Annotated in this window: 39 protein-coding genes, 1 tRNA gene and 1 pseudogene (1 of these 41 running past the window's edge); 19 read left to right on the top strand and 22 right to left on the bottom strand. The window is 33.7% G+C overall.

The genetic code is table 11. From position 1 onward, the window contains the following. Positions 1-334 precede the first annotated feature (334 nt). From JC605_RS03740 to JC605_RS03725, 4 genes and pseudogenes are all read left to right on the top strand, one after another. Positions 335-541: a hypothetical protein gene (locus JC605_RS03740; protein WP_198854931.1), complete on the top strand. Its 207-nt coding sequence runs from the start codon at positions 335-337 to the stop codon at positions 539-541. Between the two features lie 94 nt (positions 542-635). Further along, a complete protein-coding gene (locus tag JC605_RS03735; protein ID WP_198854930.1) occupies positions 636-1,931 on the top strand; it encodes a radical SAM/SPASM domain-containing protein in 1,296 nt (431 codons plus the stop codon). Positions 1,932-1,945: 14 nt separating this feature from the next. After that, positions 1,946-4,141 (top strand): peptidase domain-containing ABC transporter, encoded by a 2,196-nt coding sequence (locus JC605_RS03730; protein ID WP_198854929.1) that lies wholly within the window; start codon positions 1,946-1,948, stop codon positions 4,139-4,141. Between the two features lie 947 nt (positions 4,142-5,088). Beyond that, positions 5,089-5,406, top strand: a pseudogene (locus JC605_RS03725) (recombinase family protein); the annotation flags it as partial. 555 nt (positions 5,407-5,961) lie between these two features. On the opposite strand, the gene JC605_RS03720 reads toward JC605_RS03725, so the two are convergent. Both JC605_RS03720 and rseP read right to left on the bottom strand, forming a co-directional pair. Further along, a tRNA-Asn gene (locus JC605_RS03720) sits at positions 5,962-6,035 on the bottom strand. Positions 6,036-6,118: 83 nt separating this feature from the next. Next, positions 6,119-7,462 carry an RIP metalloprotease RseP gene (rseP, locus tag JC605_RS03715; protein WP_198854927.1) on the bottom strand — a complete coding sequence of 448 codons (1,344 nt, stop codon included), beginning with the start codon at positions 7,460-7,462 and terminating at the stop codon, positions 6,119-6,121. Between the two features lie 200 nt (positions 7,463-7,662). Here rseP and JC605_RS03710 point away from each other — a divergent pair, with 200 nt between their 5' ends. The 7 genes from JC605_RS03710 (at position 7,663) to hflX (ending at position 18,241) form a co-directional block, all read left to right on the top strand. Then, the gene (locus JC605_RS03710; protein WP_198854926.1) at positions 7,663-8,733 is read left to right on the top strand and encodes an NADH:flavin oxidoreductase/NADH oxidase; all 1,071 of its coding nucleotides are present in this window, start codon (positions 7,663-7,665) and stop codon (positions 8,731-8,733) included. 216 nt (positions 8,734-8,949) lie between these two features. Then, positions 8,950-9,993, top strand: a complete 1,044-nt coding sequence (locus JC605_RS03705; protein ID WP_198854925.1) for a Gfo/Idh/MocA family oxidoreductase — start codon at positions 8,950-8,952, stop codon at positions 9,991-9,993. Between the two features lie 262 nt (positions 9,994-10,255). Continuing rightward, positions 10,256-11,470 (top strand): MFS transporter, encoded by a 1,215-nt coding sequence (locus JC605_RS03700; RefSeq protein WP_198854924.1) that lies wholly within the window; start codon positions 10,256-10,258, stop codon positions 11,468-11,470. 200 nt (positions 11,471-11,670) lie between these two features. Continuing rightward, complete coding sequence (locus JC605_RS03695) at positions 11,671-14,490, top strand: carboxypeptidase-like regulatory domain-containing protein (RefSeq protein WP_198854923.1); 2,820 nt, start codon at positions 11,671-11,673, stop codon at positions 14,488-14,490. Between the two features lie 19 nt (positions 14,491-14,509). Then, on the top strand, positions 14,510-15,847 hold the full coding sequence (locus tag JC605_RS03690) for a DUF5689 domain-containing protein (protein ID WP_198854922.1): 1,338 nt from the start codon (positions 14,510-14,512) through the stop codon (positions 15,845-15,847). Positions 15,848-15,984: 137 nt separating this feature from the next. Further along, entirely contained in the window at positions 15,985-16,842 is an 858-nt protein-coding gene (locus tag JC605_RS03685) for a hypothetical protein (protein WP_198854921.1), read from the top strand. Positions 16,843-17,008: 166 nt separating this feature from the next. Then, entirely contained in the window at positions 17,009-18,241 is a 1,233-nt protein-coding gene (hflX, locus tag JC605_RS03680) for a GTPase HflX (protein ID WP_198854920.1), read from the top strand. Between the two features lie 141 nt (positions 18,242-18,382). On the opposite strand, the gene JC605_RS03675 is transcribed toward hflX, so the two are convergent. The 6 genes from JC605_RS03675 to JC605_RS03650 form a co-directional block, all read right to left on the bottom strand. Next, positions 18,383-19,333, bottom strand: coding sequence for a DUF3078 domain-containing protein (locus tag JC605_RS03675; RefSeq protein WP_198854919.1), 951 nt, complete (start codon positions 19,331-19,333; stop codon positions 18,383-18,385). A gap of 78 nt (positions 19,334-19,411) precedes the next feature. Continuing rightward, positions 19,412-19,921 (bottom strand): DUF2480 family protein, encoded by a 510-nt coding sequence (locus JC605_RS03670; protein ID WP_198854918.1) that lies wholly within the window; start codon positions 19,919-19,921, stop codon positions 19,412-19,414. Positions 19,922-20,002: 81 nt separating this feature from the next. Beyond that, a complete protein-coding gene (locus JC605_RS03665; RefSeq protein WP_012023258.1) occupies positions 20,003-20,326 on the bottom strand; it encodes an SUF system Fe-S cluster assembly protein in 324 nt (107 codons plus the stop codon). A gap of 87 nt (positions 20,327-20,413) precedes the next feature. Beyond that, the gene (locus JC605_RS03660) at positions 20,414-20,839 is read right to left on the bottom strand and encodes a SufE family protein (RefSeq protein ID WP_198854917.1); all 426 of its coding nucleotides are present in this window, start codon (positions 20,837-20,839) and stop codon (positions 20,414-20,416) included. Between the two features lie 2 nt (positions 20,840-20,841). Continuing rightward, positions 20,842-21,267: a hypothetical protein gene (locus tag JC605_RS03655; RefSeq protein WP_198854916.1), complete on the bottom strand. Its 426-nt coding sequence runs from the start codon at positions 21,265-21,267 to the stop codon at positions 20,842-20,844. A 12-nt stretch (positions 21,268-21,279) separates the two neighbouring features. Next, complete coding sequence (locus JC605_RS03650; RefSeq protein ID WP_198854915.1) at positions 21,280-22,494, bottom strand: aminotransferase class V-fold PLP-dependent enzyme; 1,215 nt, start codon at positions 22,492-22,494, stop codon at positions 21,280-21,282. 219 nt (positions 22,495-22,713) lie between these two features. On the opposite strand from JC605_RS03650, the gene JC605_RS03645 reads away from it, so the two are divergent. Continuing rightward, a complete protein-coding gene (locus JC605_RS03645; protein ID WP_198854914.1) occupies positions 22,714-24,063 on the top strand; it encodes a serine hydrolase in 1,350 nt (449 codons plus the stop codon). 290 nt (positions 24,064-24,353) lie between these two features. Here the strand turns inward: JC605_RS03645 and sufD are convergent, their stop codons facing one another. The 6 genes from sufD to JC605_RS03615 all read right to left on the bottom strand — a co-directional run bounded on the left by sufD (position 24,354) and on the right by JC605_RS03615 (position 29,329). Beyond that, positions 24,354-25,670 (bottom strand): Fe-S cluster assembly protein SufD, encoded by a 1,317-nt coding sequence (gene sufD, locus JC605_RS03640; protein ID WP_111368792.1) that lies wholly within the window; start codon positions 25,668-25,670, stop codon positions 24,354-24,356. Between the two features lie 117 nt (positions 25,671-25,787). After that, complete coding sequence (locus tag JC605_RS03635) at positions 25,788-26,156, bottom strand: four helix bundle protein (protein WP_198854913.1); 369 nt, start codon at positions 26,154-26,156, stop codon at positions 25,788-25,790. Positions 26,157-26,206: 50 nt separating this feature from the next. Next, positions 26,207-26,953: a Fe-S cluster assembly ATPase SufC gene (gene sufC / locus JC605_RS03630; protein ID WP_008466070.1), complete on the bottom strand. Its 747-nt coding sequence runs from the start codon at positions 26,951-26,953 to the stop codon at positions 26,207-26,209. Positions 26,954-26,964: 11 nt separating this feature from the next. Next, positions 26,965-27,453, bottom strand: coding sequence for a flavodoxin family protein (locus JC605_RS03625; RefSeq protein ID WP_198854912.1), 489 nt, complete (start codon positions 27,451-27,453; stop codon positions 26,965-26,967). A gap of 7 nt (positions 27,454-27,460) precedes the next feature. Continuing rightward, on the bottom strand, positions 27,461-28,909 hold the full coding sequence (gene sufB / locus JC605_RS03620) for a Fe-S cluster assembly protein SufB (RefSeq protein ID WP_198854911.1): 1,449 nt from the start codon (positions 28,907-28,909) through the stop codon (positions 27,461-27,463). Positions 28,910-28,999: 90 nt separating this feature from the next. After that, on the bottom strand, positions 29,000-29,329 hold the full coding sequence (locus JC605_RS03615) for an iron-sulfur cluster assembly accessory protein (RefSeq protein WP_026727150.1): 330 nt from the start codon (positions 29,327-29,329) through the stop codon (positions 29,000-29,002). A gap of 321 nt (positions 29,330-29,650) precedes the next feature. Between JC605_RS03615 and JC605_RS03610 the strand changes: the two genes are divergently transcribed. Both JC605_RS03610 and JC605_RS03605 read left to right on the top strand, forming a co-directional pair. Next, a complete protein-coding gene (locus JC605_RS03610) occupies positions 29,651-30,571 on the top strand; it encodes a hypothetical protein (protein ID WP_198854910.1) in 921 nt (306 codons plus the stop codon). 76 nt (positions 30,572-30,647) lie between these two features. Next, positions 30,648-31,505, top strand: a complete 858-nt coding sequence (locus JC605_RS03605) for an MBL fold metallo-hydrolase (RefSeq protein WP_198854909.1) — start codon at positions 30,648-30,650, stop codon at positions 31,503-31,505. A gap of 90 nt (positions 31,506-31,595) precedes the next feature. Here the strand turns inward: JC605_RS03605 and JC605_RS03600 are convergent, their stop codons facing one another. Then, positions 31,596-32,297 (bottom strand): hypothetical protein, encoded by a 702-nt coding sequence (locus JC605_RS03600; RefSeq protein WP_198854908.1) that lies wholly within the window; start codon positions 32,295-32,297, stop codon positions 31,596-31,598. A gap of 3 nt (positions 32,298-32,300) precedes the next feature. Further along, positions 32,301-38,294: a T9SS type A sorting domain-containing protein gene (locus JC605_RS03595; RefSeq protein WP_198854907.1), complete on the bottom strand. Its 5,994-nt coding sequence runs from the start codon at positions 38,292-38,294 to the stop codon at positions 32,301-32,303. Positions 38,295-38,596: 302 nt separating this feature from the next. Here JC605_RS03595 and JC605_RS03590 point away from each other — a divergent pair, with 302 nt between their 5' ends. Together JC605_RS03590 and JC605_RS03585 are read left to right on the top strand one after the other, a co-directional pair. Beyond that, positions 38,597-40,231 carry a S8 family peptidase gene (locus JC605_RS03590; RefSeq protein WP_198854906.1) on the top strand — a complete coding sequence of 545 codons (1,635 nt, stop codon included), beginning with the start codon at positions 38,597-38,599 and terminating at the stop codon, positions 40,229-40,231. 64 nt (positions 40,232-40,295) lie between these two features. Further along, a complete protein-coding gene (locus JC605_RS03585) occupies positions 40,296-42,176 on the top strand; it encodes a M1 family metallopeptidase (protein WP_198854905.1) in 1,881 nt (626 codons plus the stop codon). Between the two features lie 87 nt (positions 42,177-42,263). Here the strand turns inward: JC605_RS03585 and JC605_RS03580 are convergent, their stop codons facing one another. Together JC605_RS03580 and JC605_RS03575 are read right to left on the bottom strand one after the other, a co-directional pair. Then, entirely contained in the window at positions 42,264-43,460 is a 1,197-nt protein-coding gene (locus JC605_RS03580) for a DUF418 domain-containing protein (RefSeq protein WP_198854904.1), read from the bottom strand. Between the two features lie 174 nt (positions 43,461-43,634). Continuing rightward, complete coding sequence (locus JC605_RS03575; protein WP_198854903.1) at positions 43,635-44,573, bottom strand: L-threonine 3-dehydrogenase; 939 nt, start codon at positions 44,571-44,573, stop codon at positions 43,635-43,637. Positions 44,574-44,884: 311 nt separating this feature from the next. Between JC605_RS03575 and JC605_RS03570 the strand changes: the two genes are divergently transcribed. The 3 genes from JC605_RS03570 (at position 44,885) to JC605_RS03560 (ending at position 49,654) form a co-directional block, all read left to right on the top strand. After that, positions 44,885-45,496, top strand: a complete 612-nt coding sequence (locus JC605_RS03570) for a hypothetical protein (RefSeq protein ID WP_198854902.1) — start codon at positions 44,885-44,887, stop codon at positions 45,494-45,496. Continuing rightward, on the top strand, positions 45,489-48,854 hold the full coding sequence (mfd, locus tag JC605_RS03565; protein WP_198854901.1) for a transcription-repair coupling factor: 3,366 nt from the start codon (positions 45,489-45,491) through the stop codon (positions 48,852-48,854). The genes JC605_RS03570 and mfd overlap by 8 nt, the downstream gene beginning before the upstream one ends. Before the next feature lie 245 nt (positions 48,855-49,099). Continuing rightward, on the top strand, positions 49,100-49,654 hold the full coding sequence (locus tag JC605_RS03560) for a DUF5683 domain-containing protein (RefSeq protein WP_198854900.1): 555 nt from the start codon (positions 49,100-49,102) through the stop codon (positions 49,652-49,654). Positions 49,655-49,824: 170 nt separating this feature from the next. Here the strand turns inward: JC605_RS03560 and JC605_RS03555 are convergent, their stop codons facing one another. The 4 genes from JC605_RS03555 to JC605_RS03540 all read right to left on the bottom strand — a co-directional run. After that, positions 49,825-52,941, bottom strand: a complete 3,117-nt coding sequence (locus tag JC605_RS03555) for an Ig-like domain-containing protein (RefSeq protein WP_198854899.1) — start codon at positions 52,939-52,941, stop codon at positions 49,825-49,827. Positions 52,942-53,208: 267 nt separating this feature from the next. Further along, positions 53,209-55,389 carry a glycoside hydrolase family 97 protein gene (locus JC605_RS03550; protein ID WP_370569048.1) on the bottom strand — a complete coding sequence of 727 codons (2,181 nt, stop codon included), beginning with the start codon at positions 55,387-55,389 and terminating at the stop codon, positions 53,209-53,211. Between the two features lie 44 nt (positions 55,390-55,433). Further along, positions 55,434-56,828: an alpha-amylase family glycosyl hydrolase gene (locus tag JC605_RS03545; protein ID WP_198854898.1), complete on the bottom strand. Its 1,395-nt coding sequence runs from the start codon at positions 56,826-56,828 to the stop codon at positions 55,434-55,436. A 113-nt stretch (positions 56,829-56,941) separates the two neighbouring features. Continuing rightward, positions 56,942-57,671: the 3' portion of a SusE domain-containing protein gene (locus JC605_RS03540; protein WP_198854897.1), read on the bottom strand. It continues 353 nt past the right edge of the window; the window shows 730 of its 1,083 coding nt (coding positions 354-1,083); the start codon falls outside the window, past its right edge; the stop codon is at positions 56,942-56,944.

The following is a 57,671-nucleotide window of genomic DNA, read 5'->3' as shown; positions in this document are numbered from 1 at the left end:
ATAGATGAAAAGTCCGAAAAAAATTCTGAAGACTTAAAAGATATGGAGTTTTAATTCATTAATAATTTTTATGAAAACAAATAAAAATGCAGGGAAACTGCCTGCCTTAAAACAGGATAAAAATGGCGGACTTTCAGGAGGATTCGCTTCATTGACTGATTCTCAACTGTACAAAATAAAGGGCGGTAAGATGCCTCCAGATTGTACGAACAGTGCATGCTCAAACGCATCATGTGCTGGCGAATCTAATGGAGTATGCTCAAACGGAGTATGCTGATAGCTATAAAACGAAAAAAAAATTACTGTAAAATTAATTTTAATAAAATCTAAATCTATGAAGTCAATTATAAAAATTGAGAATCTAAAGACATTAAAAATCAATTCGAAAAGTGTCTTAAGCGGAGGATTTGCATCATTGGACGAATCTCAAATGGCTAAAATTCGTGGAGGAAAGCAGGCGCCAGGGGTAAATGATTATTGCACCAATGGAACATGCGGAGGCGGAAACGTTGAGTGTACAAATACTTCTTCATGCAGTTAAATCAAGCTCTTATACAATCTATAAGATTTTAATAATTATGTTGGCATAGAGATTTTATTGTCTCTATGCCAATAATTAAATAAAAATTATCATTATGAAGTACAGCAAATTCAATAATTTTTTTAATTATGAGGATAAAAAAATCGGATATAATGCATTTTCAAATGAATTTGTTCTTTTGGATCCAGAACTTTTTGAATTGTTTCAAGCTTCAAGAAGAGAGGACGATTTTGAGGAGCTATTTAATATCCATCCGGATTTCCATACTCATCTAATTGAAAAAGGGTTTTTAGTAGAAAACGAAACCGACGAAATTGAAAATGTAAAAAATCTGGTTCGGCAGATCGACAGGGAAAATGAATCTTTTTATCAGCTGACTGTCAATCCAACCATGAATTGCAATTTTAAATGCTGGTACTGCTACGAAACCCATATAAAAGCATCTAAAATGTCTCAGGAAACGATTTTATCAGTGATAAAATTTGTTGATAATTTATTGGCTGAAAAGAAAAATTTAGAATATTTCCATCTAAGCTGGTTTGGTGGAGAGCCTTTGCTTTATTTTGATAAAACAGTTTTGCCACTTCTTGAAGAGATTTATCCAAAAATGCAGGAAAGGAAAATTGGCTTTACTTCAGGTTTCACCACTAATGGTTTGTTAATTAGCCAAAAAATGCTTGATTCATGCAGAGCTTATGGCGTGAATTATTTCCAGATCACTTTAGACGGACACAGGGAGAGACATAATAAAGTGCGATATGTTTCGAAAGAAAAAGGGTCGTACGATGAAATAGTGGCAAACATTATTTTAGCTATAAAAAATGCTTTTACGGTAAGTGTAAGATTAAATATTTCTGAGGAAACTATCGAAACGCTACCACAGATTATTGATGATTTTATTAATCTGACAGATACAGATAAGAAGTTTCTAAATTTTTCATTTCATGAGGTCTGGCAGGAGAAAAAGGATATTCATGCAGATGTTCAGGGCATTGTGGATCTGTTTCGGGAAAAAGGATTCAATGCCCTTTATAAAGGAATGAATTTAGATACTGTGCGAAATTCATGTTATGCTGACAAAAATAATCATGCAACTTTAAATTATAATGGAGAAGTTTTCAAGTGTACTGCGAGAGATTTTGAGTCAAAATCTAAAGAGGGGCAACTGAACGAGAAAGGTATTATTGAATGGAATGATAAGTTTGAGGATAGAATGAATTCTAAATTTAAAAACCCGCCCTGTCTAGACTGCAGTATACTTCCAATATGTAACGGGGGATGTTCTCAGCAGGCTATCGAACATAAAGGGGTAGATTATTGCGTAAATAATTTTGATGAAAACAAAAAGTTGGAAATTATTAAAGACAAATTTTTATATGCCATTTCTTAAAACAATATTTCTTTATGGTTTTTACTGCCCAGCATGATCAGACAGATTGCGGACCAGCATGCCTGTCAATGATCGCCAGTTTTTATAAAAAAAAATACCCTCTGCAGTTCTTAAGAGACCGTTCCTATATTAACAGAGAGGGGGTGTCTTTATTTGGCATCACGGAAGCGGCACAAGGAATAGGATTCGAAACGCTTTCAGGCCTGCTTTCACTTGAGAGGCTTATTGAAGAGAAAGACAGCCTGCCATGTATCCTGCATTGGAATCAGAATCATTTTGTGATTCTTAAAAAAATAACACAAAATTTTTTTTCTAAGAAATATCGTTTTCATCTTGCAGATCCAGCTCATGGCTTCATCACTTTAAGTGAATCCGCATTTAGAAAATCGTGGATATCTGACGGACACTCAGGTATAGTCTTATATTTACAGCCAACAGATAAGTTTTACGATTATAAGGAACCAGAAGAAATTAGGCTGTCTGCCAGCTATTTGATAAATTATTTAAAGCCCTATAAAAAACAGCTGGCATTGATGGTCCTGATGCTTTTTTTTGGCAGCTGTCTGACATTAGTTTTGCCTTTTCTAACCCAAAGCTTGATAGATGAAGGAATCAGTGCAAAAAGGATAGATCTTATAATGCTAATACTGATTGGCCAGTTATCTGTTTTTTTGGGCACCTTGTTTTTTGAAATTATTAGAAACCGGGTGATGCTAATTGTGGGATCTAAACTAAGCATAACCATTGTCTCTGAGTTTTTAAGAAAACTGATGCAGCTTCCGGTTAAATTTTTTGATTCAAAAATGATGGGTGATTTCAGCCAGAGGATTCAGGATAATGAGAGAATTGAGCATTTTTTGACTTCTCAAAGCCTAATTACTTTCTTTTCAGTGGTGACATTTTCGGTGTTTTTTGGTGTTCTTTTTTATTATAACATTTGGATTCTTGTTGTTTATCTAATTCTTACTGTAATATCTATCATATGGTCAGTTTATTGGCTTAAAAAAAGACAGATTTTAGATTATTTCAAGTTTCAGCACCGAAGCGAGAACCAGGAATCAATCTATGAGATTGTAAGCGGTGCGGCAGAAATGAAACTTAACAAATTTGAAGATTTCAAGCGTGATGAGTGGGAAAAAATACAGCAGAAACTTTTTAATATAAATATTCGTATTTTAAAGATTGACCAGCTGCAAATTTCTGGTTTCGAATTTATTAATCAATTGAAAAATATTCTGGTAACTTTTTTTTCTGCCACATTAGTTGTAAAAGGGAAAATGAGTTTAGGTGAGCTGCTGAGTGTTACCTATATTGTCGGGCAGATGAATTCTCCAGTTAATCAGTTGGTCAATTTTTTTCGCTCACTTCAGGATGCAAAATTAAGTTTTGAGAGATTAAACGAAGTTCAAAATCATATTATTGAAGAAGATCCCACTATTCACGAAAAACTATTTGACAGAAATACTATGCCAACAGGCATAACATTCAAAAATGTAAGTTTTCAGTATGACGGACCAAAATCAGCTTATGCACTGAAAAATATTAATTTTAAAATTCCTGAGGGGAAAATTACTGCTATAGTAGGCGCCAGCGGCAGCGGGAAAACTACACTGATGAAACTATTATTAAAATTTTATTTGCCAAGTGATGGCGAATTATTGTTTAACAATAAAAATATAAATATAATCTCCCCAAAAAATTTGAGAGAAAACTGCAGCGTAGTTATGCAGGACGGTTTTATTTTTTCAGATACCATAGAGAGAAATATTGCGACAAGTGATAGACTTATTGATGAAGAGCGATTAAAGAGAGCGGTCAGCATTGCAAATATTGAGGACTTTATTTTGTCTCTTCCACTCGGGTATAAAACAAAAATAGGGGCTTCTGGGAATGATATTTCCGGCGGGCAGAAGCAGAGGATTTTAATCGCCAGAGCGGTATACAAGGATCCCCATTATATTTTTTTAGATGAAGCAACTTCTGCTCTTGATTCCGAAAATGAAAAAATCATACACGAACGCTTGCATGAGTTTTTTAAAGGCAAAACGGTTCTGATAATTGCCCATCGTCTTTCAACTGTAAAAAAGGCAGATAATATTGTGGTCTTGAAAAACGGGAGTATTGTTGAACAGGGAAATCATAAAGAGCTGGTTGATATTAGATCAAATTATTTTAATTTAGTTCGAAATCAATTAGAATTGGGCAATTAATAGTGTTTGATAAAGCCCTTAAAAATATGCCAGTTTTCTGCCGTAGAATTCGTTTTATTAGAATAAAATTTTTCTAAAGGATATTAAAAAAACTATCTTAATTGCACTTATATTTTTAGGGTATTATGGCTGTAAAACAGGTGAAATGACAATGGACGAGAGAAATCTTGTAATAGGGAAAATTGATCAGATTTATGATGAAGATCAGAAATATACCTGGCATGCCTCCTGCTGAGCTGACTCGAAAGTATGGAAGCGAAAAAGTATAAGAAATCTTCAAAAAAAGAGAGATAGCATAAATGCCATCAATCAGGGCCACATTAATTTAATTTTCAATCATTTCGACTATCCTGGCTATGATAAAGTAGCTGCTGATGCATCTGATAAATTTTATATAACTGTCCAACACGCTGGATTAGAAAAAATTAAAAGTGTTCGAGATTTTTTATTTGAAAACAAAATTGACGCCTCCAATTTTTCCCCAATAAAATATGCGATTGTTTACTCATTGATGGTTGAACCATGCATACTCCTTATTTATAATGACGGTACAATAAATTTAATGTCCAAATCGCAGTATTTAAATTATCTAAGCGATAAGTTCATCTTACTTACTCGTATCTCTGTTAATTTACTTGACATATCGCAAACAGAGTTTCCAAAAAATGGTTTCACAGATTTTTCAAATGGCAGCTAGGTAACTACTCTAACACATAAAGAGCTTGAATTGCTTTACTATCTGCGAACTGATGATGAAATTTATTTAATTGAAAGTTCAATGAAATTGAATGTTAATACGAAAGTTGTTGATATTATAAATAAAAGTGCTTTTCAGGATATTGAAATTAAAGTAAGAGATGGTAGAACTATTTTAATAAAATCTACCGAACTAAAAAAGTAAATGGAATCAGGACTATGACGCGAAAAAAGGGCTTAAAACTTCTAAGCAAGGCTTTATGAATATGTTGAGAAACTTTTTATATGTCGGGAGAATAGTTGTTCCAGAATGGAAAAAAGAGCTGTTGGAAATTGTAGATGGCTTACATTCTAGGATAGTTTCTGAAGAAATATTTGAAAAAGTTGCATCAATTTTGTCTGATAAAAAAAGAAAGTCTCTCATTACAAATTTAAATGATGAAATGTTGCCTTTGCGTCAACAACTTTTGTGTTCTAAATGTGACAAAAAGTTTACAGGAGCTCCATCTAAGGGAAATGGGGGTAAATTTTATTATTATCATTGTCGGAATAGATGTAATGGAAGTTAGAGAGCAGAAGAGTTACATGGTTCTTTTTTACTTTCCTTAAAAAGTTCGAAATAAAAGATGAGGTCTACAATTTATATTTAAGAATTCTTGAAAGTAAGTTTTCGGAAAATTCAAAAATTCGAGATAACAGAATTCGAAAAATTTATTTAGAAATTCAAACACTAGAGATTAAAATTATAAAACTCGAAGATTCAATTGGAGAGACTGAAGTGCCAATTGCAAGAATTCTGACCATAATTAAACACTATGAAGTTGCAATAAATGAGATGAAAGATGAAAGAGAAAGTTTAAAAATAGCTGATAAAGAATTTACTGCCTATTTGAAATTTGGAATTTCATTTTTAAATGGAGTTGGTATATACTATGAAATGAGTGATTCTAAGATTAAAAAAAATGATTATTGGTTCGATATTTCCTGAGAAATTGATATTTGATGATAAAACTTATCGAACCGTAAAAGAAAATGCTTTTCTAGAGTTAATATTCAACAATAACAATGCCTTAGAAGGCGTTAAAAAAAACAAGCCACTCTTTCGAATGGCTTGTCTATTAAAGCTCCCCCTCTTGGGCTCGAACCAAGGACCCTCTGATTAACAGTCAGATGCTCTAACCAACTGAGCTAAGGAGGAAAGTGTTGCTCTTTTTAGCGAGTGCAAATATAAAACTATTTTTAGTTTCTCAAAAACATTTTCACTCTTTTTTTGACTTTTTTTTACTTGCCAACAATCGCCTTGTAAATGTCGTTACCGTTAGCAAACAGTAGTAGTGAAATAAGTAAAACAAAACCAACCATTTGCGCATTCTCTAGGAATTTATCGCTCGGTTTTTTGCCGCTTACAATTTCATACAATAAAAACATCACGTGTCCACCATCAAGAGCAGGAATTGGCAATAAATTCATAACACCAAGCATAATCGACAATAAAGCTGTGATTGACCAGAAAACTTCCCAGCTCCAAGAACTAGGGAAAATGTTATAAATAGCCGCAAAACCACCTACTTGTTTGTAAGCTTTAGTTTCTGGATTAAAAATCATTTTCAATTGTTTTCCGTAACCAACCAATTGATCTTTTCCTTTTTGAAGACCAACCGGAATAGATTCGAAGAAACCGTATTCTTTCGTGCTTATTTTATAGTACCCTAGTTTTTCTAAAGATTTCATATCTAAACCGCCAGCAAAAACGCCTAAAGTTCCTTCTGGAGATACTTTCACATTAAGCGGGGTTTCTTTTAAATCACGTAAAACAACTGCAGAAATTTCTTTTCCTTTATTAGCAGCTAAGATTGCTTTAGCCTCGTCAAAATATTTAACTTTTTGTCCGTTAAGAGAAAGAATCAAATCTTTTGCTTTTAAATTTTGGTTAGGAGATTCTTCTCCAACTTTTCCAATAGCAAAAGGTCTACGGATATCGATAAGCATTCCTTTTTCTGTTTTAGAAAGCTGGTCAACAAAATCTGTCGGCATAGTAATCGTTTGCTGTTGTCCGTTTCTTTCAATCAAAACGTGTTTTGCCATGATCACATTCATGTTCATATCGCTATCAAAATTTTCTACAGCTTTGCCATCAATAGAAATAATTTTATCTCCAGTTTTAAAACCCGCTTTAAGCATTGCAGGATTTTCAATTGCAACACCATCTTTTAAATCAGCATTAGCAATATAAGTATCTCCGTAAGCAAACGCCATTCCGATATAGATAATAAAAGCTAGAATAAAGTTTACGGTAACACCACCAAGCATAATAATTAAACGCTGCCAAGCTGGTTTTGAACGAAATTCCCAAGGCTGAGGCGGAAGCGCCATCTGCTCTTTATCCATACTTTCGTCAATCATTCCAGAAATTTTCACATAACCTCCCAGCGGAAGCCATCCGATACCGTATTCTGTTTCTCCGATTTTCTTTTTGAAAAGTGAATATTTAACATCAAAAAACAAGTAAAATTTTTCGACTCTAGTTTTAAACAATTTAGCAGGGATAAAATGCCCTAATTCATGAAGAATAATAAGTAAAGATAAACTCAATAGAAATTGAGAGAGTTTGATAACTATATCCATTTGTTGTTTTTAATTCGTATTTAACGCACAAAAGTAGCGTTTTCTATTTTAATATAAGAGTGCAAGATAGTGTTTAAGGTTTTAAATGTTTGTTAATTAATAAACATTTCGATTTCTCTTTTTAACAAGATGCCGTAACTTTACTTTTCGAACACTGCCTTACTCATTGGTAGTATAAACTCATTAAAAGTTACAAGTTTATGGCAACGAAATTATTTTCTCCTATTACTATAAAAAATATCACCTTAAAAAATAGAATTGCAATCTCGCCCATGTGCCAGTATTCTGCAGTTGACGGATTTGCAAACGATTGGCATTTGGTTCATTTAGGAAGCCGTGCCAGCGGAGGCGCCGGACTAATTATTCAGGAAGCTACGGCAGTTTCTCCAGAAGCCCGAATATCTCCAGCCGATTTAGGAATCTGGAAAGACGAACATATCGAAAAACTAAAACAAATCAATGCATTTATTGTTTCTCAAAATTCGATTCCCGGAATTCAATTGGCACATGCAGGAAGAAAAGCGAGTGTTTCGGCTCCGTGGTTGGGAAATAAAAAGTTAGATTTCGCTCAAGGCGGATGGCAGACCGTTGCGCCAAGTGCGATTCCGTATCACGATAATGAACCCTTTCTTCCAGAAGCGTTAGATAAAAATGGAATTCAGAAAGTAATTTCAGATTTTAAATCGGCGACCAAAAGAGTGGTCGAAGCAGGATATCAGGTTATAGAAATTCATGCAGCGCATGGTTATTTACTGCATCAATTTCTTTCTCCGTTAACAAACGTAAGAACAGACGAATATGGAGGGAGTTTTGAAAACAGAATCCGTTTCACATTAGAAATTGTAGAAGCGGTTCAGTCAGAATGGCCTTCAGGCTTGCCATTGTTTGTTAGAATTTCGGCAACAGATTGGGCAGAAAACGGATGGAGCCCAGAAGAATCTGTACAGCTTTCTAAAATATTAAAAGAAAAAGGAGTAGATTTAATCGATGTTTCATCAGGCGGATTGGTCTCGCATCAAAAAATTACATTAGGGCCAGGTTATCAGGTTCCTTTTGCAGAAAAAGTGAAACAAGAAGCGGGAATTTCTACAGGCGCAGTTGGTTTAATTACAGACGCCAAACAAGCTGAAGAGATTTTAAATAACAGTCAAGCCGATTTGATTTTATTCGCAAGAGAATCTTTAAGAAACCCAAATCTTCCTTTGGATTTTGCTAAAGAACTAAATGCCGATATTCAATGGCCAAAACAATACGAAAGAGCTAAACTTTAAATATTTTTATTAGCCACAGATTACACAGATTAAAATGATTTTTTTTAATTTTTTTTTCGCCACGAATTGCACAAATTTTCACGAATTTATTTAAGTTTTGAACATTATGATTTGTGTAAATTTGTGTAATTGCTTCGCCTATTCGCTATCGCTCGGGTCGTGGCAGACAGAAAATCCTTTTTAATACATTTAATCTGTGCAAAAAAACATAACAACATGCAGAAAATTAAAACAGCACTATTATCATACGGAATGTCGGGGAAAGTTTTTCACGCTCCGTTTTTAGATATTCACGAAGGATTTGAACTTTTAGGCTCTTGGGAAAGAAGTAAAAAACTGATTCAAGAAGATTATCCATACGTAAAAAGTTACGCTTCGCTAGACGAATTATTAAGCGACGATGTCGATTTGGTAATTGTAAATACGCCAGTTGGAACGCATTACGAATACGCTAAAAAAGTGCTTTTGGCAGGAAAGCATGCCGTTGTAGAAAAAGCTTTTACTACGACTGCAGACGAAGCAAAAGAATTGGCAAAAATTGCAAAAGAAAAAGGTTTAAAATTGGCTGTTTTCCAGAACAGAAGATGGGACAGCGATTTTAAAACCGTTAAAAAAGTAATTGATGATGGTCTTTTGGGAGATTTAGTAGAAGCCGAATTCCATTTTGACAGATACAATCCGTTATTAAGTCCGAAAGCGCATAAAGAAACAGCAAATGATGGCGCAGGAGTTTTAAAAGATTTAGGACCGCACATCATAGATCAGGCAGTAAGTTTATTTGGATGTCCGAAAGCGGTATTTGGAGATATTCGTGTAACGAGAGAAAACTCTGTTGTAGACGACTGGATCGATTTGACTTTGTTTTATTCTAATTTTAGAGTACGCTTAAAAGCAGGATTTTTTGTGAGAGAAGCCAACCCAGCTTATACTTTACACGGAAAAAAAGGTTCTTTCTTAAAGCCTCGCGGAGATGTTCAGGAAGATGATTTAAAAGTAGGTAAAAAACCAAACCTAGATTCTTGGGGAACAGAAGATGAAAACTTGCAAGGACTTTTGCACACCGAAATAGACGGTAAAATTGTGAGAGAAAAAATCCCAACGCTTCAAGGCAATTATTTTAGTTTCTTCGATGGCGTTTACGACTCGATTGCAAACGATAAAAAAGAACCTGTTACTGCAGACGAAGGGGTAAAAGTAATGCAGGTTATAGAAGCCGCAATTGCAAGTAATGCCCAGCAAAAGGTAATAGGTATATCATAAAAATGTTCCTACGGAATAATGAAATATAAATAATTAAAGGGATTATCTCAATTTTTGAGATAATCCCTTTTTATTTTCTTGAAAAAATGAAACAAATTATAATTCCATTAAACCCGAAAAATTGTAATTTTAATAGACCAAATTCAATTAAAAACCTTTGAATTTATAAACAATAACGTTGTATATTGTGTATAACCTGAGGCTTTATGCACTTTGACGAGCGTTTTTAGTATTTTTGACAACATTCCAATAAAAATTCAATATGCTGATAAACATTAATCCATTATCGCTTTTTCAGACCAAAGCCAAAATCAAGAAAGTATTTAGAGAAGCCAAAGCTTCGTATTTAAACCGAATTCGTTTTGCTGTTGGAATGTTTTATTTTGGAATGGGTTTGAGTTTTGCTACATGGGCAAGTAGAATTCCAGACATCAAAAGCGCTTTACATTTGTCAGAAGGCGATTTGGGCTCTATACTTTTTGCGCTTCCGGTTGGACAGCTTATTGTTATGCCATTTTCAGGAAAAATGGTAACTAAATTTGGTAGTCATCGTATTTTGGTTTTCTCTTTAATAATGTATGTTTTGTGCTTAATCAATTTAGGTTTGGCAACAACATCGTTACAATTATCATTAGGATTATTCTTGTTTGGTGTGTTCGGAAATCTTGCCAATATTGCTGTAAACACACAAGGTGTCTATACTGAAGTTTTATTCAAAAAAACAATCATGTCTTCTTTTCACGGAATGTGGAGTTTTGCTGGATTTACCGGTGCCTTGGTAGGTTTAGGAATGCTGGCTTTAGATTTAAGTCCGTTGCATCATTTTATGATTGTAGCCGGAATTGTATTATTGATGGTCGCATTTAATTTTAAATTTTTAATTAGAGCCAAAGAAAAAGTAAAGCCAAAACAAGAAGGCAAAAAACTATTTGTAAAACCAGACACAGCTTTGCTTTGGTTAGGAGTAATAGGATTCTGTAGTATGGCGAGCGAAGGTGTAATGTTCGATTGGAGTGGCGTTTACTTTAAAGACATTGTAAAAGCGCCAGGACCATTGGTAGTTTTGGGCTATACTTCTTTTATGATTATGATGGCTAGCGGAAGATTTTTAGGCGACGGATTAATCAATAAATTCGGACGTGAACGTGTTATGCAGATTAGCGGTGTCATGATTTCGGCTGGACTTTTTACAGCTGTTTTTCTTCCTTATATCATTCCGTGTACAATCGCTTTTATGTTTGTAGGTTTGGGTGTTGCAACGATCGTTCCTACTGTTTATAGTATTGCAGGTAAAAATCCAACCGTTCCTGCGGGCGAAGCTTTAACTATTGTTTCTAGTGTAAGTTTCTTAGGTTTCTTAATGGGACCTCCAGTAATTGGACATATTGCACAAAGTTTCGGATTGCAGTTTTCTTTTGCCTTCATCGGAATTTTTGGTGTTCTGATTGCTTTTATGGTTTCTAAAATTAGAACTTAGGCATAACTCTATTTTGATTAAGATGTATTAAAAACAAATAAATTTGTAAGAATTTATTTGTTTTTTAAATATATTATCTATATTTGAATTCAAGCATTGACTGGAGTTCTAAACGGCTCTTTTTTCCAAAAACCAATTTTATCTTTTGAATAAAGGATTTCAATCCTAAGATTATTTTTCAAAGTAAATTGGATTTTTTAATGGTAAAAAAATACGTTGTCTTCTTTTTTATATGGTTTTTTAATTTTTCTTTTTCGCAGAAGGAAATCACAGTAACAGGAATTGTTATTGATGCTCGAACGCAAAATCCGCTAGAAAGTGTCGTGGTAACCATACAAAATACCGCTGTGATGCAGCTCACTTCAAAAATGGGGAAATTTGAACTTCATATATTTCCTAAAAAAGAACAGCTTCTTTTATTGAGAAACCAAGGTTACAAAGATTTTCTTTTAAAAGTCCAGTCTAATTTAAAAGAAAATATAGATCTCGGAATTTTACAATTAGAAGATACTTATTCAGATGAAGTTCCAGCTGCATTGATTACGTTGTCAGACAATGATTTTTCAGATGATAACAGTTCCTCTGAAATGACATCTGGTCTTTTGCAATCTTCAAGAGATGCTTTTATGCAGGCATCGGCATTCAATTGGGGGCAAGCTCGATTTCGCGTTCGTGGTTTGGATAGCGAAAATGCAATCACAATGCTTAACGGAATGCCAATGAATAAAATCTACGATGGCAGACCGCAATGGGGCAATTGGGGCGGTTTAAACAATGTACTTCGCAATCAGGAATTTTCAATCGGGACAGCTGCTTCCAATTATACCTTTGGAGGAATTTTAGGCACACAGCAGATTTTTACTCGTGCTTCTTTGTATAGAAAGGGAGAATCTTTTACGTTTTCTGGGAGCAATACCACTTATTTATGGAGGGCAGTTGCTACTTATGCTTCGGGAATGAATTTGTCTGGATGGGCTTTTGTCGTTTCAGCAGGAAAACGTTGGGCAGATGAAGGCTATTTTGAAGGTACAAGTTTCAATGCAGATTCGTTTTTTATTAGTGTAGAAAAAAAAGTAAACAAAAGACATTCTCTCAATTTTACAGGGTTTTATACGCCAAATTCAAGAGGAAAAAATTCAGCCAATACAAATGAAGTTACCAATTTAATGGGTGAAAAATACAATTCATATTGGGGATTTCAGAACGGTGAAAAAAGAAATGCCAGAGTAAAAAATGTAGAAGAACCGCTGTTTATGCTGAATCATTACTTTAAAATTGATGATAAAACCAATCTGAATTCGGGTGTAATGTACCAGTTCGGAAAAGTCGGAAACAGTAATATTGATTATCAAAATGCAAATAGTCCAGACCCTGTATATTATAGAAAAATGCCAAGTTATTTTAGTTCGCTTTACGCGAAAGATCAAGGCGAATTTTCTGGTGCGTTTACCCCAGATTATGAAAATGCAGAAAATAATAAAACAGCTTTTTTAGCAAATCCGAGGATAAATTGGGACGAATTGTATTTTGCCAATCAGAAGCTTGGACCCAATGGATATGAACCTGCACAAAGCCATTATGTTCTCTATGAAGACCGAACTGACGACAAGACTTTAGCAGTAAATTCAAATTTAAATACACAGATTACGCCTAATATTTCTTTTGATGGCAGTTTTACTTTTAAGAAACTAAAATCGCATAATTTTCAATATTTGCTAGATCTTCTTGGCGGAGCATATTTTGAAGATATTGATCCGTTTTACAAAGGAAATCTCTCTCAATCAGATTTGCAATATCCAAATCGGCAAGTTGTTAAAGGAGATGTTTATGGATATAATTATAATCTGCTGGCTAACACTTTGGATGTTTTTACCCAATTTAAATTTAGTTATAACAAAACCGAATTTTTCTTGACGCAGTCTTATTCATTATCAAATTATCAGAGGGAAGGATTATATCAAAACGGACTCTATGCAACAACATCTTTAGGAAAAAGCGAGAACGTAAATTTTGAAAATTTTGGTTTCAAAGGCGGATTTACCTATAAAATTTCAGGAAAACAATTACTGTTTTTTAATGCAGCACATTTTACTAGAGCGCCTTCACTCAGAAATACTTTTTCGAATGCACGGTTAAATAATAACATTGTTGATGGGATCGAAAGTGAGAATACGAGTAGTGCAGAGGCTAATTATGTATACCGCTCATCAAAACTAAAATTGCGTTTAACGGCTTATTATGCTGCAATTAAAAATAGTTCCAAAACGTCTTATTTCTATGCTGAAGGAATTTTTGACAACGGTTCTGGCTACGATCCTACAAACGCATTTGTTAGTCAGACCTTGACAAAATTGGATAAGAAAAATACAGGAGCAGAATTAAGTTTTGAGTATCAAATCTCATCAACATTCAAAACAACTTTATCTGCGGCATTTGGAAATTATGTTTATAGCAGTAATCCGAGTGTCACAATTACCAATGATGCCAACAGATCAAAAGATGGAGCGCAAACGACTTTTGATTTTGGGTCTGCTTTTTTAAAAAATTACAAGCAACCTGGAACTCCGCAACAGGCGTATTCTTTTGGATTAGAATATCGTGATCCGAAGTTCTGGTGGATTGGCGGGAATATAAATTATTTGGCCGAAAGCTATATTGATGTTTCACCAATTTCTAGGACTTCTCAATTTTACATCAATCCAGCTAACGGTTTTCCTTTTCCTGAAGCAACTTCCGAAAGAGGAAATGAATTATTAAAACAGGAAAAATTTCAACCAATTACATTGTTGAATTTTAACGGTGGCAAGTCTTGGCGCATTCATAAAAAATACATCGGACTTTTTGCCAGTATAAATAATGTTTTGGGTTTGATATATAAAACAGGTGGTTTTGAACAGGCAAGAAATGCAAATTTTAGAGCCTTAAATCAAGATATGACCAGTGGAACACCTTCTTTCGGATCTAGGTATTATTATGGCTATGGCCGAACTTATTTTTTAAATCTTACAATCGGTTTATAAACTGAAAAATTTATTTCTCATGAAAAAATTAATTTTATTTTTTGGCTTATGCTTACTATATAGCTGCAGTAACGAAGTTGAAAATCCAAAATTGGCATGTACACAGCCCAACCTTACTGTAAGCAAAACAGTAGAAAAAATATACGAGCTTACAGGAACAACTGCCAAACAATATTTATATGATGATGTTATAGAAGCTTATGTGGTTTCGAGCGATGAGGGAGGTAATTTTTTCAAAACGATTTCATTGCAAACAAAAGAAACCGAAAATGCTGCAGCTCTTGGTTTTAGTGTTCCAGTAGATGCTACAAATACTTATATTGACTATCGTGTTGGTAATAAAGTATATGTAAAACTTAAAAATCAATTTACAGATTTGTATTATGGAGGTTTAAGAATCGGAAGTTTATATGTAAGTAACGCAGGAGACCCAACAATTGGAAGAATTTCTCAAAACGAATATAAAAATGTACTAAATGCTTCATGTGCAAATTTAGACGAGGATCAATTGGTAAAATCGCTTACTATTGAAGAAGCACTTTCAGATTCTAAATTAAATACTCTGATCGAATTAAACGATGTTGAGTTTACAGAGGCAGCATTGGGGCGTCATTATTTTGAAGAGTCTAATAATGTCGGAGGCTCTACCAATTGGTATTTGAGAGATAAAACAGGAAATCAAGTTATTTTTAGAACAAGTTCTTATGCAAAATTTGCCGATCATTTTGTGCCCGAAGGAAATGGAAAAGCACGAGGAATTATGACAAAATTTGGGTCAGATTATCAATTTATGGTGCGTTCTGAAAGTGACGTTGTGATGAACGGAAAAAGAAGCACTCCGTTTTTTTCAGAAGATTTTCAATCGGTTAAAAACAATGTGAATTTTACGCTTCCCGGCTGGAGCAATATTGTAGAAAAAGCTTCAAAACTTTGGAAAAGCATGGTCTATTCTGGAAATGGTTATGCAGAGTTTAATACTACAAGCACAACCGCAGCCGAGAATGTGGCTTGGCTTGTTTCGCCAAAAATAGATCTTACAGGATATAAAAATGCAGTGCTTTCGTTTAGAAGCGCACAACACGATTTGAAAGTAGATTCGCCTTTAAATACTTTAGAAATATATATATCAACCAATTTTGACGGGGCAAGCCTGGCCAAAGCAAGATGGGTGAAGCTTGAAGCAAAAGTACCTACGCTCTCAACACCTTCCCGTGAGTTTATGAGTTCTGGCGGAATAGATTTATCTGCTTATTCAGGAAATATAAATATTGCTTTTAAATATATCGGTTCAGGGAAAGACAAAACGTTAAATGGTGCTTTTATGGTTGATGACATAAAGATATTTGGAGAGAAGTAAGAACTAATTTAGAATAATGAAATTAATAGATTGATTTTTAAAGCATTATTGAAAAGTTTGTAGTTTTTGTATTTCAAAACGTTAAAATCTAATTGAATTTTGTATTTTGGTCATCCCAAATCAATACAAAAACAAATATGAGAACCTACTTTATTGCCATCTTATGGATGGTATTTCCTTTCTTGATGCACAGTCAAGACAACGTTAGACTAAAGCAGATTAACATTGTAAAAACAAATTACCAAAACTCTAAAGACGGTGAAATTGTTAACAAAACAATGGTTTTTAAAGAAGGTAAACTTCAAACCATAACTACTTCAGATGTTGTACAGCATTTTTTTTATAACAAAAATGGTTTGCTAGATATGACTGTAAAAGATAAAGTGGGAAGCGACTGGAAAGAGGTGATAAATTATACTTACGACGCTGACAACAACATTACCAAATTTGTAAAAAAATATCAAGAAGGACCAAACTATATTACAAAAGTAGTTTCGTTTGTATATGAAGGAGCAAGAGTAAAAGCAACAACAAAAAAGAGTACTAATCATCAGAATTTAGTAGACGATATTGAATACCTTGTTGAAAACGGAATTATTGTAAGACGTACTTCCCGTGATAGAAATAAGGCAATCATTGGAAAATTGGAATATGTTTATGTAAACGATAATGTGTCAAGACACAAAGGATTGGTTGGAGACAAAATTTCAAAATCATATACTTACGATGATAAAAAGTCGGTTGATCAGTTAATCGTTCAAAACCTTTTTGGAGATAATTACAAAGTAATTGTACCAATGATTTCTTATCATGAAGAAGAATTTGAGTTTGAATCGATTTCTTATAATAATGAAATGAATTTCAGCCCATCATCTGCAGCATTAGTTGCGGTGAGCAGAAAATACAAATACAATAAATTAAACTACCCAATTTCTTGCTCTCAGATAGAAGAAAATGGAATTGTGAAAACGGAAAAAACGTTTATTTACGAATAAAAGTTTTAAAAATAGACCATTTATTGATTAAGTGGAACCTTGTTGAGTTTATCTTGACGGGTTCCATTTTTTTTTTGATGCTTATTCTACGAATATAAATGTAAAAACAAAATTGTATAATTGATTGTAGCTTACAAATCATTAAATTTGCAGCTTATTCAAGACTATGTTAGAAAAAGAAGTTATAAATTTTGAGAGAACAGTTATCGTTGGTATTGTTACTCAGAATCAAAGTGAAGAAAAACTAAATGAATATTTAGACGAATTGGAGTTTCTGACTTTTACTGCTGGAGGTGAAGTTATTAAACGCTTTTCGCAGAAAATGGAACGCCCTAATCCGAAGACTTTTGTTGGAACGGGAAAAATTGACGACATCAATCTTTTTGTAAAAGAGAACAAAATATCGACTGTAATTTTTGATGATGAATTAACACCATCTCAGCAAAAAAATATCTCAAGAATTATTGACTGTAAAATTCTAGACAGAACAAACTTAATTCTAGACATTTTTGCGCAGAGAGCTGAAACTTCATATGCAAGAACTCAGGTAGAATTGGCGCAATGTCAATATTTATTGCCAAGACTTTCGGGCTTATGGACACACCTTGAGCGTCAAAAAGGGGGAATTGGTATGCGTGGACCTGGAGAAACAGAGATTGAAACCGATAGACGTATTGTGCGTGACAGAATTTCATTATTGAAAGATAAAATCAAAACAATTGACAAGCAAATGAGTATTCAGCGAAGCAATCGCGGTGCAATGGTTCGTGTTGCTTTGGTTGGATATACCAATGTTGGAAAATCGACTTTGATGAATGCAATTGGTAAAAGCGATGTTTTTGTCGAGAATAAATTGTTTGCAACTTTAGATACAACGGTTAGAAAAGTGGTGATTAAAAACCTTCCTTTTTTACTTTCTGATACAGTTGGATTTATTCGAAAATTACCAACTCAATTGGTTGATTCATTTAAAAGTACCTTAGATGAGGTTCGTGAAGCCGATTTATTACTGCATGTAGTAGATATTTCGCATCCAGATTTTGAAGATCATATCGAATCTGTAAACAAGACTTTGCAGGAAATAAAAAGCAACGACAAACCAACTATTATGGTTTTTAATAAAATCGATGCTTACAAACATCTTACTATTGACGAAGATGATTTGATTACAGAAAGAACCCGTAAACATTATACTCTTGACGAGTGGAAGCAAACGTGGATGAGTAATGTTGGTCAGAATAAAGCTTTGTTTATCTCAGCTAGAAATAAAGAGAATTTCGAAGAATTTAGAGAAACAGTTTATGAAGCTGTTCGTCAAATTCATATTACTCGTTTTCCTTATAATAAATTCTTGTATCCTGATTACAAGGATGCAGTTGAAAAAGAAGATGAAGAATAAAATGAAGAAAAGCTTTTGATAAATTCAAAAGCTTTTTTGTTTTGCCACAGATTAAAGGATTATTTAGATTAAAAAATCCTTTTAAATCTTTTAATCTGTGGCATTAATAATTTTTACGCCGGAATCTAGTACAATGGATAATTAAAATCCAAAATTAACTCCTAAGCCAAATACTTCTCTAGTTTGGAGTCCTGCAAATGCATTATCATCATAAATAGCCTGAAACGATAAATTAGCAGATAGAAACTTGTTGATTTTCATTATGACATTTAGCGAATAATTTATATCGACATTTTGTGGGTCTTCAAGATAATTTGAATAAAGGTTAAGTGTGTTTTCGGCAGTCACATTTGTCATGATTGCCAATTTGTAATAGACTGAAGCATAAAAACCAAGTTCGTAACGCATAGTTTTGCCTTCGTCAACACCAAAATAACTGCCGTCTACATATGGTAGACCAGTAAATCTGTCAATTCCAGTTGTATAGGCATTGTCTACAAAAGTGAATTTTGAAGTTAGAGGAGCAAAATTTATTTTAAGATTATCATCTTTTGTCCAGTAAATACCAGGACCAGTGGTAAGATATCCCGGAGACATAAATTTGGTTTGTTCAGTCCTTATCTGCTTCCCATTTTCATCTTGATCATAAATGTAGCCCGTTGAAAATTGTGTTCTAAAATTTAGAAAGTATGAATAATACCATTGTCCAAAAGCTTTTTTTCCGAGTATGGAGTTGAATTCTAAACGGTCATCTGTTTTTTTTGTGAAGTCATCATTTTTGGTTTGAAGAAGACCGTACGATGCTAAAACTTTGTTGTCCCAAGTTAAATCATCTTTTTTATAGTTGAAATCATAATTGATTCCTAACGTTCCAGAAAAGCTGTCTTCACCTCCTGCAATCCAGTTGTTAAAACTCGATTGATTCAGTAAAAGAGAAACAGTTCCTTTTGTTTTCCAGCCTTCGCCTTCGATAGTATCGTTAATTTTTTTTACTGCCTTTTCAGTATTCTGAATTAACTCTTTTTCTGAATTTTGGGCTTGTACAAACGTGAAGTTTACTAAAATGAAAAGTAATAGAGTTAGCTTTCTCATGGTTTTTAGTTTAGAGTGTATTATCAAATATACTAAAAACCAATTGAAAGATAAAGGTTGATGCGTTGTTATTGCAGGTTATTTCTTAGATTCTTTATATAAAGGTACTGCAGAACATGCTTCTCCGTACATTATGCTTCTTGCAAACGGCTGTAAGTGAGTTGTAGCTAAAATATAAGCGCGCATTGGAACTGGTTTTCTAGAACAGCCTTTTACAATGACAGGTTTGCCTTTGTAGGCAGAATAGTCAATTGTACTTAAAATTTCTTCGTAAAGGCTTGCGTCAAGATCTTCAATAGTTCCATTAACTACTTTTTTTGCAAAAGGAGCCAAATGAACACTCACCAAGATTAATGCCCAAGCAGGAATTATGGCATCTGTACTACAATGTACAGCAACATATTGATCCTGATATTGCGACCAATCGTGATTTTTAAGATACTCTCTAAAGTCTTTTTCTTTCAATAAAAATCCTTCCAAAAGCCATTGCGAAATGTCAATCTGCACACGTATTCCTTTTGGATAATAATCTTCAAGATCAAAAACCTCTAAAGCACTATTGGCAACTTTATTGATAATTTCTTCCATCTTCTAGTCTGAAAGTCGAAAGTCGAAAGTCATAAAGTCTTTTACTTTGGACTTTATGACTTTCAACTTTATGACTATTTTTTAAAGCATTCCTAATTCTAATTTTGCTTCTTCGCTCATTAAATCTTTGCTCCAAGGCGGATCAAAAGTAATTTCAACGTCTACATCTTTGATGTTTTCTATTGTTTTTACTTTTTCTTCAACTTCTCTAGGTAAGCTTTCTGCAACTGGGCAATTTGGTGAAGTAAGTGTCATCAGGATTTTTACTTCGTAATCTGTGTTTACCATTACGTCGTAAATTAATCCTAATTCATAAATATCTACAGGAATCTCTGGATCGTAAATTCCTTTTAAAACTCTTACGATTGATTCTCCTAATTCGTTTGTGTCTATTTCTTGTTCCATTTTGTTATTTGTTTTTTTGCCACGAATTTCACAAATTTCCCGAATTAAAAATTAGTGTTTATTCGTGTAATTTGTGGCAGAAGAAATTTAATTTTTGTTTTTAGCATCAAAAGCCAAAGCGTACATTTTGATGTTTTTTATCATCGAAACCAAACCGTTGGCGCGTGTTGCGGATAAATGTTCTTTTAAGCCGATTTCGTCTATAAAATCAGTATCAGCTTCTAAGATATCTTTTGCTTTTTGATTAGAGAAAGCACGAATTAAAATTGCAATTATTCCTTTAGTCAAAATAGCATCACTATCTGCCGTAAAAACAATTTTATCATCTTGCTGTTCACCTTGCAACCAAACTTTAGACTGACAGCCTTTGATTAAATTATCTTCGGTTTTGTATTCTTCTTTAATTAACGGAAGACTTTTTCCTAGTTCGATGATGTACTCATAACGCTGCATCCAGTCATCGAACATTGAAAATTCGTCTATTATTTCGTCTTGTATTTCTTTTATTGTCATAATTATTCTTTAGAAAAATCAACTAATAAATTAACTAGTTTTTCGATTTCTTTTGGTGGAAAACCATTGTCAAAACCTGGTGTTTCGTATGTTTTTCCTTCTTTAGTTATTTTTAAATTTCCTATTGCAGCGCCATCATAAGTGCGTTTGTCTGTCGGTGCTTTTAAGGTAGAAAGATTGTCTAAATTAACTTTTGAATATGCTGAAACAATCTCGTTCCATTTCGCATCATTAATCGTGCTTTTAACAGCTTCAGCATTACGTTCTTTAACAACTGAAACAGATTTGTTTTCTACAGTTATTACTTTATAATAGCCCCTTGAAAGTGCAGAGTATTCAATTTGAGTCGATTTCATGTCTGCTTTTTTTTGACTGCAGCATCCCGTAGCAATAAAAAGTGTCAGGAGCAATAATGATACTATTCGCATATAATTTGTTTTTTAGCTTAACATAGTTTGTGCTTTCTTAACAGCATCAACCATAGCATCAATTTCTTCTTTTGTATTATAAAATGAGAAAGAAGCACGAATTGTTCCCGGAATACAGAAGAAGTTCATAATTGGTTGAGCACAGTGATGTCCTGTTCTAACTGCAATTCCTAACTTATCTATAATAGAACCAATATCATACGGATGAATTCCATCAATATTAAACGAAACTACAGAAGCTTTGTTTTTGGTGTTTCCGTAAATTCGGATACCTTCAATTTCATTAAGACGTTTTGTAGCGTGTTCTAAAAGTTCGTGTTCGTATGCCTCAATATTTTCGAAGCCAATGTTGTTCAAATAATCAATTGCAGTTCCTAATACAATTCCGCCAGCGATATTTGGAGTTCCAGCTTCAAATTTATGCGGTAAATCTGCGTAGGTTGTTTTCTCGAAAGTAACTTCTTTGATCATTTCTCCGCCGCCTTGGTAAGGAGGAAGTTTATTCAGCCAAGCTTCTTTTCCGTAAAGAATTCCAGTTCCGGTTGGACCGCACATTTTATGGCCAGAAAAAGCATAAAAATCGCAGTCTAATTCCTGAACATCTGGTTTTAAATGCGGAACAGCCTGCGCGCCATCAATTAAAACCGCAGCTCCAAATGAATGTGCCTTATCGATAATATATTTGATTGGATTAATTACACCCAATGCATTTGAAATATGATTTACGGTAACAATTTTCGTTTTATCTGAAAGCAGTTTATCAAATTCCTCAATGATTAATTCTCCATTATCATTGATTGGAATAACTCTTAAAATTGCTCCAGTTTTTTCGCATAACATTTGCCAAGGCACAATGTTACTATGGTGTTCCAAAGAAGAAACAACCACTTCGTCACCAGATTTTAAAATCGAAGCAAATCCGTTTGCAACTAAATTAATTCCGTGAGTTGTTCCCGAAGTAAAAAGCACTTCGTGCGCATGTTTAGCATTGATGTGATCTTTTACTTTTCCACGAGAAATCTCGTAAGCATCAGTTGCTAACTGGCTTAAAGTGTGAACGCCACGGTGAATGTTCGCGTTGATTTCTTGATAATATTTTACTTCTGCATCAATCACAACTTGTGGTTTTTGCGAAGTAGCTCCGTTGTCGAAATATACTAATGGCTTTCCGTTTACAGTTTGAGAAAGTATTGGGAAATCAGCTCTTATTTTTTGAATATCTAGCATGTCTTATTTAGAAAAAATCTATTTACAAAAGTACTAAAACTAAATTTGTTTATACAGAAATTCTATAATTTCCTTTTATGATGCCATTGTTTGAAGCTGTAAATGCTGATTCTGTAAAAATCAATTAAGTTTTCTGAATTATCTGAAATGGTTTTCTAATTTGACACTTAAAATCGTGAACATAAATTATTTATATTGCAGTAAAAATATCTAATCATTATGAAAAAAATTCTCAAAGTATTCCTTCTTGTATTAGTTCTGGCTTTTTTGTATTTCGGTTTCACAACGTATCCGAAACTTGATCTGATTTCTGGTTTCTCGGCTAAAAGTGTTGCATCAGGGCATTTTATTGATAATCGTCCGTTGGATTTAATTGAGAAAACGGATAATGATATTAAAATGATAGATCTAGCGAAAAACGCAATTGATGATGCTGGGAAATTTGCGGTCGCTTCTGTTTATGGATTAAAAGAAAGAAAAGCGATTTATCGTGAAGGATTAGGAGCAACTTTGATTAATGATAATTTTGATATTTCGAAGCCTTATTTGCTTCCAAAAAGAACAAAACTAGAAAACAATCTTCCTTTCCCTTACGGAAATAATGAACCAAAAGATACCGCTTTCGCGAATGTCGATTACGCAAAATTAAAAAAAGCAATTGATGATTCTTTTGATAAAAATGGAGGAAAAGCAAAACGCACGCGCGCCGTTGTCGTTTTATATAAAGACAAATTAATCGGCGAAAAATACGATATAGGTTTCAATAAAAACAGCAAAATTTTGGGTTGGTCGATGACAAAAAGTATTACGAGTTCAGCTTTTGGAGTTTTGGCGAAACAAGGAAAAATTGATATTTATAAACCTGCTCCAGTTAAAGAATGGCAGAACGATGAGCGTAAAAATATTACGATCAATGATTTGCTTCACATGAATTCTGGTCTAGAATGGGAAGAGAATTACAGTACAATTTGCGATGCTACAAAAATGCTTTTTCAGGCTGAAGATATGGGAAAAGTTCAAATGGACAAACCAGCAAAATATAAACCAAATACTCATTGGTATTATTCTTCTGGAACAACCAATTTATTATCTCGAATTTTAAGAAGCCAATTTAAAACACAACAAGAATATCTTGATTTTTGGTACAGCGCCGTAATCGATAAAATAGGAATGAATTCGATGATTGTGGAGCAGGATATGTCAGGAACGTTTGTAGGTTCATCTTACGGATGGGCAACACCAAGAGACTGGTCAAAATTTGGATTGTTATATCTTCATAAAGGAAACTGGAACGGAGAACAAATTTTAGACGAAGGTTGGGTAAAATACACATCAACTCCAACGAATACTTCTGATGGAAAATATGGAGCGCAATTTTGGTTAAACGCTGGAGGGAAATTCCCAGATGTTCCTCGTGATATGTTTTATTGCAGCGGTTACCAAGGTCAAATGGTGGCGATTATTCCGTCTTTGGATATGGTAATTGTGAGAATGGGAGTAAGAGAAGAAGAGCCTGGATTTGATTTTAATGGGTTTTTGAAGGAGGTTATTTCTTCTGTGAAAAAGTAATTTAGGGCAGTTATGAAAGTAAAATTAAATGAAGAACTTAGATTTTTGTATTATTTAGTTAGTACAATAATTTTTATTGGGAGTCTTGGATTTTTAATATATAGTATATGGATTAATGAAATTACTGCTATTATTTTTTGCAGTATTTTTTCATTGTTTGTATTCTTTTTTAAGAGAAGATTTAAAAAAGTAGAAGAATAAATTGTTTTAAAAACGCAAAGTTCGCAAAGCTTAATTAAAAACTTTGCGAACCTTGCGTAAACCTTAGCGCTCTTTGCGGTTAAGAATGTTTACAAATCAAATCCTAAATTCACACCTAATTTCGTAGCAATGATTTTAGTAATTCTTTGTTTTAATTCTGGTATTTTAATGCTTTCGATAACGGCATTTGAGAATGCGTACATTAATAAAGCTTTAGCTTCTTTTTTCGGGATTCCGCGCGACTGCATGTAGAACATTGCTGTTTCATCAAGCTGTCCAACAGTACATCCGTGAGAACATTTTACGTCATCAGCAAAAATCTCTAATTGTGGTTTTGCGTTGATTGTTGCTTTGTCACTCAATAAAATGTTGTTGCTTTTTTGGAAAGCATTTGTTTTTTGAGCTTCTTTTTCTACCAAAACTTTTCCGTTGAAAACTCCTGTTGAGCGATCAGAGAAAATTCCTTTATAATCTTGGAAACTTTCGCAATTTGGTTGTGCGTGGTTTACCAAAGTATAATGGTCAACGTGTTGTTTGTCATTTAAGATTGAAATTCCGTTAAGCGTACTTGTCAATCTTTCACCAAAGTGATAAAAGTTTAAGTTGTTACGAGTTAAATTTCCACCAAAAGAGAAAGTGTGCACGTAAGCATGGCTTTCCTGTTGTTGCGAAACGTAAGTGTTGTCAATTAAATTGGCTTCACTATTATCGTTTTGAATTTTGTAATAATCAACAATCGCACGTTTTTGAGCAAAAATCTCAGTAACAGAGTTTGTTAAAACCGGATTTTCATTCAAACTTTGGTGGCGCTCAATAATTTGAACATGTGAATTTTCGCCCACAATAACCAAATTTCTTGGCTGAACCATTAAAGCTGCTTCATTTCCTGTTGAGAAATACATGATCTCAATTGGTTTATCAGCCACTTTTTTCTTTGGGATATTGATAAAAGCACCTTCAATTGCAAAAGCCGTATTCAATGAAGTCAAGCTGTCATCTTTACTTGCAATCTGATTAAAGTATGTATCAATAACCATTTTATATTTTGGTTTGGTCAATGCTGATGACATCAAGCAAACATCAATTCCGTCATGCGTTGTAGAAGACAAATGTGAACTGAAAACACCATCGATAAATACTAATTTGTACGTATCAATTTCGTGTAAAAAGTATTTTTTTACCTGATTAAATTCGATTGCATTTTCCTGCTTTGGAAAAACCGTAAAGTCATTTTTTAAGATGGCATTTAGCGATGTATATTTCCAAGCTTCTTCTTTTTTGGTTGGGAAACCTTTATTTTCGAAGTTTTTTAAAGCATTTGTGCGTATGTCATGTAAATCTGAATGTACATCAACACGCTCTTCAAAAGCCATAAAAGACGATACTAATTTTTCTTTTAAATCCATTTTCTGTTTTAGTCTTAAAGTCGAAAGTCGAAAGTCGAAAGACTTTAGATTGTCGACTGTTTTTGCCTAAAGGTCAAGAATTAAAGCATAAAGTTTTTGACTTTATGGCTTTCGACTTTATGACTTTGGGCTCAAATATTTAATGAAACCGCTTAATAATTTCGATATTTCTGTTACCGATTCTAAAAGCATTTCAAATTCTTCTTTTATAATATATTCTAAATCAAAAGCTAAATATAATTGAGATCTTACTTCTCCTGCTGATGCTTTGGCTACATATAAAAAGTAAATAAACTCTTTGTCTGTATTTCTCTCAAAACCTTCCGCTATATTTGATGATATAGAAAGTGATGCACGTCTAATTTGTCTAACAAAATCAAAGTCTTTTTTGAAATTAGAATTTTCAGTAATCAAATATATTTTCTTATTGAAGATTCGAGATTTTTGCCAAGAATTTATTTCCTCAAAAGATTTGAATTTACTCATATTGTATTTCCGACTTTATGACTTTTGACTTTCGACTTTACGACTTAGAATTAGTTTTCTGCTTTGATCCAGTCGTATCCTTTTTCTTCTAATTCGTAAGCTAATTCTTTTCCGCCAGATTTTACGATTCTTCCGTTGTAAAGAACGTGAACGAAATCAGGAACGATATAATCTAATAAACGTTGGTAGTGTGTAATCACGATAATAGCGTTTTTGTCGCTTTTTAATTTGTTTACACCATTTGCAACAATTCTTAAAGCATCGATATCAAGACCAGAATCGGTTTCGTCAAGGATAGCTAATTTTGGCTCTAACATTGCCATTTGGAAGATTTCGTTTCTTTTTTTCTCTCCTCCAGAAAACCCTTCATTAAGAGAACGAGAAAGAAATTTACGATCGATTTCTAACAATTCAGATTTCTCACGAATTACTTTCAGCATTTCGTTAGCTGGCATTTCTTCTTGACCGTTTGCTTTACGAGTTTCGTTGATAGCAGTTTTCATAAAGTTAGTTACACTAACTCCAGGAATTTCTACTGGATATTGAAATGAAAGGAAAACACCTTTATGTGCTCTTTCTTCAGGAGCTAAATCAGCAAGATCTTCTCCGTCAAGAATAACCTCTCCATCTGTAACTTCATAATTTTCATTTCCTGCAATAACAGCAGAAAGTGTACTTTTTCCAGAACCGTTTGGTCCCATGATAGCGTGAACTTCTCCAGCTTTAACTTCTATATTAATTCCTTTAAGAATTTCTTTATCACCAATCGCGGCGTGAAGGTTTTTTATTGATAACATTGTTTTTTATTTTATATAAATGTCAATTCTATTTTTGTTTGTTGGTTTAGGGTGTCGGCATTAAAATGCGTGTGTCCTAAATATTCCATGCCTAAATAATCGGCTGATTTTTGAAACGGAATATAAAAACTTTCGTCAGTTTCATCATCGTGAGAATTTGATATCACTCCGATTTTTTTTCCTCTTAGTTTTCTTCCGGTTTCTTTTTCAATTCGGATTAAATCTGAAATCCTGTCGAAAAAGACCTTCATAATTCCGCTCATATTATACCAATAAATGGGCGTTGCAAAAATTAAAGTATCGTACTTTTCGATAATTCCTCTTATCAGAGGTAAAAAATCATCGCCTAAATTTTTGCTTTCGTAATCATAATGGGAAATATTATAATCACTTAAATTAACTACATCAATGTTGTGTTCTTTCGAAAGTTTATCTACAATTTTTGCTGTATTTCCGTTTTTTCTAGAAGAACCTAAAATGATGACTTTTTTATTTTGCATCTTCCAATTAACCTACAGATCCTTCTAAAGAAATCTCTAATAATTTTTGAGCTTCAACAGCAAATTCCATTGGCAGTTTGTTCAAGACATCTTTACTGAAACCGTTTACAATTAAGGCAATCGCTTTTTCGGTTGGAATACCTCTTTGGTTGCAATAGAAAACCTGATCTTCTCCAATTTTACTTGTAGTTGCTTCGTGCTCAATTTTTGCAGATGGATTTTTACTTTCGATATAAGGAAAAGTATGTGCACCGCAATTGTTACCCATTAACAATGAGTCACATTGAGAAAAGTTTCTTGCATTCTCAGCTCTTGGAGAGATTTGCACTAAACCACGGTAGCTATTTTGTGATTTTCCAGCCGAGATACCTTTAGAAATAATAGTCGATTTAGTATTTTTTCCTAAATGGATCATTTTTGTTCCAGTATCAGCTTGTTGGAAATTATTTGTTACAGCAATAGAATAAAATTCTCCTACCGAATTATCTCCTTTTAATACACAAGAAGGATATTTCCAAGTTACAGCAGAACCTGTTTCAACCTGCGTCCAAGAAATTTTAGCGTTTGTTTCGCATAAACCTCTTTTAGTTACGAAGTTGTAAACTCCACCTTTTCCTTCTTTGTTTCCTGGGAACCAGTTTTGAACGGTAGAATATTTAATTTCTGCATCATCCAAAGCGATCAATTCAACCACAGCAGCGTGTAATTGATTTTCGTCACGGCTTGGAGCAGTACATCCTTCAAGGTAAGAAACGTAACTTCCTTCATCGGCAATAACTAGAGTTCTTTCGAATTGCCCAGTTCCTGCTTGATTGATTCTGAAATACGTTGAAAGTTCCATTGGGCATTTTACGCCTTTCGGAATATAACAGAAACTTCCGTCAGAGAAAACCGCTGAGTTTAACGCTGCGTAGAAGTTGTCTTTTTGAGGTACAACAGTTCCTAAATATTTTTTTACTAATTCAGGATGTTCTTTAATAGCTTCAGAAATTGGACAGAAAATAATCCCTTTTTCTGCCAAAGTTTTCTTGAAAGTTGTAGCTACAGAAACAGAATCGACAACAATATCCATAGCGACATTGTTCATCATTTTTTGCTCGTCAACAGAAATTCCAAGTTTTTTATACATCTCTAATAATTCTGGATCAACATCGTCCAAAGTTTTATTAGGATCTACTTGTTTTGGAGCTGAATAATAAGAAATCGCCTGAAAATCTGGTTTTTCGTAATGTACGTTTGCCCATTCTGGTTCGATCATTTCTTTCCAAGCGCGGAAAGCTTCGATACGCCATTCGGTCATCCATTCAGGTTCTTCTTTTTTAAGCGAAATAGCTCTCACGATTTCTTCGTTTAAGCCAATAGGGAAAGTTTCAGATTCTATATTAGTATAAAATCCGTACTCATATTCTTTAGTTTCCAGTTCGATTTTTAAATCGTCTTCGGTGTATTTGCTCATTATATTTTTAATGTTGTCTTAAAGTTTTTAAAGTCCAAAGTTTAAAAGTCGTTGAGAGTCTTTGCAGACTTTATGACTTTCGTCTTTTGACTATAAAGAGAATGATTCTCCACATCCGCAAGTTCTGCTTGCGTTAGGATTATTGAAAACAAATCCTTTTCCGTTTAATCCGCCAGAAAATTCTAAAATTGTTCCAGCTAAATAAAGGAATGATTTTTTTTCAACAGCAATTTGTATGTCGTTGTCAACGAATATTTTATCGTCATCTCCTTTGGTTTTGTCAAATTTTAAATCGTAAGACAAACCAGAGCATCCACCACTTTTTACGCCTACTCTTACGTAGTCGTGCGCGGCGTCAAAACCATCATCAGTCATCAAATCGATGATTTTCTTTTTGGCAGTATCAGAAACTTTTATCATTGTTCTTAGATGTTTGTTTTTAATGAACATTTTTTGGTCTGTAATGAATTTAGTACAGATTTAAAACGCTAATTTTCAATGTTAAATAGAAATTATCTGCAAAGATACGACTTAAAAACCTTTTTCCATAACGGTTCACATTATTATAACAAATGTGAAAATAGATAATACTTATTTTGATAAAATAGGAATCAAAATTAGAAAAGAATAATTGTTTTTCAATCGAGCTGCAAATATCGCTCCTAAATGTTAAAAAACAAGTATTTCTACTGATTATAGTCGTTTTTTATTCAATATTTTTGCAGAAAATTAGGAGTAATTATGAAAAAACAAAATGAAATAAAGTGGTTTAAACCTTTGTTTGCTATGATTTTTGTTTTAGGAGTAGGTGCTGTGGTTTTGGTTTTTAGCAGTGAACCTGAAAAGAATGATAGTGGAGCTAAAGAAGAAAGTATTGCCAATATAATCTCTTCTGGAAGCAAAGAAACAGATGTGCAGAAGAATATTTTAGATTCTTTAAATACATTAAAAATGGCTTATGATGAGGCTATTTTAGAAAAAACAGCTTTGTCTAAAGAATTAGAATTAGAGCGTAAGAATGTTGAAAATTTGATGGCGATTATTAAAGCTTCAAATAATCCTTCGACTGAGCAGATTAGAATTTATCGAAATCAGCTTTCAGATCTGAATACTTCCTTAGAAAACAGGGTTCAGGAAATTAAAAAATTAAAATCTCAGAATAAAAGTTTGCTGACAGAGATTGAAAGCCAAAATGTTGTCATGTATAAGCAAAAAGCAGAAAATGACACTTTGATTTCAAAACAAAAAACATTAGAATCGACTTTAAAAGATGCTTCAAAATTGTATTTAAGTAATTTTAAAGTTGTTGCACTTCGCGAAAAAAGCTCTGGAGCCGAATTGGAAACAACCAAAGCAAAGAATACAAAAAAGCTTAAGGCTAGTTTCACGCTAAACGGAAATGCAGTAGCAAAGCCAGGAAAGAGAGTTTTTTATGTTCAGGTTTTAGATCAGAAAAATACGGTTATGGGCGATAATAAGCTGATTGAATTTGGAAATGATAAAGCACTTGTTTACAGTTTTATTGTTAGCACGGACTTTCAAGGAAAATCTCTGAATGCTTATGGAATTCTAAATGCAGACCAATTTAAGAAAGGAACTTATTTTGTGAATTATTTTGATAAGCAGGAAATAATGGGAAGTACTTCGATTACATTAGAATAATCTGAAGTTTTTAACCTTAAATTTTAGTAAAAGGAGTTTGAATTTTCTAGCTTTGTTCTTTTAGAAAATCATTCTCATGAAACTTTACCCAATAGAATCTGGAAATTTTAAGTTAGATGGAGGCGCAATGTTTGGCGTTGTTCCTAAAACAATTTGGAATAAAACCAATCCTGCAGATGCCAATAATCTTATTGATATTGCTGCACGCTGTTTATTAATTGAAGATGGAAATCGTCTTATCTTAATTGATACTGGAATGGGCGACAAGCAATCAGAAAAATTCTTTGGATATTATTCGCTTTGGGGTTCACATTCTTTAGATAAATCCCTAGCAAAATATGGTTTCAATCGTGATGATGTTACAGATGTTTTTATGACGCATCTTCATTTTGATCATTGCGGAGGAAGTGTTCAATGGAATTCGGATAAAACAGGTTACGAGCCGGCTTTTAAAAATGCTAAATTCTGGACAAACGAAAATCATTGGGAATGGGCAACGAAACCAAACGCTAGAGAAAAAGCTTCTTTCTTGTCTGAAAATATTCTGCCAATGCAAGAAAGCGGACAATTGAATTTTGTTGAAAGGCCAGATTCTGATTTTGGTTTTTCGAAAGAATTAGGTTTCGATATTTACTATGTTGATGGACATACCGAAAAACAGATGATTCCACATATCAAATATCAAGATAAAACGATTGTTTTTTGCGCCGATTTGTTGGCTACAGCCGGACATATTCCGCTTCCTTATGTTATGGGATACGATACAAGACCGTTGCTGACAATGCCAGAAAAGGCAAAATTTTTAAATGTGGCGGCAGATAATAATCATTATTTGTTTTTAGAACACGATGCCCACAATCAAATCATAACTGTGGAACATACCGAAAAAGGTGTTCGATTAAAAGAGGTTTTTACCTGCGAAGAAATTCTTTAAAAATAGATCATTTACAAAAAATAAAAAATCCCATTTTCAGTATTTAGAAAATGGGACTTTTTTATCTTTAACTAATTGTAATTCTTAAGTTTAGTTGGTTTTAAATTTCCAAACTTGGCCTACGGTTTCGCCACCTTTATTGTCTTTGACCGTTACTTGCCAGTAATATTGTTTTCCTGGTTCTATTGTAACATCAACAGTTTTTTCAGATTTGCTATCACTTACTTTTTCAGTTGGCGGATTTGCCGTTCCGAAATAAACGTCATAGGTAAGTACATCTGCTGTATCAACATCTGATGCATTCCATTGCAAACTTGCAGTTGTTGTGCTCAAAGCAACATTCATTTCTGGAGAAATTAACGCCGGAGCAAAAGGCAAATGATTGACAACAGCGACACCAGCAGTATAAAATTTAAAAGTGGAAGAATAAGCACTAGACAGACCTTTACTGTCTGTTGCTTTTACTCTCCAGTAATAAGCCGTGTTTTTGTCTAAAGCTAAAGCGCTTGTTGAAAGAGACGAATTATCCAACGTACTCACAATTTGACTAAATGCATTGTCTTTTGCAATTTGAATCTGATAAACAATAGCATCTTTTTGTTCGTCAGTTGAAGCATTCCACTGAAAAGAAACATTATTGTCTAAACATAATTTATTATCTGCAGGAAGGCTTAATACTGGCACTGTAGGAGCTGTATTTACTACTGGCGGAGTGACAGGATCATCTCCACCTCCGCTTCCGCAGGCTGCAAATACTAAACAGATTATTGAAAGATATATAGAATTCTTCATTTTTTATTTTTTTATGATTTTAACGTATTCTGGAGTGTCTAAATTGATTTTGGCAGCATAAATTCCTGAAGGTAATTTTTCAAGATTTAAAAGAGCTTTTCCGCTTTCAATATTATAAGTTCCGTGAGAAACTAATTGACCGCCAAAATTGTACAATTCAATTGCAATTTCAGTTTTAGTACTTGGAATTTCGATTTCAATAGTTCCTGTAGTAGGGTTAGGGTAAGCTGCAAGTATAGTTCCTAGTTCATACGAAGTAACTTTTTTAGCAAAAACACCTTCACAAGCTTTGGCAGTAGCCACTTCGACTAATGCTGCTTTGTCTAGAGAAACTGTAAAATTCTTGTCTGTTGTCTGGAATTGCTCTGCGCCATCAATAAATACTGTAAAAGGAGCAGTTCCTTCTGTAATTTCAACTTCTACATTCTTAGCAGATACATTAGATTTTCCTGTAATTGTTGCACCTTTTTGAATGGTTACATTAAAGTTTTGCTCAAAAATCATGTCAGGAATAGTAATCTTAATTTTGTAAACGCCTGGAGTTAATGCAGTAACTTTTAGAGCATTATCTGTAAAGGTATAAGGCTTGTCGTTTATCATTGCATTGTAAGCAAAAGAAGCTTTTCCGACAATGCTAATCTCTCCATTATTTTCGCCTAAACAAGATTCTCCTTTAGTTTCTACAGTAAAGTTGTTTGAAGCTAAAACTAATTCGCCAGTACATTCTGTGTTATATTTAGCAATTGCATCTTTGTTACTAGACCAATTTGAATTTGAATAAGCAACATCATCAACAAGAATGCAATATAATTGCGAGTTACCAGTAAGAGATAGATTGTAATTTTTAATCAAAGTATTTTTTCCATTTCTTAAATCCAAACTTGTTAATTGGTTATCATTTGCATAAAGACCAACCAAAGCTGTGTTTTTTGAGATGTCTAAAGTTTTTAATTGATTTTTCGAAACATCTAACGAAGTAATGGCTGTATTTGGGGAAACATCAATAGTATTTAATTTGTTATTAGAAACTTCCAGGACAAGCAATCCGGTATTTCTAGAAACGTCAATCGTACTAAGTTGATTGTAACTTGCCAATAATGATGTTAAAGCATTTAGATTAGATACATTTAGGTTTTCAATCTTATTGCTAGTAATTCTTATCCCTTTTAGAAGCGGATTTTTAGAAAAATCTAAAGAAGTTAGCTGATTATTATAAACATCTATTTTTGTCAGATTTATGTTTGTGCTAAGATCTAAAGTGTTTAACTGATTATTACCAGCATCTAAACTTGTTAATGCGGTATTTTTAGAAATATTCAAACTAGTCAAATTGTTTCTGTAAATACTTAAAGTTTTTAAAGCTGTATTTTTAGAAACATCTACACTGGTTAGTTCATTATAATATGCTGCTACGTTTGTTAAATTTATATTAGCAGATAAATCTAAAGAAGTTAATTTATTATTTGATAAGTTAACGTCTTCCAAGTTTACGTTTTTAGATAAATCTACAGAAGTTAAATTGGCAGAAGAACAGTATAAAGTTGCTAAAGATTTAAAGGCTTGAATACCTGTTAAATCAGATACTTTTAGGTTGGTGTCGGTAAGATCTAAGTATGTTATTTTCTCAATACTTGAAGTTAAAACTTTTCCATTTTCGCCATCTTTATCAATGTTTTTGGCAATTAATAATTTTTCAAAATTTGGATCAGGAATTAAAGTGAACTTTCCGTTTAGCGGACAAGCTTCAGTAGAGTATGTTGCAGTTGCATCTTTTGCGATCCATTTATCGTTTGAGAATGCAGCATCATCTACTTGAATACAAAGCAAGTTTGGATTTTGTGTGAAATTTCCAAAAATCACTCTTTCCATATTAACATTGTTTCCGTTTTTCAAGTTTAAGTTGTATAGCTCATTACTTGCACAGTCAATTTCTTTTAAAGCTGTGTTTTTAGAAACATCTAAACTTTCCAATTTATTAATGCTTGCGCTTAATACCGTTAACTTACTATTTCTAAAAGGATTTAAAGCAGTAAGAGCATTATTGCTGCAATTTAAATTTGTTAATTGATAAAGATAAGAAAGGTCTAATGTTGTAATGTTATTATTACTGCAATTCAAATCACTTAAAAAGCTGCTCTGAGAAAGATTTAAAGTTGCAATACTATTTGCGCTACAGTCTACGGTAGCTAATAAGTAATTTGCAGAAATATCTAAAGAAGTCAATTGGTTTTTGCTAACATTTAAATTGGTCAGCGATGTATTTTTCGAAATATTAATAGCTGTCAATTTGTTGTCTGAAGCTTCTAAGGAAGTTAAGGCCTTAAAATCTTGTAATCCTGTTAAGTCAGAAATATTGCTTTTTGATACATTTAGAGAAGTTAAACTATCAATATTGTAAGTGGCAACTTTTCCGTTTGGACCATCTTTGTCAATTCCAAGAGCGATTAATTTATTTTCAAAATTAGCGTCAGGAATTAGTGTAAAAGGTTCTGCGTCTGGACAAGCATCAGATGAGTAAACTGTAGTAGCATCTTTTAGTTTGCTCCAATTTGCATTAGAAAAATCTACATCGTCAACCTGAATACATTTTAAAGAAGGGTTATTTACGAAGCTGGAATAATAAGCTGTATTAATCAAATTGTTTGCACCATTTTTAATATTTAGTTTGAACAATTTATTATTAGGAGCATTTATATATGCTAATTTAGTGTTTTTAGATAAATCTAAAGTTGTTATTCTATTATCAGAACATAATATTTGAGTTAGTAATACATTGTTCGAAACATCTAAAGAAGTTAGCAAATTGCCATAAATAGATAAAGAACTCAATTTAGTATTTGCAGCTAAATTAATATCTGTCAATTGATTATAACTCGCAGATAAATCGGTTAGTTTAGTGTTTTTAGAAATGTTTAAAGCAGTTAATTGATTGCTGTTAACATTTAAGCTTCCTAATTCTAAATTCCCAGAAACATCTAACGTTGTTAATTGGTTGTCTCTGATAGTTACGGACCATAATCGAGTATTGTTTGATAAATCAATTGATGTTAATTTATTAGTAGCAAGATTTAAAACAATCAATTCGGTATTTTTAGAAAGGTCAACAGTTGTAAGATTATTATCATTTGCCTCTAATGAAATTAGAGATCTAAAGTCTTGAATACCTGTTAGGTCAGAAATTTTATTATTGCTATCATTTAAACTCAAACTATTTAAATTTGAAATATTTAAAGTGCGCACTTTTCCGTTTTCACCATCTGTGTCTAAACCTTTAGCAATTAATATTCTTTCAAAAGCTAAGTCAGGAATTAAAGTTTGCTGTTCGTTTAAAGGGCAAGCTTGAGTTGAATAATTTGCAGTTGCATCTTTTGCGATCCAGTTTGCTTCAGAAAAGGCAGCATCATCGACTTCGATACAAGCTAAATGAGGATTTTCGGTGAAATTTCCAAAAATCATACGTTGCATGTTTGCATTGTTGCCATTCTTTAAATTAAGATTGTGCAGGTTATTAGAAGCTGCGTCTACCTCTTTTAGAATGGTATTTTTAGAAAGATCTAAACTTACTATTTTATTAAAACTTACACTTAGATTGGTTAGTTTTGTGTTTTTTGATACGTTTAAATCAAAAAGATTATTGTTGTTAGCTTTAAGCTGCGTTAAAAGAGTATTTTTTTCAACATTTAGTGCTGTCAAATTATTTTTAGAGCAGTCTAACGAAGTTAAAGACGTAAAATCTTCAATTCCCTTTAGATCTTTAATATTGCTGTTAGATACATTTAAAGATGTAACGTTAAGGATATCAGAAGTTAAAACTTTTCCATTTTTGCCATCTTTATCAATTCCTTGTAAAATTAATGCCTCTTCAAAATTCGCGTCAGGAATTGCGGTATATGCCAATACAACATCGCAAGAAGTAGAATAGCTAGCGTTGCTATCTTTCAATCCTGACCAGTTCGCATTAGAATAGTCAACATCATCAACTTCAATACAACTTAATTTATTACTTATAAAACCTCTGTAATTACTTGTGTTAGTTATGAAATTTTTATTATTACCATTTTTAACGTTCAAATAAATTAAGTTATTATTATAACCACAAGTAAATTTTGTTAGTACAGTATTTTTAGATACATCTAAAGATCTTATGTCGTTTTGATCGACATTAAGAGTTAATAACTGTAAGTTTTTAGAAACATCTAATAATTTCAAATCGTTAAGTTCTGCATTTAAAACTTGTAAATTAGGATTGTTCGTAACGTCTAACGTTTTAAGCCTGTTATAATAACAGTAAAGTTCTTGCAGTGCAGTATTATTAGAAACGTTTATTCCCGTTAAAGGATTTTCGATAGTATTTAACATCTTTAAAGCGATGTTTTTTGTAACATTTAGCTCGCTTATTGAGTTTCTTGAAATGGATAAATTTTCTAAAGCTAAATTTGAGCTAACATCAATTTTTGTAAGCTTATTACTATTTAAATCTAAATCCTTAAGATTTACGTTTTTAGACACATTAATTTCAGACAAATTAGTAAATCTGCTTGCAAAAGACGTCAGTTGAGTAAAAGGGGATAGATCAATTTTATTAATAGCAGTAGATCCTCCACTTGTTGAAAGATCTAATTTTTTTAGATTTTCAAAATATTCTAAACCTGTCAAATCGGTTACAGTAGTGATATTTAAGTATAAGGTTTCGGTAGCTAAAACTTTAGATTTTATAACCTTACCATCAACTACACCATCAACATTATTAGCTATTAAAACTTTCTCAAGTTCTGGATCTGGTATTAAAAGATACTCAGGAGTTTGGCAAACTGTCGAGAAAGCAACATTATTTGGTTTGTATGAGCTCCAATTGGTGTCAGAATAAGCAACATCATCAACTAAAATACAATATAAACTTGGAGTGTATGTTAAGTTTAATTTTTTAAGTAAAGTATTGTTTCCATTTTGAAGATTTAAGGTTTCAAGCCTACTATTATCTTGACAATACAAGGTATTCAAAAGTGTGTTTTTACTCAGATCCAATGATGTCAGAAGGTTTCTGTTTGCATACAGATATTGTAAATTTGTATTTGTAGAAAGATCTAGACTGCTTAATTGATTTTCATAGCAGTATAGGTCTATTAAGTTTGTAAGATTAGAAAGATTTAAACTCGTAATTTGGTTGTTACCGCAAAACAAATTTATAAGTTTAGTGTTTTTAGAAACATTCAAACTTGTTATAGTACCATTTGAATCACATCTCAATGTCGTTAATTCTAAATTGTTAGATACATCTAATGATGTCAATTTATTTGACATAGTATATAATTGAGTTAAAGAGGTAAAATCTTCAATACCTGTTAAATCAGTAATATCAGAACTTGAAACATCCAATATGGTTATCGAATTGATATCATTAGTTAGTACTTTCCCATCAGCAACTCCAGAATCAATACCTAAAGCGATCAATTTATTTTCAAAATTCACATCAGGGATTTTCGTGTATTGTTCTGTTCCTTCTACATATACCTGAACATGGTCTATTAAAACAGAAAAAGGAGCACTATCAAAACTAAAAGTAGAAATAGATAAATCGTAAGAAAGATTTGCATCTGGAGTAAAAGTTGCTTCCTTCTCGGTCCACGAATTATTAGTCGCAAAAGTACTTGTAGATAAGGTACTAGAACTTCCGTTTTGTGAAATATTTAATGCAATAGGATGGGTTCCATCATAATTATTATCTACATACTTGTATTTGAACTTAATCTTATACGTAACGCCTGCCTGTAACGGAACTTGCGTCGTAATTTTAGGGGAAGCACTTACATAAGACAATTCTGCACTAAATGATCCATTATAACTGGTCAAATTGCGAGTAACATTGTTTGCTATGGTCCAGCCTATGATTGAAGGGCCAGTTCCCCAAGATTCTAGTCCTCCGTTGGAAACTAGATTGGTTTGTGCGTAAGTAGAAAAAGTTGCCAGAAACAGCAATAAGAGTAGTTTTGCTTTCATAGAAAAAATTTAGAATTCAGTCGCGCAATTATAAGATAATTAAAGTAATAATCTTTACGGGAAGCCGTAAGCAATATATTTTTTGTTGATTTTTTCATCATTCAGCAACAAATACATGCAAAAAATATATTTTTAGTTTATCAAACCCCTAGTTCTAATGGTTTGATTCGTAAATGTTTGCAAATCGTATAGTTTTGAGTAATTTTCGTCAAAATTTCATAACACATTGTTAACAGTTAGTTTTTTGTAACAAAAAAGCATAATTTAGACCCATCTTTTAACTTTACTTATAATATAGATACATGAGTCATATAAAACCTCTTAAATTATCTGCTTTTGCACTACTTGTTTTAGCAGGATGTAGCGCTACAGTTCAAGCGCAGGTTTCTACTTCAAAAGAGTTTATTACAGCACCTACAACAGTTGTAAAAAAAGCTCCTCTTAGCGAAAACGAATTAAAAAGATGGAGCCATCTTGATTTGATAAAAGACTCAATTCCAGGAATGAGCGTTGATAGAGCTTATGCTGAACTATTACAAGGTAAAAAAGGGCAGAAAGTAATTGTAGGAATCGTAGACTCTGGTGTAGATATCGAGCACGAAGACTTACAAGGAATGATTTGGACTAATAAAAAAGAAATTCCAGGAAACGGAATCGATGATGATAAAAACGGATTTATCGATGATGTTCATGGATGGAATTTTCTTGGAGATGCTGTTCACGAAAATCTAGAATTGACTCGCATCGTAAAAAAAGCCGATGATGGTTCTCCAGAATACAAAGCTGCTTTAGCAGAATATACTAAAAAGTATGAAGAGGCTCTTCAAGACAAACAGCAAGCAGATTTTTTACTTGATGTTCATAATACAATTAAAAAAGAACTTAATAAATCAGACTATAAACTCGAAGATTTAAGCGCAATTACTTCAACAGATCCAAAAGTGGCAAGAAGTAAAGCAATTATGACTCAGATTTTTACTAATGCAGGGCCAACTTTTGATCCAGAATCTGAATTGACTGAATACAGCGAGCAAGTTGAAGATCAGTTAAAATACAATTTAAACAAAGATTACGACGGAAGAAAAATCGTAGGAGATAATCCAGAAGATATTAAAAACAACCATTATGGAAATAATGTTGTTTTTGGTCCAGACAAAGAAAAAGCACTTCACGGAACTCACGTTGCCGGAATTATTGCTCAAATTAGAGGAAATAATTTAGGAGGAGACGGAGTAGCAAATAACGTTGAAATTTTGACTGTTAGAGCCGTGCCAGACGGAGATGAGTACGATAAAGATATTGCTTTAGCCATTCGTTACGCAGTAGATAACGGAGCAAAAGTAATTAACGGAAGTTTCGGAAAAAGCTTCTCTCCACACAAAGAATGGGTTTATGATGCTATTAAATATGCAGAAAAGAAAGACGTTTTAATTGTTCATGCTGCAGGTAACGATGGTTATAATATTGACGAAATAAAAAACATCAATTATCCAAACGACTCTAAAGACAATGTAAAAGAATTTGCAAGTAATTTAATTACAATTGGAGCGATTAATAAATCATACGGAGAAAATGTTGTAGCTTCATTTTCAAACTTCGGAAAAATAAACGTAGACGTTTTTGCTCCAGGTGAAGAAATTTATGCAACAGTTCCAAACAATAAATACAAATACTTACAAGGAACATCAATGGCATCTCCAAATGCAGCAGGTGTTGCGGCGTTAATTCGTTCTTACTATCCAAAATTAAAAGCGGCTCAAGTTAAAAAGATTTTAATGGACTCTGGAGTTGCCCTTCCTTCAATGGTTGTTTTAGGGAAAAGCGAAAATCCTAACGAAAAAACACCGGCCGTTTCTTCTGTAGAATCATCAAAAACAGCAAAGATGGTAAATGCTTACAATGCTTTATTAATGGCAGAAAAGATGTCTAAAAAATAAACTATAATAAACGATTAATCCAATGGAAGGGCTAACGCTCTTCCATTTTCTATTACATATAAACATGCGAAAAATTATTTTACTTTCTTTCCTAAGCTTAGGCTTTAACTCGGCTTTTGCACAAAGCGCTCCATATTGGCAGCAGCACGCTGACTATAAAATGGAGGTTTCGATGGATGTAAAAAACTATCAGTACAAAGGAAAACAAGAATTGGTATATACCAATAATTCTCCTGATACGTTGAAAAAAGTATTCTATCATTTATATCCAAATGCCTTTCAGCCAGGAAGCGAAATGGATGCACGCCTTCATTTTATTAAAGATCCAGACGGAAGAATGGTAAACAAAGTTAAAGGAGCCGACGGAAAAGAAATAAAACAAAGCCGTATTGAAACTTTAAAACCAAACGAAACAGGTTATCTAAAAATTACAAACTTCAAACAAGATGGTGCTGTAGCTCAAACTAGAGTTTCTGGAACAATCTTAGAAGTAACTTTGGCTAAACCAATTTTGCCAAATTCTAAAACAACTTTTACATTAGATTTTGACGGACAAGTTCCAGTTCAAATTCGCCGTTCTGGAAGAAACAATTCTGAAGGAGTAGAACTTTCTATGTCACAATGGTATCCAAAACTAGCCGAATTTGATTTCGAAGGATGGCATGCAGATCCGTATATCGCAAGAGAATTTCATGGAGTTTGGGGTAATTTTGATGTAAAAATTACAATCGATAAAGACTACACAATTGGAGGCTCTGGATATTTACAAGACAAAAATTCTATAGGACATGGTTACCAAGATGAAGGTGTAACTGTTACATATCCTAAAAAAGCAAAAACGCTTACTTGGCATTTTATCGCGCCAAATGTTCACGATTTTACTTGGGCTGCAGATAAAGAATACAATCATGATATTGTAAAAGGACCAAACGGTGTAGATTTGCATTTCTTTTACAAAAACAACGAAAAAACAACTGCAAACTGGAAACAGTTAGAGCCTTTAATGGTTAAAGTAATGGAATATTACAACCAAAGAGTTGGTGCATATCCATACAAACAATACTCATTTATTCAAGGCGGAGACGGCGGAATGGAGTACGCAATGTGTACTTTAATGCTAGGAAACGGAACTCTTGAAGGAATTTTAGGAACTGCAACGCACGAATTAGGACACTCTTGGTTCCAGCATATTTTAGCTTCAAACGAATCAAAACATCCTTGGATGGATGAAGGTTTTACAACGTACATAGAAGATAGTGCTTTGAATGAATTAAAAGGAGATAAAAAAGAGGCAAACCCTTTTGTAGGGAATTATAAAGCGTATTACAGTTTAGTAAATTCTGGAAAAGAACAGCCACAAACTACTCACGGAGATCGTTATGATGAAAACCGTCCGTACAGTATTTCTTCTTATGTTAAAGGAAGCCTTTTCCTTTCTCAATTAGAATATGTAATCGGAAAAGAGAATGTTGATGCAACTTTAAAAAGATATTTCAACGATTTTAAATTCAAACACCCAACTCCAAACGATATCAAAAGAACAGCAGAAAGAGTTTCTGGAGCTGAGTTAGATTGGTATTTAGTTGATTGGACACAAACTACAAATACTATTGATTACGGAATTAAAGACGTGGTAGATAATGCAGGAAAAACAACAATTTCTTTAGAAAGAATTGGAAGAATGCCAATGCCTATCGATTTAAAAGTTGATTATACAGACGGAACATCTGAGACATTCTATATTCCGTTAAGAATGATGAACTTCATCAAACCAAATCCAAACCCGAACGAAAAAAGAACAGTATTAGAAGACTGGGCTTGGGCACAACAAAACTATAGTTTTACAATTGAGAAGAACAAGACGTCAATCAAAAAAATCACGATCGATCCAAGCGGATTAATGGCTGATGTAAAACAAACAAATAACGTTTTTGAAGTGAAGTAAATCTCTCTTTTAGACATAAAAAAAGCCCTTAAAACTAAATTTAAGGGCTTTTCTTTTATAATCAAGTTTATTCCAGTTTTCTAGTTTTTATACCATTTTCATATCTGCAACAACCTCTGGTTGTGCTTTTTTAAACGGAACCCATTCTCTGTAACTAGCAGATCTCCATAACCATTCAATTGGTCCATAATTGTATTTTGAAAGCCACCATTTGCTAATGAATAGTTGAATTATAAAGACAGAAATAGCAAGGAAAAAGTAAAACCAATACGGCATTGAATCTGCAATTCCGAATCCGATTCCAGAGAAAATAATACCTGCCAATATATTTTGAGTCATATAATTGGTCAATGTCATTTTTCCGCCTGCGCTAAAATAGCTGAAAACCGTTTTTAATTTGCCATTGATATACAAAAGACAAATTCCAGTTGATATAAAAATCATCGTACTTAAAACCAGCCAGTAAAGCGGGTGGAAGATTTTTAGAAATTCTACTTTGTATATTATTATCATATTAAATGCAATTCCGATAATGACAGCCAATGCAAAACTAACAACACAGATATTTTTTAAAAGTCCTTTTAATTCTCTTAAGCGATTGAAAAAGTTTAGTTTTTGAAGTAAGAAACCAAAAAGCATACAACCCAACATTACATAATGGGCAGTAATAGCATAACCAGGAATAATAATTTGCTCGTAAAATGAAGCTAACAAGTTAAATCTAAAAAAGTCAATCCAATTTCCAGAATGATATAGTTTTAGATATTCAGGATTTGATGCAATTACAGGATGCTCAATTTTAAAACCATTTACATAAGCCATTACAAAAGGAACTGTAAGTACAATTACACCAGAAATAATAGCTAAAGTTTTGGCAGAACATCTATAAAAAAGCAATAATACAAGTCCTAAAAAGGCATAATCTTTTAAAATGTCGCCCAGCCAAAAAGCAGAATTAATAAATGCTAAAATAAATAGCAAAAACATTCGCCAAGCAAAAAAAGCGATAGGATTTTTTCCTTTAGAAGCCACGTTATTAATTAAAATGGCAAATCCGAAGCCAAATAAAAGAGTTAATAATGTCCAAGATTTTGCCGCAAATAAATAGCGGTTAATGTATAGAAGAATTTCAGAGAAAGTACTATGTTTAATTTCTTTCTCTATACCGATGTACAGGAAATCTAAATAATTTCCAATTGCTACGCCCAATATGGCCCAGCCCCGAAGTATGTCGACAATTGCAGTTCTTTTGCTCTGCTCGACAGGATGATAAGAATTTGTCATTTGATTGATGATTTTGTTGTGATTTGATTGATGATTTTAGAATAAACTTGATTAATGTTTAACGTTATCAAAAGTAGAGAAATTATGTATTGAATATTTTTTCTTATAATAAATTTCACAAAAAAAGCGTGTCATTCTGAAATAACACGCTTTTAAAATCTTATCGTTTTTAGATTATGCCAAATGATCTAGCATATCTTTTGTCATAGTTTCTAAATCAAATTTATGATTCCATCCCCAGTCTTCTCTAGCAGAAGAATCGTCAATGCTTGCCGGCCAGCTGTCTGCAATCTTTTGACGGAAATCTGGATTATAAGTAATTTCAAATTCTGGAATATGTTTTTTGATTTCTGCAGCAATTTCGGTTGGAGTAAAACTCATAGCAGCCAAATTGTACGAAGAATGTATTTTGATTTCCTCAACCGGTGCTTTCATAATATTAATTGTTGCATCAATTGCATCATCCATGTACATCATTGGCATTTTGGTTTCAGATGACAAAAAGCACTCGTATTTTTTATCAGCAATAGCTTTATAGAAAATATCAACTGCATAATCTGTAGTTCCGCCGCCTGGAGGAGTAGACCAGCTAATTAAACCAGGATAACGAATACTGCGAACATCAACACCATAAATATTATGATAATATTCGCACCATCTTTCACCTGCTTGTTTACTGATTCCGTAAACCGTAGAAGGTTCCATTACGGTATATTGAGGCGTATTTTCTTTTGGAGTTGTTGGTCCAAAAACAGCAATGCTTGAAGGCCAGAAAATCTTCTGAATCTTTTTGGCTTTAGCTAAATTCAAAACATGAAAAAGTGAATTCATATTCAAATCCCAAGCAAAAGCTGGATTTTTCTCCGCAGTTGCCGATAAAAGTGCAGCCATCAGATATACATCGGTAATTTTATGCACTTCTACCAAATGTTCGATCTGATTAAAATCTAAAGCATTGACCACTTCAAAAGGTCCCGAATTCACGACATCAGTATTTAATTTTCGAATGTCAGAAGCAATTACATTTTCTGTTCCGTATATTTTGCGCAGCTTTTGAGTCAGCTCCGTTCCGATCTGTCCGCAAGCGCCAATGATCAATATTTTTGGATTCATTTTCTCATGATTTTTAGATAGACAAATATAACGTTTTCGTAATCAAATGCGTTTTTTTGGAGTATAAATTATTAATTCAATAATTTAAAAGTTTTTTTGTTGGATTATTCACTTTTACAGGGGTGTGTCTTTGTGCCTTTTTATTTTCTGAAATAAAGTTCATTTTTTAAGAGGATAAAACAGAAAAAAGCGTCTTAATTAACGTCAGCAAAGACGAAAAAAATAACCTTGATTTATAGAATCTTTAGCATAAAAACAGAATTCATAATTGTAAATTTACTTCGTAACTTTGCAGCCTAACATTTTAATAAATGAAATACAAAATATCTCTTTTTCTGCTTTTGACAACTGTATTGTTTTCTTGCCAAAATGAAAATGAAAAACGCCTTGCGGAAAATGCAAAAGAGGCAAAAAAGAAAGAAGCTATTTTTAACAATATAAATAAAGGCTGGACTTTTCTAGACGAGCCTATTAATGAAATTTCAGAATCACAATTGAATTCATGGACAGAATGGCGCGAGTTTATAAAAGAAATTGGAGAAAAGCCTAGAAAAACCATTGGTGCGTTTCAGAAAAAATCGACTGCGATTTCTAAGAAAGCAATGGCTTTAAACAATAATATTCCGGCTCAATTCAATCAACCACAGATTAAAAGCCGTATTTCTATTTTGATTACCAAAATTAAAATGCTGGATTTATTTATTCATTTGAGCACCATTCCAGATGATAAAGTGGTGTTTTTGATACAAGAAATCAATAAAGAGCTGATTTCGTTAGAAAGACAAATGGACAAAATTGTTGAGAGAGCTAAGATTCCGAAAGAAGAAGGAGAAGCCGATTTTCTTAAAATGTTAGACACAACGCGCGCAATTCCAAGTTCTGCTCCGCCAATAGATCAAAATAATATACAGAAAGTTGAGTAAAAACGCCTTATATACTACATACGATAATCTGCCAAAAGCACAGCAGATTGCATCAAGTTTACTGGAAGGAAACCAAGTAAAAATGAATATCAGCGGATTATTAGGATCTGCTGTTTCATTTATTATACGTTCTGTTTTCAAGAAAACAGAATTGCCTTTTCTAATTGTTTTAGACAACAAAGAAGAAGCGGCTTATTATCTAAACGATCTCGAGCAAATGATTGGAGAACAAGATGTATTGTTTTATCCAGCGTCATTTCGCCGTCCGTACCAGATTGATGAAACCGATAATGCCAATGTTCTGCTTCGCGCTGAGGTTTTAAATCGAATTAACTCAAGAAAAAAACCAGCCGTAATTGTTACGTATCCTGAAGCACTTTTTGAAAAAGTAGTTACGAGAAGAGAACTTGATAAAAACACGCTGAAAGTGGCGCTGAACGATAAAATTTCAATTGATTTTATCAACGAAGTTTTATTCGAATACGAATTTAAAAGAGTAGATTTTATTACAGAACCTGGCGAATTTTCGGTTCGTGGAGGAATTGTCGATGTATTCTCTTTTTCAAACGATCACCCATACAGAATTGAGTTTTTTGGAAACGAAGTAGATAGCATAAGAACTTTTGATGTTGAAACGCAGTTATCTGTAGAAACGCATAAAAAAATCACGATTATCCCAAATGTTGAAAATAAACTTTTTCAGGAAAACCGTGAGAGTTTCTTAGATTATATTGCCGAAAAAACAGTTGTTTTCATTCAAAATACCGAAGGACTTTTTAGTCAATTAGACAAACAATTTGCAAGAGCAGAAGAAGCTTTTGAGAAATTGTCGAAAGAAATAAAACATGCTACGCCAGAACAATTATTTTTAAATCAGGCGTCATTTATAAAAAGATCTTTGGATTTTTCAGTTGTAGAATTGGCTTCAAGACCAGTTTATAAAACAACTAAGAAATTCGAATTTCATATTCAGCCTCAGCCATCTTTCAATAAACAATTTGATTTATTGCTGAATAATTTAAGCGACAATCATTTTAACGGATATGTCAATTATCTGTTTTGTTCGAATGATACTCAGGCAAAACGTTTTCATGATATTTTTGAAAGTTTAGACGAAGCCAATTCAGAAAATATCAGAAAGCAATATCATACGATTGTATTGCCTTTATACCAAGGTTTTATTGATGAAGAAAATCAAATAACAGCTTATACCGATCACCAGATTTTTGAGCGTTATCATAAATTCAATATTAAAAACGGGTATTCGAAAAAACAGAATATCACGCTTAAAGAATTAACTGCACTTTCGGTTGGCGATTATGTAACGCATATCGATCACGGAATTGGAAAATTCGGCGGCTTGCAGAAAATTCAAGTCGAAGGCAAAACGCAAGAAGCCATTAAATTGGTTTATGCCGATAATGATATTGTGTATGTGAGCATTCACTCGCTTCATAAAATTTCAAAATACAACGGAAAAGACGGAACGCCTCCGAAAATATATAAACTAGGATCGAACGCTTGGAAAGTTTTAAAACAGAAAACAAAAGCCCGTGTAAAACATATTGCGTTCAACTTGATTCAGTTGTATGCAAAACGTCGTTTAGAAAAAGGTTTTCAATTTGCGCCGGATAGTTATCTTCAAAATGAATTAGAAAGTTCATTTATTTACGAAGATACGCCAGATCAAACCAAATCGACAGCAGAAGTAAAAGCCGATATGGAAAGTGATCGTCCAATGGATCGTTTGGTCTGCGGTGATGTTGGTTTTGGAAAAACAGAAGTTGCGATTCGTGCTGCTTTTAAAGCGGTTGATAATAGTAAGCAAGTTGCCGTTTTAGTTCCGACAACCATTTTGGCTTACCAACATTATAGAACTTTCTCAGAGCGTTTAAAAGATATGCCGGTTTCAATTGGCTACTTAAACCGATTCAGAACGGCAAAACAAAAAACACAAACGCTAAAAGATTTAGCCGAAGGAAAACTGGATATAGTTATTGGAACGCATCAGTTAGTAAACAAAAATGTAGTTTTTAAAGACTTAGGATTATTGATTGTTGATGAGGAACAAAAGTTTGGTGTTAACGTAAAAGATAAACTGAAAACTATTGCTGCGAATGTTGATACGCTGACTTTGACAGCAACGCCAATTCCGAGAACTTTACAGTTTTCGTTAATGGCGGCTCGAGATTTATCGGTAATTACAACGCCTCCGCCAAATAGATATCCGATTGAAACGAATGTGGTTGGTTTTAATGAAGAAATTATCCGTGATGCGATTTCGTATGAAATTCAAAGAAACGGACAGGTTTTCTTTATCAATAATAGAATCGAAAATATTAAAGAAGTGGCCGGAATGATTCAGCGTTTGGTTCCAAATGCGAGAGTCGGAATTGGTCACGGACAAATGGACGGCGCGAAACTCGAAGAACTGATGTTAGGTTTCATGAACGGAGATTTTGATGTTTTGGTGGCAACTACAATCATCGAAAGTGGTTTGGACGTTCCAAATGCGAACACCATTTTCATCAATAATGCCAATAATTTTGGATTGTCAGATTTGCATCAAATGCGCGGGCGTGTTGGCCGAAGCAATAAAAAAGCATTTTGTTATTTCATCTGTCCACCATATTCGTCGATGACTGAAGATGCGAGAAAACGTATTCAGGCTTTGGAACAATTCAGCGAATTAGGAAGCGGTTTCAACATTGCGATGAAAGATTTGGAGATTCGTGGAGCAGGAGATTTATTAGGTGGAGAACAAAGCGGTTTCATTAATGAAATTGGTTTTGATACGTACCAAAAAATCATGAATGAAGCGATTGAAGAATTGAAGGAAAACGAATTCAAAGATTTGTATCCTGAAGAAAATGATATTGACACCAAAGAATATGTAAAAGATATTCAAATTGATGCCGATTTCGAATTATTATTCCCAGACGAATATATTAATAACGTTTCAGAACGTTTGGTTTTATATAACGAATTAGGTGCAATAAAAGATGAAGCTGGATTACAAGAATTTGAGAAAAAACTAATTGACCGTTTCGGACCATTGCCAAAACCTGCTGTTGCTTTATTAAACAGCATCAGAATTAAATGGATTGCAACAAAAGTTGGAATCGAGAAATTAGTTCTGAAACAAGGCAAAATGATCGGTTATTTTGTCTCGGATCAGCAGTCTGATTATTATCAATCGGTGAAGTTTAGGAATGTCTTGAATTTTGTTCAAAAGCATAGTAATCTCTGCAAAATGAAAGAAAAACAAACCGTAAACGGATTACGTTTGTTATTGACTTTTGAAAATGTGAAGTCGATAAAACGTGCGCTGGAGTTGATGGAATTGTTTGAGGAGTAAAAATAAAGTTTGCCACGAATTGAACCAATTCACACGAATTTTTTTGCCACAGATTAAAAAGATTATGAAGATTAAAAAAATCATTTAAATCCTTTTAATCTGTGGCAATAATTGTTTTAAAAAATTCGTGTGAATTCGTGAAATTGGTGGCAAATAAAAAAATTAAGCTTTCTTTATCTTTTATTTAAGAAAAATCTTAGAACTAAAAAGTTTTCTTTGAGTCAAATTTTCAAAGACAACTTTATATGCAGAACCAATTTATTCTCCTTTTTCTATTCTTAGGATTAACTACAATCTTCGCTCAGGGAAAAAATAAAAACATTTTAAATGATTCTCTAAAATCGGAAACCATTGACCCGCTTCGTCCTGCAAAGGCTGCATTTTATTCGGCTGTTTTACCAGGTTTAGGTCAGATCTACAATAAAAAATATTGGAAACTTCCTTTAGTTTATGGAGCAATAGGTACAAGTGCATATTTGTACATTGATAATCAGAAAAGCTACAATTTGTACAGAGATGAATATAAAAACAGATTGGAAGGAAAAAAAAGTGATTCGGAATTTTTGGCTGGTTTAAGCGAAAGCCAATTAATTACGGCCCAAAAAGGCTATCAGAGAAACAGAGATTTATCGGCTCTGTTTATGATTGGTTTTTATGTTTTAAACATTATAGATGCTAATGTTGATGCAGCTTTATCTCAATTTAATGTAGATGAAAGATTAGCGTTTAAACCTGCAATCATAAAAAATGATATCAATTTAAAGAATGATTTTGGAGTTGCTCTGAATTATTCGTTTTAAAAAAAGATTCGCCACGAATTCCACAAATTTCCACGAATTCTTTTTTTGCCACAGATTTAAATGATTTTGAAGATTAAAAAATCATTTAAATCCTTTTAATCTGTGGCAAAATAAAATAAAAAAAGGCGTATGAAATTTTCATACGCCTTGATTTTTCAGCTAAAACCAGCTTATTTAACAATCAGTTTTTTGGTCACATTAAAATCTTTAGAAATAATATTTACAATATAAATTCCAGAAGATAAATGATGATTTACTTGCCCTGAAGATGAAAGTCTTTCAGTTAGAAGAGTTCTTCCGTTCAAATCAGAAACGAAAATTTCTGCAGTATCTCCACTTGCTAATTCTGGCATTAAAATATTAAATACATTGTTTGTAGCTGGATTTGGGTAAATACCGATTACTGGTTCTGTTGCAGAAACTTCTTCTGCGTTTGAAATCATTCTTGATGTGCCTACAGTTGTTGGTTCCAATTGCCATTGAGCGCTGTACCAGCCGTCTTGCGAATTTCCGTATTGCGCAGCACCAGTTTGGTTTTCGATATGAATAATATTTCCGGTTTGCCATCTGTTTCTTAAACGAACCCAAGTTCCGTCAATGTAATCGCTAGACCATTGCGCGCTCCAGAAAGTAGTATCGGTTATGTTACATTGTACATTTCCTGTCTGGCCCTCAATATTCATTAATTCTCCTGTTGCTACGTTTTTAAGAACAAAATAAGTGGCATCAATTGCGATTTTTTGCCATTTGTAATTGTTGCCAGAAACAGATGTTCCGTAACCTGTATTTGTTCCTGCGTCAGATAAATAAGCGCCTGTCCATCTGTTTTTGATCGTGTAGTAATTTCCTCCTCCTGAAGCTGTTGTAACCGATACCAAACAAGTGCTGGTTTTGTTTCCGTCAACAGTTGCAACGGTAATTGTTGCTGTTCCATTCGCTACAGCGGTAATTAAACCAGAAGCATTTACAGTTGCGACAGCTGTATTGTTTGAACTATAGGTTACCGATTTATTAGTTGCATTTGCAGGAAGAATTGTTGGGGTTAATTGCTGTGTTCCGCCAACGTTTAATGAAGCTGTTGTTGGACTTAAACTAACACTTGTAACCGCAACACCAGTTCCTGGATTAGAATCGTACCAAGCGCTGTTCATGTACCATCCGTTTTTATCTCTGCTTAAATCTGCTGTTTGGTTTGTTCCGTCATTGAAAATTAAATTGGTCGAAGTTACATTTGTAAAAGTATAGCTGTACCAGCCGTTTCCAGCATCGGTCATGTTTACTCCTGGCCAGTTTACGGTTGCTAAAACTCCTGTTGGTAAAGTATTCCAATAGTAGATTTTAATTCCAGTTCCCCAATTTGATGGTTTGTAGAAATAAACAGTAAAATTGGTATTCGGATTAACCGTAATTGTAGCCGAAGCTGTTTTGTTTCCGTCTTGTGTCGTTGCTGTAATCGTTGCAGTTCCTGCAGCAACTGCTGTTACAAGTCCGCTTGCATTTACCGTTGCAATTGCGGTATTGCTTGAACTCCAAGTTATATTTTTGTTCGTTGCGTTTGTAGGAGAGATTGTCGCTGTAAGCTGTTGTGTATTTCCTGCATACAAACTTGCTGAGGTAGGAGATACTGCTACAGAAGAAACAGGAATTGCAGCAACAGTGATAGCCGAAGTTGCTGTTTTATTTCCGTCAACTGTTTTAACCGTAATTGTTGCTGTTCCTGCTGCTGCAGCCGTAACTAAACCAGAAGCATTTACAGTTGCAACAGCTGTATTGCTCGATGTCCAAGTTACATTTTGATTGGTTGCATTTGCTGGAGCAATTGTCGCATTTAATTGCTGTGTTGATCCTAAACCAACAGTTACCGTAGTTGGACTAACAGAAACTCCTGTAACCGCAACAACAGGTGCATTTGTATTGGTTAAAACTAAATATTCGTAAGCAGCAAAATTACGTGTAGCACCTGCAGTTAAAGTCACAGAAGCATTATTGTTATAAGGATTAACATAAGTTCCTGCCAAAGCTGCTGGAATAACATATGATTTAGCCGCATTTCTCAAATTCGACATTACGATTACTTTTTCTGAACCTAATGTTTTAGTGAAAATACTGATATCGTCATTTGCATAAGTTGTTAAATCACCACGTCTGATTGCGGCACTTGTTGTTCTAAAGTTTAAAATTTTAGCAAAATCGGCTGCAGCAGTTGGATTTTGAGACCAGTTAAATTTAAAGTTTGTCCAAGGCCAATCTGTTTTTGGTTCATAATCAATTTCTTGTCCGCTCATTAGGAAAGGAACACCTCTCATATAAGCCGAAACCAAGAAATTGGCAACAATTCCGTTGTGATTTTTAAATACAACAAAGGGTCTTCTCACGCCATCATCATTGGTATAAGTATCATGGTTACCTGTATATCTAACGATTTGCTGATTTCCAGTAGCTTTAGCATATTCATAAGTAGTCTGATCTTGGATTCTTTGAGAAACAGGTCCGCCATTAGCAATATCATATAAACCGCTATGAAACCATCTATCTCCATAATTCATGTCGAAACCAACCTGAAAGTTTTCTTGTCTATCGCCTTCGGCTAACATCAATAAATTATGGGAAGTTATGCTTCGAAGATTTGAATTCACTTCAGACCAAAAATCTAAAGGAGGATTATTCGCATAATCGCAACGGTAACCGTCAATATTGGCAGCAAAAATCCAGTAACGCATGGCATCTTTTATGGCTGCTCGTGTAGCAGAACTATTAAGATCAAGCGCTGCAATATCGGAGAAGTTTCCTAATTGCTGAATCGTGGTTCCGGTTCTCTTGTAATATTCAGGATGTGAAGCAACCCAAACGTTGTCCCAAGAAGTTCCATTGATGGCAATATCTAGAATTACAGCCATTCCGCGACTGTGAGCACCATCAACCAAAGTTCTTAAATCGGCTAAAGATCCATATTCAGAACCCACGGCTTTAAAATCTTTGATACAATAGGGAGAAGCCGAACTGCGAGAATCGGTACCATGTGGGAAAATAGGCATTAGATAAATAACATTGGTGCCCAATGCTTTTATATTGTCTAATCTAGCGGTTACTCCAGCTAAGTCTCCGTTGGCACTAAAAGGGCGTATATGCACTTGATACATATTGACATCTCTCGTGTCTGGCACACCGGCAAAAGGTGTTCCATATTGCGGAGGATCTTGCGCATAAACTGAACTTGCAAATAATAATAGAAAGCAAATTAATGCTTTGGTAATATGAAATAATCTTGGGGTAATTTTGATTTTCATAATAGTAGTTTTTTGCATGCTTGTCGGCATTTCTTAACTAAAATTCATTCTCACTCGCATTGCATTTAAATTCGACAAACATTTGTGGTTAATAGTTTTCAAAATAGTAAGTTTTTTTTGCTCAAAAATGAGCATAGTTTTTTTGCCACGAATTGCACTAATTTTTTAAATAGTATTAATTCGTGTAATTGCTTCGCCTGTTCGCTATCGCTCGAGTCGTAGCAAAAAGCTTAGAAACTTAGTGGCTCAGAGCCTTAGAATCTTAAGTTATAATTTTTTCAATCCTTTTAATTCTGTAGCAGTCGCTTCTTTAATGCTGATGGCAACACCACCACCAGGAGCTAAATACTGTTTTAATTTTGTTTTTGAGTTTACGATAACTTTAGTAACCGTATATTTTTGTGGATTCTGATTCCAATTGGCCTCTTTAGCATCGGCATAAATAGTGGCAACGAAATTTTTTCCTGCAGATAAATAATCAAATGAAATGTTTGCTGTTCTTGCATTTTCATCTGTGATTCCGCCAATAAACCATTCGTTTTTACCTTTTGCTTTTCTTGCAATTGTAATATAATCTCCCGGTTCGGCTTCTAGAATATAACTGTTATCCCAATCTACGGCAACGTCTTTGATGAACTGAAATGCATCTGGAAAACGCTCGTAATTTCCAGGAATATCAGCAGCCATTTGCAACGGACTGTACATAGTTACATAATATGCCAATTGTTTTACTAAAGTGGTATTTACGCGTTGTGTACTTCCTGTTCCATAATACGAAAGATCGGTCTGAAAAATTCCCGGAGTGTAATCCATCGGTCCGCCCATTAATCTTGTAAAAGGTAAAATGGTTGTGTGATCTGGTGCTAAACCTCCCATAGATTCGAACTCGGTACCGCGTGCAGATTCCTGAGCAATCCAGTTTGGATAAGTACGGTTTAATCCAGTCGGACGAACTGCTTCGTGGCTGTCAATCATAATTTTATAATCGGCTGCACGTTTGGCAACATTAATGTAATGATTCACCATCCATTGTCCGTCGTGATGTTCGCCACGAGGAATAATTTTTCCAACATAACCCGTTTTTACAGCATCGTAACCATTGTCATTCATAAACTGAAAAGCACGATCTAAACGTCTTTCGTAATTGGTTGCAGATCCCGACGTTTCGTGATGCATGATAATTTTCACTCCTTTTGAAGCGGCATATTCATGAACCGCTTTTACATCAAAATCAGGATAAGCTGTTACATAATCAAAAACTTCTTCTTTCCAGTTGTTAATCCAGTCTTCCCAGCCAATATTCCATCCTTCGATAAGAATTGCATCGAAACCATTTTGAGCAGCAAAATCAATGTATTCTTTTGCACGTTCTGTTGTGGCTCCATGTTTTCCGTTTGGAGTAAGTTTGGTAAAATCATCGGTTAATTTTACATTGGTTTCTTTTCCAAAAGCCCACGTACTTCTTCCTGCAACAAAATATTCCCACCAAATTCCGATGAACTTTACAGGTTTAATCCATGAAACGTCTTTGTAACTTGTTGGTTCATTTAAATTCAGAATTAATTTTGAAGCTAAAATATCTGTTGCTTTATCACTTACAACAATAGTTCTCCAAGGCGATTGTGCATCGGTTTGCATATAACCTTTTGCTCCAACAGCATCTGGCGCCAAATGACTAATCATTTTATTGTTTACAGGATCAACTTCAAGATACATTGCTGGATAATTAATCAATGCTGCTTCGTGAATGTTGATGTACAAGCCATCATCAGACTTCATCATTGACGGCGTTTGTACCGATAATGCTGCAATTGGCCACTGCGAATTGATTTCGATTGTGGCTTTTTTCATCAGCGAAGGAATCTCTGAAATCTTTGAAGTAGTATAAGCATATTCGTTGGTGTCATAATCTCCTGGAATCCAGAAAATTTTGTGATTTCCGGCTAAATTGAATTCGGAACGTTCTTCTTTAATTACAAAATAATTTAGGTCATTTTGTTTTGGAAATTCATATCGAAACCCTAATCCGTCATTGAATAAACGGAAACGGATTCTGATAAATCTGTTATTGTTTTTCGCTTGCGCTAAAGTGACAAGCAATTCGTTGTAATGATTGCGAATTGTTTTTTCTTCACCTAAAACCGGATTCCAACTTTCATCGACAGAAGATTGTGCTGTATTTGTAACGGTAAAACCATCCAAAAACGAAGGCATATTTTGAAGTTCTAAACCTAAAGAACTAGGTTTAATAACCGGTTTTTGTTTGTATGATAATTGATAAGACGGAATTCCGCCTTCTTTCAATTCAAATTTTAGCGAAAGATTTTTGTCTGGCGACATTATTTCTTGTGCTTTTACTGCAAATGTACAGGTGCAAACGAAAAATAAAAACGCTAGTTTTTTGCCCAAACGAATTTGGAACTGTATTTTTTTGGATTGAAAATTCATGTTATTTACTTTTTTTCAAATCTTAGGATTATAAGAAGCTTTTGTTATTTTTTAAGAATAAGGTATTGATAAGCTTCTAAATTAATTTCTGAAGCAATAGAAATTGGATTGCCAGTTAATGCATCTGTCCAATTGGTGTTGGCCAAAGCTGTTGGAGCGGTATATTTAACCGATTTGTTTTTAATGTTCGCCACAATTAAGACTTTATCAGTTGTAGTTTCCATAGTAAAAACACTTGCATCGTTACTGCTGTAGCCCGTTAGTTTTCCTTTTCGAAGTGCTTCACTCGAATTTCTAAATGCAATTATTTTTTGGTATTCTAAAAGCATATCATTATCTGCAGTAGACCAATCTATTGGCACATTGTCAAAATAATCAATGCGTTTGTTATAGCCAATTTCTTGACCATTGTAAATCATAGGAACAGATTTCATGCTTGATGCAATTACAAATGCTGCTAAAGAACCTTTTTTGCCTCCAAAAAGCTCAAGTGGAGTTCCGTCAGAAAGATTCACGTCGTGATTTGTGGTGTAACGCACAATTCTTTTTGAAGCATCTAGTTGTCCGTATTCTTTAGAACTTTCTGTTTGAAGATAACTTGCAGGCTGCGCTTCTGAGAATACTTTTTCTAAAGCACCGAAATAAGCAAAACCAAAAGTATAATCGAATCCAGCATCATAATGATTGGCTCTTGAACCTTCGGCCATTAAAATCATTCTTTGGTTTTTGATTTTACGGATTTTAGTTATTGCTTCTGACCAGAAAGTTACAGGAACAAAATCGGCAGCATCACATCTGAAACCATCAATATTGGCATTATAAACCCAATAAGACATGGCATCGATCATGGCTTTTTTCATTTCTGCATTAGTATAATTTAATTGTGCAACATCTTGCCAGTTGGTTCCTGGCGGAATAGTAATGTTTCCGCTGGCATCTTTCTGGTACCAGTCTGGATGTGCTGTAATCCATTGATTATCCCAAGAAGTATGATTGGCAACCCAGTCTAAAATTACCGCCATATTTTTGCTGTGTGCTTCTGTAACTAGAGCGCGAAGGTCTTCTAAGTTTCCATAATCAGAATTAACGGCTTTATAGTCTTTAATTGAATAAGGAGAACCTAATTTTCCTGCCATTTTTATTTTTCCAACAGGATAAATAGGCATTAGATAAATGACGTTTGCACCTAATTTCTGAATGTCTCCAAGTCGTTTCTGAACACCTTTTAAGTTTCCTTCTGGACTGAAAGAACGTACGTTTACCTGATAAATTACGGCATCTTCATTGGCTGCAACTTTATCAAATGGGGATCCATATTGCTGATATTCGTTTTCTGTTCCCGTGTTTGGATCTGGTTTCGGATTTTCTTCAGAAGAACTGCACGATATAAAAGCTAAAGAAAGCAGTAAAGCAAGAAAAATGTTGGTGTTAGACTTCATAATTTTAGAATTAAATTTGATAGAATTTGAGCTTTAGTTTTTAGATAACCTGCCTTTTGCTCAGAAAGGCAGGTATCACTCAAAACTAATCTATCATGTATGAATATGTTAGATTATTTTTTAACTATAGTGCAAGTTGCTGTTGCAGGATAGCCATTTGTGTTTGGATCTGTTTCATCAATCGTGAATGTAACGTCGTAAGTTCCCGCTTCGGTAATGGTATAAGAACCTTGATCGTCACGATTAATTGTATTTGTTGTAGCATCTTTTGGTCCGTAATTAACATCCCATTTGTTGTTCAATCTGAATTTTAATGCTCCAGGAACCAAATCTGCTGTTACTTTCCATGTTTTTGTCTGATGGTCATAGCTCATCGGTGTGCTGTTATCCCATCCACCAGTTTGAGCTGTTCCAACAATTCCCCAAGCATAAGCTGTTGCTGACCATTTTAAAGTATTAAGATTTACTTTAATTTGATAAGAACCTTCGCCAGGCATTTGTAAGTCTGTTGTATTCATTTTCTGGATGTTATCGCCACCACTAGAACCATAAAATTCTTCCCAGTTTCTAGCAGTATTTACTTTAAATCCTGTTCCATAACCTGGAAGAACTGATGCATAACCTTGGTAAACGCCTTTTTCAATAGCAGTTAAAACAGAAGCAGTTTCAACATTCCATTCGCCTTGGTAAGAACCTGGCATGTAAATTTCGCCAAAAACAATTGCTTTTTCGTAAGGAGTAATGGTTAATTCAACATTTTTTGAAAAAACTTTTCTATCCATTTGAGCTTCAACACGCACAATAAGTTTGTTGGCTTTATCTGCAGGCAAACCTAAATCTGTT

This window comes from Flavobacterium sp. IB48 (assembly GCF_016405855.1).
Lineage (GTDB): Bacteria > Bacteroidota > Bacteroidia > Flavobacteriales > Flavobacteriaceae > Flavobacterium > Flavobacterium ginsengisoli.
This window is presented reverse-complemented; position numbering and strand designations above follow the sequence as displayed.

Excerpts from the sequence above, each read along its gene's own strand:
- JC605_RS03560 (WP_198854900.1), top strand. The coding sequence starts at position 49,100 with ATGCAGAACCAATTTATTCTCCTTTTTCTATTCTTAGGATTAACTACA.
- sufB (WP_198854911.1), bottom strand. The coding sequence starts at position 28,909 with ATGAGCAAATACACCGAAGACGATTTAAAAATCGAACTGGAAACTAAA.
- JC605_RS03645 (WP_198854914.1), top strand. The coding sequence starts at position 22,714 with ATGAAAAAAATTCTCAAAGTATTCCTTCTTGTATTAGTTCTGGCTTTT.
- JC605_RS03670 (WP_198854918.1), bottom strand. The coding sequence starts at position 19,921 with ATGGAAGAAATTATCAATAAAGTTGCCAATAGTGCTTTAGAGGTTTTT.
- JC605_RS03695 (WP_198854923.1), top strand. The coding sequence starts at position 11,671 with ATGGTAAAAAAATACGTTGTCTTCTTTTTTATATGGTTTTTTAATTTT.
- JC605_RS03625 (WP_198854912.1), bottom strand. The coding sequence starts at position 27,453 with ATGCAAAATAAAAAAGTCATCATTTTAGGTTCTTCTAGAAAAAACGGA.
- JC605_RS03550 (WP_370569048.1), bottom strand. The coding sequence starts at position 55,389 with ATGAATTTTCAATCCAAAAAAATACAGTTCCAAATTCGTTTGGGCAAA.
- JC605_RS03585 (WP_198854905.1), top strand. The coding sequence starts at position 40,296 with ATGCGAAAAATTATTTTACTTTCTTTCCTAAGCTTAGGCTTTAACTCG.
- JC605_RS03660 (WP_198854917.1), bottom strand. The coding sequence starts at position 20,839 with ATGACAATAAAAGAAATACAAGACGAAATAATAGACGAATTTTCAATG.
- JC605_RS03730 (WP_198854929.1), top strand. The coding sequence starts at position 1,946 with ATGGTTTTTACTGCCCAGCATGATCAGACAGATTGCGGACCAGCATGC.
- JC605_RS03590 (WP_198854906.1), top strand. The coding sequence starts at position 38,597 with ATGAGTCATATAAAACCTCTTAAATTATCTGCTTTTGCACTACTTGTT.
- JC605_RS03665 (WP_012023258.1), bottom strand. The coding sequence starts at position 20,326 with ATGGAACAAGAAATAGACACAAACGAATTAGGAGAATCAATCGTAAGA.
- JC605_RS03740 (WP_198854931.1), top strand. The coding sequence starts at position 335 with ATGAAGTCAATTATAAAAATTGAGAATCTAAAGACATTAAAAATCAAT.
- JC605_RS03575 (WP_198854903.1), bottom strand. The coding sequence starts at position 44,573 with ATGAATCCAAAAATATTGATCATTGGCGCTTGCGGACAGATCGGAACG.
- JC605_RS03600 (WP_198854908.1), bottom strand. The coding sequence starts at position 32,297 with ATGAAGAATTCTATATATCTTTCAATAATCTGTTTAGTATTTGCAGCC.
- JC605_RS03545 (WP_198854898.1), bottom strand. The coding sequence starts at position 56,828 with ATGAAGTCTAACACCAACATTTTTCTTGCTTTACTGCTTTCTTTAGCT.
- JC605_RS03595 (WP_198854907.1), bottom strand. The coding sequence starts at position 38,294 with ATGAAAGCAAAACTACTCTTATTGCTGTTTCTGGCAACTTTTTCTACT.
- JC605_RS03605 (WP_198854909.1), top strand. The coding sequence starts at position 30,648 with ATGAAACTTTACCCAATAGAATCTGGAAATTTTAAGTTAGATGGAGGC.
- JC605_RS03555 (WP_198854899.1), bottom strand. The coding sequence starts at position 52,941 with ATGAAAATCAAAATTACCCCAAGATTATTTCATATTACCAAAGCATTA.
- JC605_RS03690 (WP_198854922.1), top strand. The coding sequence starts at position 14,510 with ATGAAAAAATTAATTTTATTTTTTGGCTTATGCTTACTATATAGCTGC.
- JC605_RS03675 (WP_198854919.1), bottom strand. The coding sequence starts at position 19,333 with ATGAGAAAGCTAACTCTATTACTTTTCATTTTAGTAAACTTCACGTTT.
- JC605_RS03580 (WP_198854904.1), bottom strand. The coding sequence starts at position 43,460 with ATGACAAATTCTTATCATCCTGTCGAGCAGAGCAAAAGAACTGCAATT.
- sufC (WP_008466070.1), bottom strand. The coding sequence starts at position 26,953 with ATGTTATCAATAAAAAACCTTCACGCCGCGATTGGTGATAAAGAAATT.
- sufD (WP_111368792.1), bottom strand. The coding sequence starts at position 25,670 with ATGGATTTAAAAGAAAAATTAGTATCGTCTTTTATGGCTTTTGAAGAG.
- JC605_RS03650 (WP_198854915.1), bottom strand. The coding sequence starts at position 22,494 with ATGCTAGATATTCAAAAAATAAGAGCTGATTTCCCAATACTTTCTCAA.
- hflX (WP_198854920.1), top strand. The coding sequence starts at position 17,009 with ATGTTAGAAAAAGAAGTTATAAATTTTGAGAGAACAGTTATCGTTGGT.
- JC605_RS03655 (WP_198854916.1), bottom strand. The coding sequence starts at position 21,267 with ATGCGAATAGTATCATTATTGCTCCTGACACTTTTTATTGCTACGGGA.
- JC605_RS03615 (WP_026727150.1), bottom strand. The coding sequence starts at position 29,329 with ATGATAAAAGTTTCTGATACTGCCAAAAAGAAAATCATCGATTTGATG.
- JC605_RS03700 (WP_198854924.1), top strand. The coding sequence starts at position 10,256 with ATGCTGATAAACATTAATCCATTATCGCTTTTTCAGACCAAAGCCAAA.
- JC605_RS03685 (WP_198854921.1), top strand. The coding sequence starts at position 15,985 with ATGAGAACCTACTTTATTGCCATCTTATGGATGGTATTTCCTTTCTTG.
- JC605_RS03570 (WP_198854902.1), top strand. The coding sequence starts at position 44,885 with ATGAAATACAAAATATCTCTTTTTCTGCTTTTGACAACTGTATTGTTT.
- JC605_RS03610 (WP_198854910.1), top strand. The coding sequence starts at position 29,651 with ATGAAAAAACAAAATGAAATAAAGTGGTTTAAACCTTTGTTTGCTATG.
- JC605_RS03735 (WP_198854930.1), top strand. The coding sequence starts at position 636 with ATGAAGTACAGCAAATTCAATAATTTTTTTAATTATGAGGATAAAAAA.
- JC605_RS03635 (WP_198854913.1), bottom strand. The coding sequence starts at position 26,156 with ATGAGTAAATTCAAATCTTTTGAGGAAATAAATTCTTGGCAAAAATCT.
- JC605_RS03710 (WP_198854926.1), top strand. The coding sequence starts at position 7,663 with ATGGCAACGAAATTATTTTCTCCTATTACTATAAAAAATATCACCTTA.
- rseP (WP_198854927.1), bottom strand. The coding sequence starts at position 7,462 with ATGGATATAGTTATCAAACTCTCTCAATTTCTATTGAGTTTATCTTTA.
- JC605_RS03705 (WP_198854925.1), top strand. The coding sequence starts at position 8,950 with ATGCAGAAAATTAAAACAGCACTATTATCATACGGAATGTCGGGGAAA.